Here is a 57,498-nt window from a genome sequence, read left to right as displayed (position 1 = left end):
AATGTCATTGGACGGCGTTTCACGGTGTGCCGGCTCACTAAGTGGTGGACCAGCCAGAGGCTAGCCCGATTAGGGATCCTTTAGCGCACCAGGGAGCGCCTTCAGAGGCCAGCGGCGTCGGACTCCGCGAGCTTGAGCTCGCAGTACCGTCCGGTTGGCTGCCCGCCGATGTTGAACTCGAAACGGAGCGTCCGGGCCTCCGCGGGTGGGGTCGGGATGTAGATCCAATGGGCTTGCCATTCCGTGCCACCGCCCGCTACCTGGCCTTCTGACCACTGATACTCAGTCCCGAGATCATCAGACACGACTGTGGTCAGCCGCTCAAAGACAGCGACAGCAGGCATCACCGGCGCGTTCTCGGTTGTATCCGCTCCCGCAGCCTTGCGCCGTTCCGCCCACTCATAGCGTCCCGTTCGAACAAGACGTCCCGAGACATCGTCTCTTCACCGCGTACACCACTGAGGAACAAGTGGATACCGGCCCTTCGTGCAGTGGCACCACCGAGGTCGCCCGGTGTGTCTTTCAACTGGACTCCGGCGAAGCGCACGTCGACACCATCGCTCGTTCCGATGACGAGGTCAGCAGGAGCATGTGTGAGTACCTTCATGCTGTCACCTTAATGGCTCTCAGGCGTCTAATCATGAAGGCCAACCTCCGAAATCCTCCGTCCGACAAGCTCATCGGCTCGAGATGTCACGGCGAGGGGTCCGGATGCGCACCCGTGAGGGAATGGCGGTCGCTAAAGCCAAGGGCCGGTTGAAAGGAAAGCAGCCTAAGCTGTCTAAGACGCAGCGGAAGCATCTTTTCACGCTGCACGACGCCGGGGAGCGCACGCAGGCGGAACTCGCGGAGCTGTTCGGCGTATCCAGGACCACGGTGTACCGCGAGCTCCAAAGGCGCACCATCTGAAGACCGACGCGGTGCCGACTGCTACGAACGCGCCAAATAGCGCCGCGAAAAGACCGCCATTTACCGCCGTAAGTCACAGGTCATGGCACTGATTGGGTTGGTGCGGGTAAGCACCGACGCGCAGGAGACGCAGCGGCAGCACGATGCCCTGGGCCCGCTCTGTTGGCGGGTATTCGAAGAACGGGTCAGCGGCAAACTAGCCTTGACGAAGGCCCCGGACTGGCGGCCGCCGTGAAGGAGTTGCGGCCAGGGGACATGCTCGCGGTGATAGAGGTGGACCGGCTTTCCCGAAACTTGCTTGAAGGGCTGCTGACACTGAACGAGCTGTTCCAGCGGGGAGTGGCCGTGAAAATCCTCGATGGCATTGCCGCGGGTGAACACGCTCAAAGTTCGTTCCGGCTGAATCTAGCCCTTGCCTTGGCCGAGGACCGGCGTCGGGACATTTCCCGTAAAACCAATGACGGGCTGGCCGCAGCTGCTCGCCGCGGCCGCAAAGGCGGCCGCCCCTCGAAAATGACCCCGGACCGGCTGGAACAGGCACGCAACATGCGCGCCGAAAGAATCTCCTACCGTCGCATCGGCCAAGCGCTGGGCGTCAGCGAGATCACCATCCGCCGCGCCTTAGCGGTCCCGTTGCCGGCACCAAGCTAATCGATTCCTACAGCCACTCGGCGGCCGCAGGAAGGAGGGATTGACTCGAATAGAGCCAATCCCTCCGTTCCGTCGGTCCACGCCACGGTGCGGAGCGAGGCGCCTTTTGTTACTGCTGGAACCAGACTTCTTCGAGAATGAGTCCGGGTGGACTCTGTCGCCTGACGGACTCGAATTCACTGCTGGCTGCGAACAGCACCACACGAAGTGGGTTTTCACCCTGGGCGTTGAGGCCCTGCCCTATGGAAATGACCAAACCTTCGGGAAGGTTGGCCAGTGCTTCCCTTGCATCTGAGACATCCAGCGCGGACCAAGAGGCCCGGACCAGAAAGAGATAGCCAGGGGCGAAGAAGGGGCCCAGGATTTTACGCACCTCGTTTGGGTCGCGGGCGGCAATCACCGTGACCTTCTCGCCTGGACGCACAGTCAGCACCGAGCGCGAAACAACTCGCCCATCAGCGAAGAGACTTTGGATTGTTGCCTCCCCTGCCTCCTGCTCGGCGGAGTTCAAGAACGGTGTCTTTTGCCGCTGTTGAGCGCTTAGGTGCCTGGTCAGTTGTGTGGCACCCTCGGTAATCGGGTCTTGGACCTCCGGTCCTTCTTGCCAGGACGTGAGGTCAAGTCCGTCATGTTCCCACCGAGCGATAAGTTCGCCGTGAACGGGGGTTCCGGCTGCACCGGCAGGGACGCCGCTGAGAACTTCAATCCCGGTTTGGGCTCCTTCCGGCTGCTGAGGAGCACGGTGCGTGAACCAAGTCCGTCCATCTGTTCGGGTCAGCCAACCTCGCGCCCGGACCGTGGAATTCCACGGGATTAGAGTGTCACTTATCCGCATAGCGGTGCAGGTTCCTTTGCGGAATCAGCAACCACCCGGTATTCAGTGACCTGGCCACCGGACCTTTCCGAGGTGGTGGGAGCGAAACAACCGAAACCGTCATCGACGTAAGCATCCATCGACCACTTGGCATCACCCGGTCCGCGGTAGCACTTGAAACCTATCCAGTCCGGCTGCAACTGAAGCATCCTGTTACCTTGGCTCATGCACTTGGCCTCGTCGTAGAACCAGTTGTTGTAGTACCGCTCTTTGACTTCAAGCGCCTGCGCTGGCGCTGCCGAAACGAAAAATCCCGCGACAATGGCCAACACGGCCACAACTGATGACAGAAAACGGCGTGGAGTGCTTTTCATCTTAGATCCCCCCAATAGGTAGGTGCCCCAGTGGACACACCAACCACCCTCGCAGAGCGGCCTCCGTAGTCAAATCAAGTAGCTCAGAACGGATGCCGGGGCACGATTCGGAACGCGGGAGCGGCCCAGGTCCTCATCGTCAAGGTCTGGTGGTGCTCAGCTTGGAGACTTGCTTGGAACGCAAGAACTACTGAGATTCAACCGGCGAGTCGCGAGCAAACCTGATTCAAGCCGTCACATTAGTGATCGGCCACACCACCATCCGTCGGGGGCGTCCTGATTTCGACGTCGTCCCGAAAGCCGGTCCCTCAGCGCGCATGTTCGATGCGCGTCATGCCGCCGACCGCCCAGACTATGGGCGATGTACGCTTACCCTGCACGAAGAGAATGTGCACACAGGAGCCTTATACGTGCGTCAGTGGGTCATCGCCGGCCGTGGTTTGCCTGCCCGTTACATTTATTCCGTCCCCGAAGGTCGGGGATTTGGTCGCTGGACCTGGTATGACTTTCTTGCCCTGTCACTGATGATCCGGGGGGTGTTGTCGCCAGGTTCGGAGACACGCGTTGACTGCTGATAGGGACACGGCCGGCTCCTTTCGCAGGGGCCAGGTCTCTTTGTAACGTGGGTGCCAGCATCGGGTGTCGTGACTGCGGCCAGAAGTGGTGCAAAGGAGCGCCGGATGGACGAAGGTTACGAGGTCTACTGCGGGCTTGAAGTTGGCAAGTCCGAGCATCACGCCGCGGCGTTGAACGCGACCGGTGAGCGGGTTTTCGACAAGCCGTTGCCTCAGGATGAGGGGCGGCTGCGCGAGCTTTTCACCGGCCTGCAGCAGGCACGGCAGGGTGCTGGTGATCGTGGACCAGCCCAACACCATCGGCGCACTACCGATAGCCGTGGCCCGGGACTGCGGCTGCACTGTTGCATACCTGCCTGGCTTGGCGATGCGTAAAGCCGCTGACCTGTACCCGGGAAAGTCCAAGACGAACGCGCGGGATGCGTTCATCATCGCCGAAACGGCGCGGGCGATGCCACACACACTGCGGGCCGTTGACCGGGACAGCGAGGTGCTTGCGGCGCTAAAGGTCCTCTCGGGATTCGACGCCGATCTGACCCATGAGTGCACCAGGGCGATCAACCGTCTGCGGTCCCTGCTGCTGCAGATCTTTCCCGCCCTGGAACGTGTCTTCCCCGGAACCGTGCTGACCCGGTCCCTGGTCTTGGAGCTGTTCATCAAGTACGCCGGGCCGACCGGCTTGCGTGTGGCCGGGCGGTCCAACGTGCTGCGCTGGGCCAGGAACCACAGCCGCAAGGACCCGGTGAACCTGGTTGACGCCATCTTCACGGCACTGGGCGAGCAGACGGCTACCGTCATCGGCACCGAAGCCGTCGAACTGGTCATCCCCCGCGTCGCAGCCCAGATTAAAGAACTCAAACACCAGCGAGCCATCGTGGCCGAAGAAGTCGAAAAGCTCCTCGACGACTTCCCTCTTTCCCGGGTCTTGATGTCCATGCCAGGAGTAGGCATCAAGACCGCAGCGACGATACTCCTGACCATCGGCGATGCCGGCACCTTCACCTCCGCTGGACACCTCGCGGCCTACTCAGGCATCGCCCCAGTCACACGACGCTCAGGCAGCTCGATCCGCGGTGAATTCGCTGCCCGATCAGGCAACAAGCAGCTCAAGAACGCACTGTTCAGATCCGCTTGGATCGCCAGCTGCCACCACGCGGCCTCGAAGGCCTACTACCAAAAGAAACGGGACCAGGGGAAGAAGCACAACGCCGCCGTCATCTGCCTTGCTCGGCGCCGCTGCGACGTCATCTACTCAATGCTCAGAAACGGCACCCTCTACGAGGAGGAACCCGCCCAAGCCGCTTGACGAAAAGCATAGGGACACCCCCCAACCTGACGCTGACGTTCCGTGCAGGCAACTCCCGATCAAAGTGACGCTTTGTGCAGGGGACTTCGGAAACCAGATATCCATACTCGACTACACAACGCCCGGAATTCCAAGGCAGTTCGTGCAGACGACTTCGGAAAATGACAGCAACCGTGCGGACCCTGCCAGCCACCTCCTTGTGCACGCTGATCGACCGGCTTACGGGACGCTGTGGTCATGCCCCAAGGCGGGACCATGTGCCCCGATTGGGGCACGTCCAGGTCCTCCTCCAAATTGCGTTGACGGATCTTCGGCATCTTCCCGCTCAAGGCAACGTATGGTGTGGGCATGGAAGACAAGGACAACGCCCGTGAACGGGCTCCGGAACAGGTGTTGGCTCTCATCACCTTGGTCGCGTCGTCCGGCTGGCCCGCCACGGAAGCCGAACAAGATAGCTACTTTCAGATGCTTGGACTGGGGCAACTCCCCGGAGCTCCCCAGAAGGGAGCATCACCGGCAGTAGTCGGAGGGATAATCACTGATTCTGCATCGACCACTCCAGTCGGCTCTTGGATGGCACACGAGGGCGAACTGGTTGGAATCAGCCTCTTCCTCGAACAAGAGCCGCGCAGTCCAGCCACGCCACCTTTTGATCTATTCGACTCCGTACACTCCCTGATCCTCGCTAAATTCGGAGAACCACTGGACGACTCGATACAACCAGCCGGCAACGCGTCTGCCCTCTGGAAGGTCAACGGAACAGGCATCGAGCTCTACAGACACGTCAACCCGCCAGTAGCCGTCCAAGTCGGACTCAACAACCTTGAGCGCACCTCAGCCGTGGAACGACTGGTGGCTACCCGGAACCTTTAATTGCGTCGTTGAGAGGAAGTCGTGGCTAAAGAGGCAACAGCTTCCCACCGCGGTTCAGTCTCTCCGTAAGCCGATGGTGCATAGGCCACCTGCTTTCGACTTCGCGGCGTAGGCTCGGCCCATGCGAATTGTGCGAGCTGCTCCAGATGACTCCGTCGGAGGTGGCGATCTACCGCCGAGCTACAGAGTGCGTCTTTGGTTTCCACCGCCGGCCATGAATTTCGCGTGGCTCGTTGATGAATGGGATATCACCGATGCCAGAGAAGTCACGGACGTCATTGCATGGGCAAGAAGCAAAGCGGGAAGAAATCCCTTCGAGATTTTCCTGCGCTGGAGGGATCACCATACGTCCAAAGACGATCAGCTAGAGCCATACTCCCGGTATGCACTGATCTACGGGAAGCCTGCAGTCGAAGACGCGACCACAGAGACCATCTCCTTCGAATCGAAGTGAACCGAGCGACGCTGCGGTGTTCGGTGAAGGATCCCGTTCCGGGCGCTGAAGCGTCCGGAAAGCAACCGGCTTACGGGGACGTTTTGCGAGCCGCATACTTCGGCTGTGACTTGCGTTGGATGCCCGAGTGGGTAGGCTCGCGGCATGGCATGCTCCTATATACCGCTGGCTTGGTTCGAAAATGGCATGATCCAAAAGCCCACAGAACTGGGAAAATGATGACTGCCGGACGATGGGGACTACTCGTCGTTGCAGTTGTGGTCCTGGTCGTCTCCGTAGTTCTCGCTGTTCAGGGTTCCAACGGCCTCTCGTTCACTGCAACGGCCATGGGCATCCTGATCTTCGCTACCTTGCGTGCAGGGCACTCACGGCCAAAGGGGTGCTGCTCAGTCTCGGCGTAAGCACGCACGATCCGAATGACCCCGTGGGCCGGCTGCTATTTACGTCCTGGGGATGGTGGCGGAGTTCGAGGCGGACCTGATCCGGATGCACACCCGCGAGGGAATGGCTGTCGCTAAGGCGAAGGGGGGGGGGTTGAAAGGAAAGCAGACTAAGTTGTCCAAGCCGCAGCGGAAGCATCTGTTCACACTGCACGACGCAGGGGAGCACACGCAGGCGGAACTCGCGGAGCTGTTCGGAGTGTCCAGGACCACGGTGTACCGCGAACTCCAACGACGGTCCACGTAGAAGTTACGGCTGTGCAGAGGACTTTGGACATTTGTGCAGACGGCTTCGGAAAATGACGGCATCCTTTAGGCTGATGCCATGAATAACACCATGAGGGCAACGCTCATTTGGTCGCTGGGGGCAGTTATTTTCTCTCTTGTCGGCGTATATGTCGCACTGAATTCCAACGGCGTCTGGTACAGCGTCGTCTCGGCGGTGATACTGCTGCTCGCCGGCGTAATCTTCGCCTCCAAGGCCATTCTTTCGCTTCGTGCCGCGGGCCGCAGTTCCTAATCACGACGCGACCCCGGCGCCGAGCACTGGTATCCGACGGATCCGAGCGGCAATTCACCCCGGTAGGGTGGCTGGATGGCTGATGTGGGGGCAGTTCTCGAGGTTGAGCAGTTGTTAGTGGGGTACGCCGGCGCACCGGTCTGTGGCGAGGTATCGGTGCGGCTTCAGGCAGGCGGGGTGCTGGGAGTGGTGGGACTCAACGGTGCGGGCAAGTCAACGGTTGCCCGGACCATCGCCGGACGGCAGCTGCCGCTGGCCGGGGAGGTCAGGGTCCAGGGCGGCCCCGTAGACCCTGATGCCGTGTCGTTCCGCCGCGACGTCGCCTCCGTTTTCGATGATGACCTGTTCTTTCCCTCCCTGACGGTCCGTGAGCACCTGCTCCTGATCGCACGCGGACATTCACTGGAGAATCCGGACCAGGCAGTCGACGCCGAGCTCGAATTCTTTGGCTTGACCGGCCGGTCCGGCGTCGTGCCGGACTCCCTGTCGTCCGGACAACGCCGCCGGCTGCTGCTGGCTGCGGGCCTGATGCGTCCTTCGGCGCTGGTGATCCTTGATGAGCCCGAACAGCGGCTTGATCCGTTGATGCGGGAGGCTCTGGCGCAACGCCTGATCGGGCACGCCCGGGACGGCGGAGCCGTGGTGCTGGTTACCCACGACCCTGCGCTCCTGGAGGCGGTTGCCTCGACATGCCTGGTGATTGACGACGTCGTCAACGAGGTCACGCCCGAGCAGGGGGCACTGACCATTGCCGGGAGTTGACGCCAGGACACTGGTTGGCGGCGCGGCAGCCAGCCCTACCCGGGACCTGTCCGCGGAAATCACCGCCTTCACCCGCCGGTCCTCGCGCCGGTACAACCGCAGCCGGACATCATTGCGGGATCTGTTCTCGGACCTTTACAGCTACGCGCTTGCCCTGGGGTGCGTCGTTGCTTTGGCGGCCTCGTTCGTGGCGGGTCTGCAGGGTGAGATCATCAGCCGGGGCACGGCCGGGCGCGTGACCGTCAGCGGCCATTGGCCCTTGATTCCCGCTCCGGTGCTCTGGGCCCTGCTGGTGTACGCGGCGCTTGCCGCGGTCATGACGCTCTCCCGGCGGCTCGGTCCCATCACGGTCCAGGGGCCCGAGGGGCAATGGTGGCTGCCGTTGCCGGTGGACCGGCGGCCGATGGTCCTGCCTCCCTTCCTGCGCCGGTGCATTGTTGGCGGCGTCGCGTCAGGTGCCGCGTTCCTGCCCTTCAGCGTCCTGACTTCAGTGGAGCGGAGCTTTCCCGGGCACCTGCTGGCATCGGCTACTTTCGGCGCAGTCGGCGTCGTGGCCATCGCCTTGGCGGGGCTGATGCAGCTGGAGATCATGTCCCACCGGGCCGGACGCCTGGCCTCAGCGGCTGCCCTGGTTCCGTGCGCGGTCCTACCCTGCGTGGCTGCCTCGCCGTGGCCCTTGGCAATCGCAGTACTGGCCGCCGTCCTTCTTCTGGGCATCGTGGGCTCGCGGGCCGGCCAGGTCCGCGGGGCAGACCTGATCCGCGGCGGGGCAGTGGCCGGTCACGCAGCGTCCTCGCTGTTCTTCATGGATACCAACGAACTGTTCCGGTCGCTCCACGGAGCCGGGCAGCGCGGCGACGCCCGCAGGGCGGCACGCTTCTACGCCAAGCCCGCACGGGGTCCCTTCGGCGCCCTGGTCCGCGCTGACATCGTGGCTTTTGTCCGGCTGCACCCGTCCTTGACGGTGCCGGTGGTGTGGTTGGGGGTCATTATTGCGGTACTGCTCGTCGACTACGGGCTGCCGGCACTGGCCCAGATCGCTGTCATCGCCATCGCCGGCTGCGCCGTCGCCTCCAGCGCGGGCACGGTGGCACGCCGAACAGTCCTGGTTCCCGGACTCGATACCCTGCTGCCGGTACCACTGGCCTTCATCCGAGCCAGCCGGACACTCATGCCCGCCTTGGCGCTGAGTCTCTGGATGGCGTGCCTGGGCGGGGTCCTGGTGCTGCTGGGTGTAGCGGGACCTGCCCTGATCCTGCTGGGGGCCCTGGCGGGGATTGGCATGGGGGCGGGTGCCGTACGCGGGGCCGCCCGCCCCGTTTCCGACTGGTCCGTTCCTCCCGTTGAAACCCCGTTCGGTCCGCTCCCGCAGGCACAACTCGTCACCCTGTTCCACGGACTGGATGTGACCATGCTGGCGCTGGCGCCGGTGCTGGTGTCCGTTTATGTTGGCGGCGTCCACCCAGTCACCGTGATGGTGCAAGGCCTCATCAGCGCGGGCGCCCTCGCTGCCGTCCTCTTCAGGTCCCGCTGAAGAGTTCTTACCGCGAGGGCAGGGTCAGGATTTCCGCGCCGTCCTCGGTGATGGCGATGGTGTGTTCGGTGTGCGCCGTCCGGCAGCCCGTGGCGCTCCTGAGGGTCCAGCCGTCGTCGTCTGTCACCAGCTCCGCCGTGTCCGCCATGATCCACGGCTCCAGCGCCAGCAACAGCCCTGGGCGCAGTTTGAAGCCGCGCCCTGGCCGCCCGGTGTTGGGGACGTGCGGGTCCTGGTGCATGGTGGAGCCGATGCCGTGGCCGCCGAACTGCGTGTTGACCGGGTACCCCGCGTCGATGAGGACGCGGCCGATTGCGTAGGAGATGTCGCCGATCTTGGCGGCCGGCCCGGCGGCGGCGATTCCTGCGGCTAGTGCCCGCTCGGTGGCCTCGATCATGGCCACGCTTTCCGCCGGGCGTGATTCGCCCACGATGAAGCTGATGGCGGCGTCGGCGGCCACGCCGTTCTTGACGACGGCGAGGTCCAGGGTGAGCAGGTCGCCGTCGGCCAGCTGGTAGTCGTGGGGGAGCCCGTGCAGCACGGCATCGTTCACGCCGGTGCAGATGTAATGCCCGAACGGGCCGCGCCCAAACGACGGGGCATAGTCCACGTAGCAGGATTCGGCGCCGGCCCCGGTGATCATCTCCTTGGTCCACTGGTCGATGTCCAGGAGGTTGGTGCCCACCGTGGCGCGGGCCTTCATGGCCTGCAGGATGTCCGCCACCAGCGCGCCGGTTTCCCGGGCGCGCGCCACCTCCGCGGGGTTGAGGATCTCGATCATGGGGCGCCCTTCGTCTCCGGCCGGTAAACCTACGGGCCATCCTATTTGTCCCCGCTCCGCGCACGGCAAGGCCGAGGCCATATTCGGCGGGAAATGTGGGTATTGCCACTGGTCCGCGGTGATGCGGGAAAGTACCTGGGCGGGACTGCTCGGTGGTGGCTGCGCCTAGTCGATGTCGGTGCTGGTGCTCAACTCCTGCCACTGGTCCAGCTCGGCGCGCTGCGCGTCGGCCACCATGCCGAACGCGCCGAAGGCGTCCGTGCCCAGGACCAGCAGGCCCGGCGGGTTGGGGGAATCGACGACGGCGAGGATCGCCTTGGCTGCCTTGTCAGGGTCCCCGGGCTGGTTGCCGTGGGCGGTGTCGACTTCCTTGCGGCGCTTGCCGGCCGTGTCCGCGTAGTCACCGATCGCGGATGCGGACTGGGTGAGTGAGCGGCCGGCGAAGTCGGTGCGGAAGCCGCCGGGTTCGATGGCGGTGACGTTGATGCCCAGCGGCTTCAGTTCGTTGCGGAGCGATCCGGTCATGCCTTCCAGCGCTGCCTTGGTGGCCGCGTAGTAGCCGGAGCCGGCCGGGGTGATCCGCGCCCCGATCGAGGAGATGTTCAGGATGGACCCCGACTTGTTGGCGCGCATGCCGGGGACCACGGCCTTGATCATGTCCACGGCGCCAAAGAAGTTGGTGTCGAACAGGCGGCGGATGTCGGCGTCGTCCGCTTCCTCCACGGCGGCCCGGTAGCCGTAGCCGGCGTTGTTCACCAACACGTCGATGCTGCCGAACTTTTCCCGGGCCGCGCCCACGGCCGCGGTGATCTGCGCCTTGTCCGTCACATCGAGGGGGAGCGGGAGCCCGGTGTCCGGGAAGCCGGCGGTGATGTCCTTGACCGTCTCCACGTCCCGGGCGGTGACCACCGCGTTGTGCCCGGACGCGAGCACTGTTTCCGCGAGTGCGCGGCCAAGTCCGGTGGAGCAGCCTGTGATGAGCCACGTAGCCATGGGTGTGTCCTTTCGTAGGGGAGTGTTAGGTGGGGTGGGCAGCTAAGCCCGTTGCCGGCGTCGTGCGTGTGCTGTCAGTTCGTAGGCGCCGTAGCTGTTGTCGTCCGGGTTGAGGGTGACGCCGGGGGCCACCAGCTGGTCGATCCGGTCCAGGACCTCGGGTGCCAGGACGGTGTCCGCGGCGGGGAGGTAGGACTCCAGCTGTTCCATGGTGCGCGGGCCCACGATCGCGGAGGTGACGCCGGGATGGTTGATGACGAACGCGATGGCCATCTCGATCAGGGTGACGCCGGCCCATTCGGCCACCTGCGCCAGCTCCTCCACGACGTCCAGCTTGCGCTGGTTGGCGGGCTGGCTCATGTCGAACCGGGCGCTGGGCCGGCGGGACGAGGTGGGCCGGGAGGGGGAGTCCTTCCGCCACCGGCCGGAGAGCCAGCCGCCCGCCAGCGGACTGTAGGTGAGCGTGCCCATCCCGTGCCGCTGCACCGTGGGCAGGACGTCCTCCTCGATCCCGCGGGCCAGGATGGAGTACGGCGGCTGCTCGGTGACGAACCGCTCCAAATTGCGCTCGCGCGACGCCCACTGCGCCTCCACGATCTGCGAGCCGCCGTAGGACGAGGAGCCGATGTAGCGGACCTTCCCCTGGCGGACCAGGTCGGTGAGGGCGCCCAAGGTCTCCTCCACATCGGTGTCCGGGCTGGGCCGGTGAACCTGGTAGAGGTCGATGTAGTCAGTGTTCAGCCGGCGCAGCGAGTTCTCCACCTCCCGCATGATCCAGCGCCGGGAACCGCCGCGCTGGTTGGGGTCGTTCTCGTCCATGGGCATGAAGAACTTGGTGGCCAGGAAAACGTCGTCGCGCCTGCCGGCGATCGCCTCGCCCACGATCTCCTCCGAGGCGCCGCCGGAGTACACGTCCGCGGTGTCGATGAAGTTGATCCCGGCGTCCAGGGCGCGGTGGATGATGCGGGTGGCGTCGGCGCGGTCGTCATTGCCCCAGGGGCCGAACATCATGGCACCGAGGCAGAGGGGGCTGACCTGCACACCGGTGCGGCCAAGGGGACGGTATTCCATAGGTGTTGCTCCTTTAGGCTTCGGGGATGACCATGGCGAACCGCTCCGGGCGGGCCACTTCGGGGTCCGGTCCGCTGCGGACGCCGGTGTCCAGAGCGTCGATGGTCCGGAGCTCTGCCGGGGACAGCTCGAAGCCGAACACGTCGAAGTTTTCCGCGATGCGGACCGGGTTGGTGGACTTTGGGATGGCCGAGCGGCCCTGCTGCAGGTGCCAGCGGAGCATCACCTGGGCGGGGGTCTTGCCGTGGGACTGCGCGACGGCGGCAATCGCCGGGTCCCGCATGACGTTCTTCCGGTTCTCACCCCAGCCCGGATAGAAGGTGATGCCGCCGATTGGGGACCACGCCTGGGTGAGGATGCCGTGCTCCGCGTCCGCTGCCTGGACCTCGCGCTGCTGGAAGTAGGGGTGCAGCTCGATCTGGTTCACGGCCGGGACGGTCTCCGTCTCGCCGAGCAGCTGCTGCAGGTGGTGCGGCATGAAGTTGCTGACGCCGATGGCCCGCACCCGCCCGTCCTGGAGCAGGGTTTCCAGGGCCTTGTACGCGGCGATGGTCTTTTCCATCCGGTCCGGCGCGGGCTGGTGCAGGATCAGCAGGTCCAGCTGGTCCACGCCGAGCTTGCCCACCGCCTTGTCCCAGGCGTGCAGGGCCTGGTCGTAGCCGTAGTCGCTGACCCACACTTTCGTTTCGATGAAGACCTCTTCGCGTGGCAGCCCGGACCGGCGGATCCCTTCGCCCACCTCCCGCTCATTGCCGTACGCGGCGGCTGTGTCGATGTGCCGGTAGCCCACCTCGAGCGCTGTCTGGACTGCCGCCGTCGTCTCTTCCGGGGGACTTTGGAAAACGCCCAGGCCAAGTGCCGGCATGCTGACGCCGTTGTTGAGTTTCAGTTCCATGCCTCCACGCTATTTCGGCGCGCGGGATTGTGGGAGGGCTTGCCAGTCCCTCCTTCGCTGGCTGCCCGGGGCGTAGCGTGGGGGCATGACCAACAGCGAGGATGTGCGGAAATTCCTGACCTCCCGCCGCGCCCGGCTTACCCCGGAGGACGCCGGGCTGCCTGCCTACGGCGGCAACCGGCGCGTGGCGGGGCTGCGGCGTGAGGAGGTAGCCATGCTCGCGGGGATGAGCATTGACTACTACATCCGGCTGGAGCGGGGAAGCCTTTCAGGAGCGTCGGACAGCGTTCTGGAGGCGTTGGCGCGGGTGCTGCAGTTGGACGACGCCGAGACGGCCCACCTTTTCGACCTGGCCCGCGCGGCCACGGCAGCTCCGCGGGTGCGGCGGAAGCGGAGCACCCTCACCGTGCGCCCCAGCGTGCAGCGGGTGATTGACGCGATCACCGCGGCCCCCGCCTGGGTCCGCAACGACCGCGGTGACGTGCTGGCCGCCAATGAGCTGGGACGGGCCCTGTACCTGGACATGATGGCGGACGCGGTGGCCCCGCCCAACAGTGCACGGTTCACGTTCCTGAATCCGAAGGCCCGGCATTTCTTCCGGGACTGGGAGCGCAGCGCGGACGACATTGTGGCCGTGCTGCGCTCCACAGCCGGAAGGAACCCGTACGACAAGGACCTTTCGGACCTGGTGGGCGAGCTGTCCACCCGCAGCGAGGAGTTCCGCGTCCGCTGGGCCCGGCACGACGTGAAGTACCACCGCACCGGCCGGAAACGGCTGCACCACCCGGTGGTGGGGGACCTGGACCTGACGTACGAGGCGATGGAGCTCCCAGCGGACCCGGGCCTGCGAATCAACATCTACACCGCCGAGCCCGGAACGCCCGCCGAGGACGCTCTGAAGGTCCTGGCCAGCTGGGCAGCGACGCAGCGGACTGAGACTGTGGGGGTCCGAGACGGTGGGGGCCGGTCAACGGAACAGCCAGGCGTTCCGGCATCTGACGTTGCGGCGCGGGAGACCTGAACCCTGCGACTTCCGCTGCGCAGATTACCTACCGAGGCGCAGATTCCGTTGCGCGGCCCACATTCCGGGGGGCGACGATGAACGGGCGTGTCGCAGGGGGATTTGCGTATCGAAAACAGCAAGGAATCGGACGACGGCGGCCCGCGGCTCAGGACTCAGCGTTGATGAATCCGATGATGATCGCCGTCCACCAGCAGAGTTGCGAGACCGCCAGGCACGCCACCATGTGGAGGCGCTGGCCGCGGGTCAGGTCCGTGAACCTGGCCTCGGCTGGAAGCCTGGCGAGGCGCCGCATGAGGGGGATCAGCATGATCCCGTTCAGGCTGAGCACAAGGACCGCCCCCAGCTTGAATTCCGTCATCGGGTTGTCCAGGTGTGGGCTGAGGAACACGCCCGTGGCCAGCAGCCCGGCCAGGCCACCCCAGATCAGCGGTGTTGCTGCCGCATCAAGCCGGATGATCTCGCCGAGTTTGCGCCGGCCGATCAGCCACAGAAAGCCGTGCCAGTCCACCAGGATGATGGCGCCAAAGGCCACCACCAGGAAGAGGTCATGGACTGCGAGATCAACGTTGTGGACGTCGTCGCCCACGTTGACCAGGGCTGAGAACGTCACGGACAGCAGCCAGGCCAGGACCGCTCCGGTGGAGAGGGCAACCACCAGGCGCCGGGTGGACCGTTCGGACTCCCGGTGGCGCCTGATGGTGCGCCTGCTGACGGGAACGTAACTAATGGCGTGCCTCTGCGAGACCTGGAACCGATGGCCGTCCCAGCAGGGCCCGGGATAGCACCAAGATAGCCCTGTCAGGACCGGCCAACAACTGGAATAGCAGGGCTTGAGGGTCCGCCGCACCTCGCCCGCGGAGTAGGCTCGACGGAACCAACGCCTGAGGGGGCAGACGCATGGGACTGGAAGACAGTGACTACGCCGAACGGGTTGCCGCGAGGTCAGCGAACGAACGGCGCGTTGAGAAGGTGTTCGGCTCCTGGGCCAGCGCCATCGGGGCCCTCTTTGTCATGGCGCCTTCGGTGTACCGGCTCGTCTCGGGCCCGGAGCAGTGGTACGACGTGGTGTCCGTCGTCGTGGGCATCGGGCTGGTGAGCTTTCACGCTGTACGGCTGGTCCGCCTCCGGCGCAGCGCTGCGCAGGTTCCTGCCCGACGCGCAGATTCCTCGGCGCACCCGGGATAGGCGCCGCGTCCGGGGGGCGTGCGGGTCACAGGCGGTTTTGCGCGTCGAGGATGGCAGAACGCGTGCGACGGCGGGCCACGCCTGCCGCGGCCAGCTTACGTTCCAGCGTGCCCGGCGACGCGAGCTCGGTCCAGTCCCACCGCACCACGTTAATCCCCAGGGCACGGATCCGGTTTTCCCGGTTCTTCTCCGCCACGACGGCCTGGGAGGGGGTCAGGCCTTTGAGGTAGGCGTCTCCGACGTACTTCTCCTCGCCGTCGAACTCGCCAACCACCCTGGCCTGCTTCCAGTAGAAGTCCGAGAAACCTACCAGCCCCGCCGCATCGGAGAATTGCTGCTGGAGGACCGGCGGCTCGAACCCGGCCACGTGGATTCGCGCCCGGCTCCAGGACTCCCCGGCGGAGGCAGACCTGGGATCGGCAAAGGCAACGGCAGCCCTGATTCGTCGCCCCGCCGCAGCGGTATAGATAGTGCCGATGCCCGCCTCCAACTGTTCTTTCGTCAGGGCAGGCAGTCCGTGGACCGGATCCGGCCGCAGCACGTAATCCAGCGGCACTATGGCTTCGGCGAAGGGACTGAATGCCGCCAGGTCCAGGATCGTGCGGACGCGGTCGGTGACCAGGAGGCCCTCCCGCCTGACCACCCCCAAGCCCTCCCGGGCACCAAAGTGGCGGATGACTCCGGCACGTGACCTCCCGCCGTCGTTCTTCAAAGTGAGGGCGCAGACGGGACCCGCGATGAACGGGATACTCCACACGCTGGCTGCGGAATGGCGGGCGAAGATGGTGGGCTTTTCGAAGGTCTCCGCAGCTGCCTGGACGCGCACCCGGTACTGTTCCCAGGTCTTCAGCGCACGCCACGCGGGCCCATCGTCGTACACCCCGTGCCGGACCCGTTCCAATGCCCCGGACTTGGTGCGTTTGGCGAGATCGTTCGCGCTGAGTCCGTGGAGGATTCGGTCCCGGGAGAGGAAGAACGGCGGCAGATCGGTCATGCACCTACGGTGCCGGGCAGCGCGCCTTCCGGGAAGCGCCGACGCCGGCTATGTGGAAAGCGTGCCGCGGCAATGCCCGCACGCGCTGGCGACGCGCATGTTCCCTGCCGACCGGCGTCGCCGTTGCCGCACCCGATATGTGAGCCGCGGAGGGGAGCGCCCGTGTCGGTAGGGATGGTGCGCGTCGATGAGGATGCGCCGGGCAGGTAAAGGATCATGCGCGTCGCGAGGAGTGCTGGCCGCATGCAGGGAGGACGCCGCGCTGGCGGGAGCTTTCGAGAGCGCGCCCTCCCAACCCGATTAGGGGCTTTGGCACATTGACATTCATTTTCAAGCTGAGGATCCTCAAATTTACGTAGTTCAGGTACTTCAACCCGGCTGAGGTGTCCCGTGGGCGGTGCTGGCTGTGGACATTTGGAATTGGACCTGCTCCGGTTTTGGCAGCTGCGCCGCGACGGAGAAATTGTCCATGTTGCCCTTCGCCAGCAGCGCCTGATCGCCGCGCTCGCCATCCGCGGCCCCCGGGTCCGGAACTACGTGGCCGGGCTCCTCTGGCCGGAATGCCCGGAGCCCAGGGCACTGGAAAGCCTCAGGGTGAGTGTCCATCTGGTCTCGCGGCAGGTCCCCGGCCTGCTGGCGAAAGACGGATCGGTGCTGGCGTTGGATCCCGTCGTGGAGGTGGACCTGAACCGGGTCAGGGCCCTGCTCCAGGAAACAGCGGGGGGAATGGAAACCGCGTCGGGGCGCCAGGAATCGGGAACCGGCAGCGCCCCCAAGACCGCGCTGCTGGCCCTCAGGGACGCGGACCTGCTGCCCGGCTGGTACGAGGACTGGGTGGTGTTCGAGCAGAGCCGGTTGCACCAGGACCGGCTGCACGCGCTGACGCTGCTGTCGCGTTCACTGCTGGCAACGGGGGACTGCGAGTGCGCTGTGGAAGCGGCAACCGCCGCGCTGGAAATCGAGCCCCTGTACGAGAGCGCCGTGCGGGCCCTGGTCACCGCGGAGCTGGCCCTGGGGAACCCCGTCTCCGCGCTGCACGCCTATGAGAACTACGCCACGGCACTGCGTCGGGACACGGGCGTCCTGCCCTCCGAAGCCCTGGACAACCTCATCAAGGGGCTGGCGGGGCCGTTATCCGTCCTGGGCGGACAGCCATTGCCGGACCGCGCGGAGGACTTCCTCCCGGTCCGCCGCGGACATGCTGCCGTGCTCCCCGGCGCCCTCGCTGTAGGTGACGCGGGCGCGGAACCCGTGTTCGCCGTCGGGCTCCCGCCAGGTGCGGATCACCAGGGTGCCGCCGCTGCCGGGGACCGGGACCCCGGGCCGGCCAGGGGCGCTGTGGTCGGTCATGGTGTTCTCTGACTCCTTCCGTTGACCCTCATCCTGCGCGAAAAACCATCACCAACCCGCGGTTTTTCCTGAAAGATTGGCGCAAGATCCGCCAACGCAAAGACGCCGGCACGCCGCCAGTAACGGGGCAGTAACGCCTGGCATGGTCAGCTACGTTGCGCAGGCGGTGTGCCGGCAGCGGAACTGCGAGGGACTCGATGCCGTGGGTAATGGACCTCAGTGGCCGGCAGGCCTGGGCCAGTGAGGCCATCGCAGCCCTCCGCGCCGCGAAGATCCAGCTGCAGCCGGCGGACGCCCCCGGCACAGCCGACACTGCAGGCATCATCCTCGCCGGCACCCACAGCCAGGACCTGGATTCGGCCCTGGGGATGGCGGAGTACGGCCGGTGCCGGGTGCTGGTGTTCGGCCCGCCGGACGGCCGGCTGAAACCCTGGCCCGTTCTGGAGGCGGGGGCCGCGGAATGCCTGGCCTGGCACGGCCGGGTGGAGCAGGTGGCAGCCTGGCTGCAGCGGATCGAGGACGTGGAATCGGTGATCGACTCCGCCCCGGTCCGGGACACGCTGGCGGGGCAGAGCCCGGCCCTGCGGACCGCGCTCCGGGACCTGGTAGTGGCCGCGAAGTTCGGGAACGCCCCCATCCTGATCCAGGGGGAGACCGGCACCGGCAAGGAACTGGCGGCCCGGGTGGCGCACGCGGTCAGCAGCCAGCGCGGCAACCTGGTGGTGGTGGACTGCACCACCATCGTTTCCACGCTGATGGGCAGCGAGCTCTTCGGGCATGAACGCGGCGCCTTCACCGGCGCGGTGAGCGTGCGGACCGGCGCCTGCTCCGCCGCCGACCAGGGCTCCCTGTTCCTGGACGAGGTGGGCGAACTGCCCCTGGAACTCCAGCCCGAACTGCTCCGCGTCGTCCAGGAAGGCACGTACAAGCGGGTGGGTGGCGACCGGTGGCTGCACAGCAAGTTCCGGCTGATCTGTGCCACCAACCGCGACCTCGCCCGCGAAGTGTCCGCCGGCGGCTTCCGCACCGACCTCTACCACCGCATCGCAGCTTCCGTGGTCACCATGCCGCCGCTGCGGGACCGGCTGGAGGACATCCTGGGCCTCTTCGCCCGGTTTTGCCGCGAAGCCACCGGCGCCCGGACTGACCCGGACGTGGATCCCGCCGTCCAGGACGTCCTGCTCCGCCGCAGCTACCCCGGCAACCTGCGCGACCTCCGGCAGCTGGCCTTCCGCATCGCGGCGCGGCACGTCGGGCCCGGGGCCATCACCCCCGGCGACCTGCCCCGCGAAGACAGGCCCCGCGCAGGGCACCCGACGGGGCACCCGTTCGACGGCGGCCCGGCGGCTGACCAGGACAGGAACACGTACGACGGCGGCCCGGCAGGCGCCGCGGACCCCCTCGCCACAGCGGTGGCCTGGGCAGTTGATGCCGGCCTGGGGCTGCGGGAGATCAAGGAACGGGCCGCCGAGGCAGCCGTGGCGGTGGCGGTGGAGCGCAGCGGCGGGAACGTCCATTCGGCTGCCACCATGCTGGGGCTCACGGACCGTGCCGTCCAGCAGCGGCAGGCCCGCCGGACAGACACCGGCGGCCAGGGCGGCTAACGCAGGCAAGGCAGCTAACGCCCGCCACAGCCCGCCACAGCCGGCTAAACCCCGTGCCCCAGCTCGTCCGCCACCTCGTGCCAGTACCCGTCCCCGGTCTCCAGGGCGAGTTCGTGGAACAGGTCCCCGAGTTCCCGCCAGAGCACGTCCGGCCCCTTCCGCCCCGGACGCCGGCCGCGGTAGTTGGCGCGCTTGTAGATCCTGCCGAACTGCTGGCGGACCAGGTCCTCGACGGCCAGCCCGAACATGTCCGGCTGCCGCTCCGGTGACGGAAACGGGATGGTCTTTGCCAGCGGGACGGGAGGCAGTTCGCGGCGGGACTTCACCAGGTCCTTCGTGGCCGGAAGCCGGTCATCCCTGGTGCTCCTGGCCACCAGCTTGTCCCTGGCGATGTCGTGGGCAAAGATGCGCACCTGGCTGGGCGCCGGCCCCGGCGGCCACGGCCGGTAGGTGACCAGCCAGACGGAGTCCCGCTGCGGCTCGGTGCCGGACATCCACGCGGGCCGGGCCGCCCGGCTGCCCGGCCCCGCCCGCCGCGAGGCGTCGCTCTGGCGCAGGTAGGCGCGCAGCTGGTTGAGCCCGTCCCTGATGGCCGGGCCGTTGTCCGGTTTGATCTCGGCCATACCCGGCGCCCTGATCGGCGCCGGGAGCCCGGCCGGTGCAGGCATGTTCGCAATCATGGCTTGTTCCTCCTGTCAGGTCCCGCAATTGGTGTGGCAGCGCCCGCTCCGGGCGGCGGCCGTCAGTCTGAGGACGTTGCCGCCCAGGATGAGGGCCCGGTCAGCCGGCGGCATGCCCAGCGCGAAGATTTTGGCGAGCTCCGGGGCGGGGTGCAGGTACGGCCCGTCGCTGCCGAATAGCACCTTCCGCGATCCGGCCCGGGCCACGGCCTCCTCCAGCAGGTCGAAGTACCGCACCCCGGAGGTGTCCGTGAAGACGTTGGGCACCCGGACCAGCACGTCGGTGAGCCGCTTCTGGGCCCGCCAGTCGTCGTTGAAGGCGGACAGGTGCGGCACGATCCACGCCACATCCGGGTGCCGCCCGGCCAAGTAGCACACCTGCTGCACGTCCCCACCGGGGTCGAAAAGCACCGGCATCCGGTGGCGTTCGGCGGCGAGCGCCACCTCGTCCGTGGCGGGCCCGTCGGACCAGTGCACCTTGATGCCGCAGGCGCCGCGCGCGTGGGCGGCCGCCACCACGGCATCCACCCGTCCCCGGTCGGCCACGGGATTGACGAACACGTACCAGAGCCACCGGCCCGGCTCCCTCGCGGCCAGGTGCGCCACGGTCCGGTTGGCTGCCGCGTAGCTGCCCACCGGCGCGGCCATCAGCACCCCCCGGGAAATTCCGACGGCGGCAGCCCGCTTCCGCCACAGCGCAAAGGATGCGGCGGGGCCGGCCGGGCCCAGCGGAACGCCGGCGGTGCCCACGTGCACGTGCGAGTCCACGATCATCAGGCCGCCCGCCTGTCCCACGTCACCGCGGCAAGTCCGCGCACCAGCGCGTCCAGGTCGGCCTGGGTGTGGTCGGCCCGCACCACGGCGGACAACACCGCCCCGGGCCGGCAGCGGGGCAGCTGCACCAGCACCTGCACACCCCGGGCCGCGAGCGCGCTCCGCCACCGGCGTGCCAGCGGCAGCGAGTCCACCCGGGTTCCCACGATCGGGAACGGAAGTCCCAGCGGCGGCAGGCCCAGGCCGGCGAACGTCCGCCGCAGCCACAGGGTCAGCCGCCACAGCCGCCGCCGCAGCCGGGGCAGGCTGCTGCTGCGGAGGGCGCCGAGCCCGGCGGCAAGGTCAGCTGCCGACGGCGGGCTGCTGTGCATCCGGTTCCCGCCGTTCCGGGCCACCAGCCCCACCGTGGCGGCATCGCCGGTGATCACCGTGACCGGCGTGCCGTAGGCCTTGGCCAGCGAACCAAGCCACAGCAGCCGGTCATGGGACACGCCCAGCCACCGGGCCGTGCCGGTCCCGTCCCCGAACCCCTGCGGACCCGTTGCCCGGCCCAGGACGCCGAACGCCAGGGAGTCGTCAACGATCACCTGCCCGCCGGTCCGCGCGGCGATGGCCTGCAGCGCCGCGAGCGGTGCCGGCCGCCCGCACCCCTGGCACCAGCCGTCCGTCACCAGAAAGGTCTTGACGGGAGGTACGACGCCGGGCGGCCGGAAATGCGGGTACGTCGCCACCCGCACGCCCCGGGGAAGCGAGGCCCGGCACGCCCACTGGGTGAGCGGGTAGGCGGCCTCGTCCACCAGGAGCACATCCCCGGGACGGGGGAGTGACTGCAGCACATCCATCATCCCGTGCAGCGCAGACCTGGCCACCAGGCCGCCGTCGGCCCCTTGCTGCGCGGCAACCAGGGAGGCCAGCTCAGCGGCGGCTGGCAGCTCCCGCAACACGGCGGGCACCCCGGTGGTGAACTCCGTCCACGGGGCCAGCGCGGCGCTGGGGTGGTGCTGGCCCAGGAACAGCGCGGAGGTGAAGTCCGTTCCGCCCCGTGACCCGGCCATCTCCTGTACCTAACCCTTTCCTGACCAGGCCATGTCCTAGTACCGGACCAGCTTCCGGGCCAGCCGGCGCTGGAGCAGGGCGGAGGGCATGGTGGTGTCCACGCGCTCGCTGAGGTCCACCCCGGTGACGGCCCGGTAGGCGTGGATGTAGCGCTGCACGGACGGCTTCCACTTGAGGGCCCAGTTCTTGGCGTCGTCGCTGGTCATGCCGGACTCGTTCCACCGCCCGTGCCGCACGGACAGCAGCAGCTGCTCGCCGTGGACGGCAAGGTCGTAGAAGTGGGTGATGCTGGCGTCGGACCATTCCTGCATCAGCTTCATGGTGTCCACGCGCCCCATCCACTCTTCCTGGTAGGGGACCATGGTGCGGCCGCCCAGGAACTCGCGCATCTCGGGCTGGGCCAGCATCCACTGCACGTCCAGGGTTTCAATCCGGGCGGACAGGGACACGTCGGCGAACTGGTTGTTCGCGCCGGCGGCGAGGACCAGGTGCAGTTCCTGCAGGTTGCTCAGCAGCGGGAACGCGTCCGCGTCCACGGTCTTGTCGCTGAACTCCTTGTAGTAGCGGTGGCAGGCGTTGAGCAGGCTGTGGAACGCGTCCAGGAACTGGGTGCGCCGCTCCACCAGCATTTCCGCCGGCGGGATGGCGCGGCCAATCAGCTGCAGGCCGTACTGGTATTCGTACTCCGCGGCCCGGCGGCGCAGCGAGAGCCGGTCCTTCTCGGCCTCGGCCAGGCCCCACAGGAGCCCGCGCAGCGGCAGCAGCGGACTGACGGCCAGCCGCGAGAGCGCATCGCCTTCCGGCTGGGACCGCCGGTTCTGGAAACGGGCCAGGATCCGGTTCAGGGACTGGAACAGCATGCCCTCCTCCAGCCAGTACACGTAGATCAACTCCACGAACGGCACCTGGTCCAGCGGGTACTGGCCGTTCGGGATGCCCTCCGGGAACGGCCGGGCCAGGTCATCGTCCTGGTCGCTGACGTAGGACCTTGCAACTGCTGCGGCAGTATCGGTACCTGGACTCCATGACCTCGCGGAACTATAGCTTTGACCTATAGCGGTTTGAGTAACGAACGTACTGGACAGCATGTGCAGGCTTTGGTAGGTGCGGGCACCGTATGGCGGCCTGGCGTTGAAGCCTCCAGGATTTTTGGTGACGAACGCAGCGAAACTCTTGAAGGTAAGGTTTTTGGAAACATCCTCGATGAACTGCCACAGGACGCTATGGATGCTGCTCGGTATTGCATTTGCCTCGAGGGCCACCTTGACCACAGGAACAGGTTCCGGTTCCTTCACGCTTATCGTGTCGAGGGGATACCAGTTGTTCCTATTGTTGATCTTATTGTTCTTCATGATTCGACGGGACTGAACCCTGTACTCGCCGGCCTCTTCAAATAAGACCCTGGGCTCATAGTTCTTTCCTGGAGCCATGTACTTTGTGACGGAGCGCTTCTTACCTTCGATAGGAACAGGACCGCCATTTTTGTCGATAATCCTGAATTCGTAATCTCCGACTGGCTCGCCCCAACTCGTTTCGAGTTTGAACTCGAAGGCAACTTCCTGGCCGGCGAACACTGGCGTTCCCGGGGTGCGCATGAAATCCATGGCTATCTCCTTGTTGTTAGTGCTGGTGTGGTGCGTTGTGGTGGGTCAATGCCGGCCGGGGGTGCGGGGGCGCCCATGTCGTCCAGGCTGCTGCGGACGGCCCAGGCGGTGAGCAGCGAGGACAGCTGGGCGCTTTCGTCCTCGGCGGTGAGCCGGCCGGCAGCTTTGGCCTGGCCCAGGACGGCGAACACCAGTGCCGGCCGCTGCCGGGCCATGACCCCGAAATCCCCGCCCCAGGCCTGGTACAGGCGCATCAGGCGTTCGGGCCGCCGCTCCCGGGTGGGCCAGAGGGTCCCCAGTTTCCGGCCCCCAGCCGCCGGGACCGGATGGTTCATGAGGAGGGAGACCAGGTCGCCGATGTGGGCCTCGCACCTGCTGATCCAGGCGAGGTGCTCCGCGGGCAGCCCGGCGGGCGGGTACATGGCCCGCCACACGGAGGCCAGGCCCCGCCACTGGGGGTGCGGGTAGAGGGCGTCGCCCAGGGCCGCGGAGATCAGAACCCGGAGGTAGGGCATGGGGTGGGGGTCGGTGCCGCCGGGCCGGAACACGAAGTAGCGGGGCAGGCTGACCACCGCCAGCAGGCCCACGGTGGAGGTGATGCCCACGGTGGCCACGGACCACATGTCCGCCACGATTTCGCTGATCCACAGGGACCATACATCCCAGCTGCCGTCCGGGTCCTGCCGTGCGCGGCGGTCCAGTTCGGCGCGGAGGGACGCCACCAGATCCAGCTGGGCCGCGCCCTGGTGGCCCACCTCGTGGGCCAGGGAGGAGGCGATCCCGCTGCCCACCATCCGCTCCCGCGGCAGCCGGATGATTCCCACCGGGTTCGGTTTGCCGCCGGGCAGGCGGGTCTTGGCCCGCCGGATGGCAGCACCCGCGCCCCGGGCGAGGTAGACCACCAGCCGGGCGTCGCCGTCGTCGTGGTTTCCCTGCAGCCGCAGCGCATCCTGGGCCAGGATGTCCAGCCCGGAGAGCCAGACGCCGGTGGAGTGCTCGCTGCGCTGGGTGACCACCTCGGTGAAGAGGTCGAACTGGGCCAGCACCACGTTGAACTGGAGCCGGATGAGGACAAACCGGCGCTGCTGTTCGGCGGGGCTGGCGGTCCTGCCGTCCCCGTGCAGCCAGTCCAGGAACTCGGCAACCTGGAGCCGGAGCTCGTGGCGGCCGGCGTGGAGGAAGCGTTCAATCAGCAGCTGGGCGTCCCGGGGCAGTGCGGCGGCCAGGACCATGGTCTCCTGCATGACGAAGGGTTTGATCTGGTCCAGCCGGGACACCAGGCCGTCCGCCTCGCTCTCGATGAGCGCGGTGCTGATGGTGTTCGTTTCCATTCCGATCGCCTGCCGTCAGCCGCTGCCAGGTCAGAGCCCCAGCAGGATGACGCGGCCGTCGCGGCGGATCCAGCGGCCCTCGTCGGCGCCCGTTCCGGAGTTGCCGTTGCCGTCCGGCTGGTTGTCCCAGCCTTCGTCCGGGGCGCCCCAGACGGCGCCGGAGTACTGGGTGTTGTAGACCCGGGTGCCGCCGCCGCGGTAGCCGCGGGTCTGGCGCCGGGCGGCCTGGCGGGCGCGGAGCAGGGAGGGGGCGTACCGGCGGGCGGCGGCGGTTGCCGCGGCGCGGGCGGCGGCGTTGGGAGGGACGGAGACGGGGGTGCGCGCGGCGTTGCGGTAGGCGGCCCGGGCGAACCGGACGTACCGGCGGGCGGCTTCTTCCTCCGCCTCTGATTCGTCCATGGCTTCGGCTTCCTCAACCTCCAGCAGGCCGCCGGCCAAGGAGCCCAGCTTGCTTCCAATGGCGGTCCCGACGCCTGGAGCCACGAAGGAGCCGATGGCACCGCCCACAATGGGCAGCGCCCTCTTGGCGACGGATTTGAGGGCACCGCCAAGGGCCTTGCCAATGGGGGACTTGATGAACCGGCCGGCGTTCTTCACCACGCTGCGGGCCAGGCTGCCCAGGAACTGGTCCAGTTCCTCTTCGGAGTTGATGCTGAGCAGTTCCATGGCCAGTTCGGTCTCGAGGTTCTCCTCGTGGTCCTGTCCGCCCTCGTAACCGCTGAAGTTTCCTTCGTCCTCGTCCTCCTGCGCCCAGGGTGCGGACTCGGTCTCGTAGTAGTTGGTGCTCATGGCAATGTCCTTCGGGTTGGTGGTGCCGGGATGGGTGGTGTGCGTTGGTTGAGGTGGCGCCGGTTTGGGTGGTGCTGGTTTAGGTGGTGCTGGTTTGGTTGGCGCCCGGTCAGCGGGCGTTGAGGATCACGATGTTGCGGCCGCGGCGGACCCAGCGGCCGCTGGCGGGACGGCCGGGTTGTCCGGGCCGGGAGTTCTGGCCGAGGAGGCCGGGAAGGTGTTGCCGGGCGGCTACGGTGGCGGCCTGCTGGGCTGCCTGCAGCGGGGGGACGTTCCGGGGGGTGGCGGCGGCGCGCTGGGCGGTGGAGGTGGCGAACCGAACAAAGGCGCGGGCGGTTTCCAGGTCGCGGTCCTCGGGAGAGAGGCCTTCCAGCTGGAGCCCGGACTCGAACTTGGTGCCGAGCCACTTGCCCACTTGGCGTCCGGCTTGCCCGCCCGCTCCTGGAACGAAGAAGTTGCCCCCGGCCTGCCCCAGCTGCGGGAGGGCCTTCCGGGCCGCGGATTTGAGGACCTTGCCCACGGCCTGTCCCGCGGCGCTGCCGGCGAAGTCCTTGGCGGCGGAGACGGCCTTCCGGGCCAGGTCGCCCAGGAACTGGTCAAGTTCGTCCTCGTCGGTGACTTCGAGCAGTTCGGCGGCCAGGGCAAGCTCGTCAGTTTCCTGGTTGTCGGCCTCGCCCCAGAGCCCCCCGGCCTCGTTGGCGTCCTCGCCCTGGAAGGACGACAGTTCGTCCTCGTAGGAGTAGCCGGGCCCCTCGTCCATCACCTCACCCCAGGTGCCCTCGTCCTGGCCTTCGAACAGTGCCCTATCGATGTCATGCATGAGTATTTCCTTTCCGGAGTTTGCAGGTGCCCGGGGAGGCACCACCGCGGAACACCGCATACTCTCCTACTGCACAATTCGTGCCAACTCCGGTGGGGCTGGTGCAGGGACGCTGTGGGGCGCTGCGCGGCGGAACGATCGGCGTGCGCGGGCGGGGCGGCGGCGCGGGCGCGAACCGGAGTTCGCCGGCGCGAAGACGGGTTCGCTGCGGGCGTGCGCCGCCGGGTGTGCCGCTTCAGAGAGCCCTGTCCGCAGCCTGCCTACGCGTCCTGCTGGAGCGAGCGCCGGTATTTGTTCACGGTCCGCCGGGCGATCGCAAAGCCGCTGCGGGCCAGCGCGCCGCGGAGCTGTTCGTCGGAGGCTGCCCCGCCCGCCGCCGTCGTCATGTACTCCTGGAGTGCGGCCCGCGCAGCCTGGCCCTTGCCGAAGAGGCAGGCCAGGTCGGTGACGGTCCCGGAGGGCAGGCGCAGCCGCTTCCCGCTTACAGCCCGGCTCACGGTGGAGGGGTGCAGCCCGGTTTCCTGCGCGACGGCGGTGCGCGTCAGGGGGCGGTGGTGCCCGGCGTCGCCGTGGTCCAGGAAGTCCTTCTGGTGCGTCACGGCGCATTCGGTGATGCGGAGGAGGGCGCTGGCCCGCCGGTCGATCTGGTAGAGGAGCCGCCGGGCCTCGAGCTCATGCTCCGTGAGCCACTGCTTCGCTCCGGATGCGTCCGTGAGGCCGGCGGAGAGGTCCACCACCTGCAGGCCGAACCAGGCGCTCGCGGGAACCTCCACCTCCAGGGACCCGTCCGGCCGCCGGTACAGGAACACGTCAGCGGTTTGGATGGCGGACGTTTCGGCGCTGGTGTCCATGGCCACGAACGGCCGCAGCCGCTCCCGCACTATGGCCAGCCCGGCAAGGACCTGCTCCCCGGACAGCCCCAGGACACTGGCCGCGGCGTCGGTGCTTCCGGCGGCCAGGTCCGCCAGGTGCCCGCGGACCAGGTGGGGCAGCCAGTCCGGGACCTCCCCGGCGGCCGCGAGCGCTTCCGCCTGGAGCGCGAGCAGTTCCACCACGCTGGTGGCGGCAATCCCGGGCGGACCCACGGCGCGGAGGGCCCGGAGCGCTTCGTGCACCTGGCCGGGGTGCAGGCCGTGCAGAAGCGCGAGCTGTTCCGGGCCGCAGTCCAGGAGGCCGCGGGAGGTCAGGTGTGCCAGCACGAGTTCCAGTGCGTGGCGGGAGTCCGGCCGGACTTCCACCCGCGCGTCTTCGTCCAGCGATGCGAACGGGTTGACGGCCGGTTCGGGGCCGTCCTGGAACCGCGAGACGCCTTGCCCGCCCCGGCAGCGGAAGCAGGTTCCGGACGCCACGTGCCGGCCGCACCCGGGGCAGGGGTGGCCCTCGGCGCGCTCCAGGACCGGGTTGCTGGCCAGCGCGCGTTCGGTGGCTGTGACTACTTCCGCGTGAGTCATGGCCAGCATGCCCAGGGCCTTCAGCAGGCCGGGCAGCGCGCGCAGCTCGGGTTGCAGCCCCGCCTGCAGCTGCAGTCCGGGGCCGGGCCCATCAGTGCCCATGACTCAGGCTAGCCCCGCGGCATGGTGCGGCGGTAGACAGATTTCTGCGTGATTCGGGGCTGTGCGGCCGCTTTCCGTCGGTTTCCGCGGTGGCGGCTGGCCACGCTGACGACGCGCATCCTCATCGCCGCTGCGCATATTCCCCGGCGCGGCCCGTTTTTGGGGTGCGACAACGGGCACGCGCGTCGCCAGCGGATTCGCGCGTCGGCAGCGGACACGGGTGTCGGCAGGGAATGTCCGCGTCGAAAACCCACAGCAGCGCACGACGCCGGCCCTCGCCGTGGGCGGAAGGGTGCAGGATGTGAGCGGGCGTTGGGCGGAAGGGTGCAGGATGTGAGCGGGCGTGGGGGAAAGGGGTGCAGGACGTGAGCGGGCGTTGGGGGGACGGGGTCAGCGGGCCAGGGGAAGCGTCAGCTGCATGGTGGTTCCGTCCGGCCCGGTGCGGACCACCTTCACGGTGCCGCCGGCCGCGGATGCAATGTCGCGGACCAGGGCCAGGCCGATCCCGAAGCTCCGCCGGCCTTGCGCGTCGCCGGTCCGGCCAGCGCGGACAAAGCGGTCGAAGATCCGGTCCGGGTCTACCCCGCTGATCCCCGAGCCGGTGTCGGAAACCCGGACCAGCGCGCGCGGACCGTCAACGGCGACAGAAGCGTGGATGCGTCCGCCCGCCGGTGTATGCCCCAGCGCGTTGTCCGCCAGGGCCAGGACGGCGCGCCGGAACGAACTGGGATCGATCCGCACCAAAGCCGGCCCGCCGCCGTCGAACACCAGCCGGACGTCCTGCTGCCGGGCGAGGTCCTGGAGGCTGTCCGCAACGGACCCGGCAATAAGGGAAACGTCCACCGGGGACAGATCCGCCACGGGCTCGGCGGCAGTCGCCGCCAGGAGCAGCTCGTTGACGATCCCGGTCAGCGTGGACGCGTCATCCCGGATTTTCGCCAAAGCGAGCGAAGGCTCGGATCCGGGCTCGGCTTTGCGCTGGGCCAGCTGGATGCGCGTGTCGAGGATGGCCAGCGGGGTCCGCAGCTCGTGGCTGGCGTCCTGCACGAACCGCCGTTGCCGGGCCAGCGCTTCCCCCAGGGGCCGGATGGCGCTGCGCGCGCTGAGCCAGCCCACCACGCCGGCCAGCACCACGCCGCCAAGCCCGGCCAGGATCATTCCCTCGATCAGGTCCCTGGAATCGATGTAGGTGTACGGTTTCCCGGGTTCAGAAGCGGGCAGAACCGGGTGGGCCAGCTTGTACATCAGGAAGGCGGTGGCGGCGGCCAGGAGGATGAGCACCAGGGCGGCTACCCCGGCGCTGATCCGCAACGCCACCTTCAGCGACGCGCGGCGCAGGATGTCCCGGTCCGGGTCGCCGGCGGCAGGAGGAGGCGGGGTGCCCGGCCCGGAAGGAACGGAAGCAGTCATGAGGGGTCGCCGATCTGGTAGCCAACGCCGTGGACGGTGCGGATCACGGTCCTGTCGATCTTGCGGCGCAGGTGGTGGACGTAGGTGTCGATCACGCCGGGCTGGTCCGTCTCCTGGAAGTGCGCGGCGAGCAGCTCGTCCCTGGTGAACACCCGGTTCGGTTCGGCGGCCAGCGCGGCCAGGACTTCGGCTTCCTTGGCGGTCAGCGTTACGGTGTCGCCGTACAGGGAGCGGACAACGCGCGACGCCGGGTGGAAGTCCCAGGTGCCGATGCTCACCTGCCCGGCGGCCAGCCCCTGCCCCGTGGGCGGACCGTAGCTGCGCGTCAGTGCGCGCAGGCGCGCGGCCAGTTCGCCGCCGTCGAACGGTTTTGTCAGGTAGTCGTTGGCGCCGGCGTCCAGGCCGCGGACTTTCTCCGCGGTGTCGCCCAGTGCGGTGAGGATCAGGATGGGCGTGCCGATGCCCTTGGCCCGCAGGGCGGTGATGAGGCTGATGCCGTCCATGACGGGCAGGCCGCGGTCGATCACCATCGCGTCCCACGACTGCGTCAGCCCGAGGTGCAGGCCTTCCTGCCCGTTCGCCGCGAGCCGGACCGTGAAGTCGGGCTCCAGCAGCTCGGCAATCAGCGGACCCAGGACGGGATCGTCCTCCACCAGCAGCAGGGCCGGCGCCTCACCTGTCGTCATGGCGCCTATTCTTCCGCAGCCGCCTCAACGCCGCGGTCAACAGGGTCCGCAGCCGCCAGCTTTGCCTTTCGGCGGCGCTTCAGATATTCCACGATCCACGGCACCACGGAGACCAGGACCATCACCACGGCAATGACGTCGATGTTCTTGGCGATGATCTCGTAGTGTCCCAGCCAGGTGCCCAGCAGCGTCACGGAGGTTGCCCAGGCCAGGGCGCCCACCATGTTCCAGAGCGTGAACGCCTTGTATTCGTAGCGGGCAATGCCGGCGGTGACCGGCGCGAACGTCCGCACCATTGGCACGAAGCGGGCGAGGATGACGGCGGCGCCGCCGTGCCGGCGGAAGAACTCTTCCGTGACGGTCAGGTGGGAGGTTTTGAGGATGCGGGCATCGTCCTTGAACCAGCGGCGGCCGAATTTGCGGCCCAGCAGGTACCCCACCTGGTCACCGCCGATCGCGGCCGCGGTGATCACGCCGATCAGCAGGGGCAGGGCCAGGTTCAGCTGCTGGTGCAGCAGGCCGGCGGTAAAGAGGAGGGAGTCGCCGGGCAGGAAGGGGAACAGGACGCCGGATTCGATGAACACCATCGCGGCGATCACGCCCAGCGCGGCCGGGCCGAAGCCCTCCAGCAGGCCGGCGGGGTCAAGGAGCGACGGCGGGCCGGAGGCTGCCAGGGAGGTCAGAAGGCTGTGCATGGCTGCTCCTTACGCCCGGCGGGAGGGGTGGAGGATCCTGGCGGGAACGCGTTCCACCAGGGCGGGGGCAAAACGGTTCCAGAGCCCGGCGAGCAGGATGGCGGCGGCGCTGGCGGCGAAGAAGGAGGCCGCGACGTCGGTGGGGTAGTGGACCCCCACGTACAGCCTGGACCAGGCGACGATCAGCGCCACGGCGGCCCCGCCCACGGCAACCGGCGTGGCCCACCGGGTCCTGCGGGCCAGGAAGTAGAGGGCGAAGGCCAGCGCCACCGCAAAGCTGACGTGCCCGCTGGGGAAGCTGTTGGAGCCGGTCTCGGGTGCCAGGGGATCGAACAGCAGGGCCGGGTTGGGCCGCTGCCGGGCGAACAGGAGCTTGAAGGCCTCGCTCGCCACCCAGCCCGAGCATGCGGTGAGCCCGAAGGCCACGGCAGCCACCAGATCGCGCCGGAAGAACCAGATGGCCAGGGCTGCGGCGGCGATCAGGAGCAGGCCCACCACCGGGCCGAACAGCAGGTTGATCCCCATGGCCACGGCGGTCAGTGCGGCAACGTGGTGCAGGCTGAGGTTCTGGTCAACGCCCAGTTCCGCGGTGGCGTCGCCGGGGACCAGTTGCACAGCAACGCCCAGCACCACGACGGCGGCGCACAGCACAATGCCCAGCGGCAGCCAGTGCCGGGGCTGGGGGAGTGCCCTGAACCGGGTGCCGGCGGCCGGGGGTGCCGTGGGTGCGGTGTGCTGGTTCAGGCGGTCATGGTGGGCTGATCCGTGCATTTCTTCCTTTGGGAGGCGTGGGAGACGGGGCGTGGTGCAGGGCATTGGTCGGCCCGCAGTTCAACTCTCCCCTGTGGGTTTTAAGAAAGGCTTAAGAAGTGCGGGTGCCGGCTTGCGGGCAGGGGCGTACGACGGCGGCCCGCGCCTTCCGCGCGCGGCGTGCCGGCGACGCGCAAACCCGTTTCCGCTGCGCAGATTCCCCCGCGCACCCCGAATGTGGGCCGCGCAGGGGAACTTCTGCAGCGGGGATGAGGATCCGCGTCGACAGCCGGCAGTGAAAGACGGGGTGCACGCTTGACGGCCCCGCCCGCTCCCGCATATCCTGAACGAACGGTCGGTAAATAATTCCGAGACGCCCGACAGGTCTTTGCATAGGAGCAACCATGGCAGCGCAGAACTTGCAGTCAGTGCCGGCTGAGCTAACCCCGGAAGAGGATGCGGCAGGCCAGGCCCACTTCGACCGGATCATCGCCGAGGACTCGCGCATCGAGCCCCGCGACTGGATGCCGGCGGCCTACCGCAAGACGCTCCTGCGCCAGGTCTCCCAGCACGCGCACTCCGAAATCATCGGCATGCAGCCGGAGGCCAACTGGATTTCCCGCGCCCCCAGCCTGAAGCGCAAGGCCATCCTCATGGCCAAGGTCCAGGACGAGGCCGGCCACGGGCTCTACCTCTACTCGGCCGCGGAAACGCTCGGCCAGTCCCGGGACAAGATGATGGACGACCTCATCGCCGGCAAGGCCCGCTACTCCAGCATCTTCAACTACCCGGCCCGCACCTGGGCGGACATGGGCGCCATCGGCTGGCTGGTGGACGGCGCAGCCATCTGCAACCAGGTCCCGCTGTGCCGCGCCTCGTACGGCCCCTACGGCCGCGCCATGGTGCGCGTCTGCAAGGAAGAGTCCTTCCACCAGCGCCAGGGCTTCGAGATCCTCCTGGAACTCTCCAACGGCACCCCCGAGCAGAAGCAGATGGCCCAGGACGCCGTCAACCGCTGGTACGCCCCGGCGCTGATGATGTTCGGCCCGCCGGATGACGATTCCCCCAACTCCAAGCAGTCCATGGCCTGGAACATCAAGCGGTTCAGCAATGACGAGCTCCGCAGCCGGTTCGTGGGCATGATGGTGGAGCAGGTCAAGGTCCTGGGCCTCACCCTCCCGGATGACCAGATCCGCTTCAACGAGGACACCAAAAAGTGGGAGCACGGCCCGCTGGACTGGGACGAGTTCCACGAAGTCCTGGCTGGCCGCGGTCCCTGCAACGCCCAGCGCCTTGAGCGCCGGCGGGCAGCGCACGACGACGGCGCCTGGGTCCGCGAGGCAGCAGCCGCCTACGCAGCAAAACAGTCAAAGAAGACGAAGGAATACGCAGCATGAGCCCGCACGGCAACCCGGACGCACCCGCAAGCGCCGCCATTGACATCAACCGCGAAGCCCCCAAAGTTTCGCCTGCACCGGACCACCACGACCGCTCCACCTGGGGCCTCTGGGAGGTCTTCGTCCGCTCCAGCCGCGGCCTGAGCCACGTCCACGCCGGCTCCCTTCACGCCCCGGACGCCGCCATGGCCCTCCGGAACGCGCGGGACCTCTACACCCGCCGCAACGAGGGCGTGTCCATCTGGGTGGTCCCGGCCGACGCCATCGCCGCCAGCGACCCCGACTCCAAGGGCTCCTTCTTCGAGTCGCCCCAGGGCAAGGACTACCGGCACGCCACGTACTACACCAAGAGCGAGGGAGTGAAGCACCTGTGAGCACCCCCAACGCCCCCACCACAGGCCACGGCGACATCTCCACCGGTGTGGCCGGCGGCGACTCCAACGCCTCCGCCACCCGGATCACCCCCGGCAACGCCCTCCGCCCGGAGGACATCGCGCTGGAGGTCAGGACCGGCCTGGCCAAGCCCACCGAAGACGTGGCCGAGTACGCCCTCCGCCTGGGCGATGACGCCCTGATCCTCGCGCAGCGCCTGGGCCACTGGATCTCCCGGGCACCCGAACTGGAGGAAGACATCGCTCTGGGCAACATCGCCCTGGACCAGCTGGGCCACGCCCGCAGCTTCCTCACCTACGCCGGCGCCAGCATGCCCAACGAGGACGGCAACCCGCAGTCAGAGGATGACCTGGCCTACTTCCGCCGCGAGCACGAGTTCCGCAGCGTGCAGCTGTTCGAGCAGCCCAACGGGGACTTCGCGGCCACCATCGCCCGCCAGTTCGTGGTGAGCTACTACCAGTACGAGCTCTACCGCCGCCTCACCGAATCCACTGACGCCACCCTGGCCGCCATCGCCGCCAAGGCCGTCAAGGAAGTGGACTACCACCGCGACCACAGCGCCCAGTGGGTCCTGCGCCTGGCCGGCGGCACGGACGAATCGCGGCAGCGCATGATCCACGGCCTGCGGACCATGTGGCCGTACGTCAACGAACTGTTCCAGGACGACGAACTGACCGAAAGGCTCGCCCAGGCGGGCGCCGCCGTCGCGCCTTCCAGCCTTAAAGCCGACTTTGACCGCCTCATCGAGGACGTCCTCAAGGAAGCCGAACTCGAGGTTCCGGACGTGCCCGCAGCCCCCGGCGGCGGCCGTTACGGCAGGCACTCGGAGCACCTGGGCTACATCCTCGCGGAGATGCAGGTGCTGGCCCGCGAGCACCCCGGCGCCAGCTGGTGACAGCCGTGTACATCTCGGACTTCGAATCCCGCACCCGCACCCCGCAGCAGGACGCCTGGGACATCGCCGCCACCGTGGTGGACCCGGAAATCCCGGTGCTCACCATCGCGGACCTGGGCATCCTGCGGGACGTGCAGGTCACGGACAACAAAGTCACCGTGACCATCACGCCCACGTACTCGGGCTGCCCGGCCATGGACGCCATCCGGGACGACCTCTTCACGGCCTTCAAGAAGGAAGGCTATGAGGATGTGCACGTGGACCTGGTCCTGGCCCCGGCGTGGACCACGGACTGGATGACCGAGGCCGGCAAGCAGAAGCTGCAGGAATACGGCATCGCCCCGCCCAGCGGGAACTCCCGCGCCGGCGGCCACTCCGGCCCCATCCGGCTGAGCCTGGCCGTGAAGTGCCCGCAGTGCAACAGCCTCAACACCAAGGAACTCACCCGCTTCGGTTCCACGTCCTGCAAGGCGCTGTATGTGTGCCAGGACTGCAAGGAACCGTTCGACTACTTCAAAGTCCTGTAAGGAAGCCCCCATGCCTGTTGTCCGCCAGACCGCCGCCGAAGAGGCTGAGGTGACCGGCCGCCGTCGTCCGTCCTTCCATTCCCTTGCGGTGAAGGAGGTGCGCCGGCTCACCGACGATGCCATCGAGGTCAGCTTCCATGTGCCGGCCGGGCTCGCCGGCAAGTTCGATTACCTGCCCGGCCAGTACGTGGCCCTGCGCACCACCCTGCCGGATGAGGCCGGCGAGCCGAAGGAAATCCGCCGCAGCTACTCCATTTGCGCCGAGCCGCGCAGCTTCGCGGACGGCACCAGCGAGATCCGCGTGGCCATCAAAAAGGACCTGGGCGGGCTGTTCTCCACGTGGGCCAACGCCGAGCTGAAGGCGGGGGACACCCTGGACGTGATGAGCCCCATGGGCGCGTTCGTGTCCAAGCACGGCCGCGACGGTGTGGCCGTGGAGCAGAACGTCATGAACTCCATGAACCACCCGGAGGACCTCGCGGGGGAGGCCGGGAACTTCGTGGCCATCGCGGCCGGGTCCGGCATCACCCCGGTGATCGCCATCGCCCGGACGCTGCTGGCCGCCAACCCGGACACCCGGTTCGACCTGATCTACGCCAACAAGGCCGCCATGGACGTGATGTTCCTGGAGGAACTGGCGGACCTGAAGGACAAGTACCCGCAGCGGCTGGCCATCCACCACGTGCTGAGCCGTGAGCAGCGGATTGCGCCGCTGCTCTCCGGCCGGATCGATGCCGAGAAGCTGCAGCAGCTGCTGGGCACGGCCCTGCACGCGGACGATGTTGACGAGTGGTTCCTGTGCGGGCCGTTCGAGCTGGTGCAGCTGTGCCGGGACACCCTGGCCGAGCGCGGGGTGAAGCCGGAGAACGTCCGGTTCGAGCTGTTCACCTCCGGCAAGCCGGACCGCCCGGAGGGCCACGCCGGCCGTCCCGTGGTGGTGGACGAGTCCAAGGAGACGTACAAGATCACGTTCAAGCTGGACGGCCTGCAGGGCGAGGTGGCCAGCCCCACGCACGCCCGCGAGTCCATCCTGAACGCGGCGCTGCGGGTGCGCCCCGACGTGCCGTTCGCGTGCGCCGGGGGAGTGTGCGGCACCTGCCGGGCCAAGGTGGTCACCGGCAGCGTGACCATGGATGAGAACTACGCGCTGGAGCAGGATGAGCTGGACAAGGGCTACGTCCTGACCTGCCAGAGCCACCCCAGCAGCAAGGAAGTCACGGTCGACTTCGACGTCTGATCCGTTCTCCGCCGCCTGAATCCGCCCCACCCGAGGAGCCTCATGATTTCCCTTTCCATCAGCAACGGCATCGCCGAGGTAGTGCTGGACGCCCCGCACAAGCTGAACTCCCTGGATGAGCAGGCGCTGCGGGATTTAACCCAGGCGTACGACGACGCTGCTGCCGCCTCGCGCGGCGAGGTGCGGGCGCTGCTGCTCAGGGGTGAGGGCCGGGCGTTCTGCGCGGGCCGGGACATCTCCGGGGTTACCCCGGAGAGCGACGACGCCGCGGCGTACCTGGGCGGGCTGGTGGAGCCGCTGCTGCAGAAGATGGCGGCCTTCCCCGCACCCACGTTTGCTGCGGCGCAGGGGGCGTGCCTGGGCGTGGGGCTGGGGCTCCTGCTGGCCACGGACGTGGTGTACGTGGCGGAGAACGCGAAGTTCGGTTCGCCGTTCGCCAAGCTGGGGGCCACGCTGGATTCGGGCGGGCACTGGTATTTCACGGAGCGGCTGGGCATGCACCGGACGCTGGACCTGATCTACACCGCGGACTTGATCTCCGGCGCCGAGGCCGTGGCGCAGGGGATGTTCAGCCGCGCCATGCCGGCTGACTCTCTGCTGGATTCCACCCGGGAAATTGTGTCGCGGGTGGCTGCCGGTGCCACGGGGGCCTTTGTTGCCTCCAAGAGGCTGGTGGCGCACATCCGCGACCAGCGCCTGGGCCTGTGGCAGGCCATGCAGGAGGAGAACGTGGAGCAGGCCCGGCTGTGCAAGACCGAGGACTACGCGGAGGGATTCCGGGCGTTCCAGGAAAAGCGTGTGCCCAAATTCACGGGCCGCGGCCGCTAAATTTATCCAACGATTTCCGTCCCGATTGCGGGTCTCTCCATCAAATTTGTTAAGGTTCAGCTATGACTACGGGGAAAGCTATTACCAAAGCCGTCATTCCTGCTGCCGGATTGGGAACACGCTTCCTGCCCGCCACCAAGGCAATGCCGAAGGAAATGTTGCCGGTGGTAGACCGCCCGGCCATCCAGTATGTGGTGGAGGAAGCCATCAACGCTGGTCTCTCTGACCTGCTGATGATCACGGGCCGCAACAAGCGCGCCCTGGAAGACCACTTCGACCGGGAACCCGGCCTGGAAGCTGCCCTGGAAGCCAAGGGCGACAAGGACAAGCTGGGACTGGTGGAGTACGCCTCCAACCTGGGCCCCATCCACTACGTCCGCCAGGGCGAGGCCAAGGGCCTGGGCCACGCCGTGCTCTGCGCCCAGCAGCACGTGGGTGACGAGCCCTTCGCGGTGCTCTTGGGTGACGACCTCATCGACGAGGCAGAGGACCTGCTGAGCACCATGATGGCGGTGCAGCAGAAGACCGGCGGTTCGGTTATCGCCCTGATCGAGGTTGATCCCTCCCAGATCAGTGCCTACGGCTGCGCTGACATCTCGGTTGTTGAAGGCGAGGACTACGTCCGCGTCAACAGCCTGGTGGAGAAGCCGGCCGTCGCGGACGCACCGTCCAACCTGGCCGTGATCGGCCGCTACGTGCTGCACCACTCGGTGTTCGGCGTCCTGGAGAATACCGCTCCCGGCCGTGGCAACGAGATCCAGCTGACCGACGCCCTGCAGACCCTCGCCGCCGGCGAGGGTGAAGGTTCGGGCGTGTACGGCGTGGTCTTCAAGGGCCGCCGTTATGACACGGGCGACAAGCTGAGCTACCTCAAGGCGGTCATCACGCTGGCGTCCGAGCGCGTGGAGTTCGGTGAGGACCTGAAGACCTGGATGAAGGGCTTCGTCGGGTAGTCCTGGCGTTCTATTGTTTTTGGGAGGCCCGTTGCCGGAAGGCGGCGGGCCTCCTTTCTTGCATGGCCACGAGTGCCACTAGGGCGCCGATGACAGCACCTGACGTGTTGGTCATGACATCTGACGGGCTTGCAAAGCGGCTGTGAAGAAACAGGAACTGACCCAGTTCGATGCAGCCGGAAACGAGCATTCCGAAAGCTCCGATTTGCCACCATTTTTTGTTGGGAAATGCCAGGGCGCCAACGAAGCCAACGGGAAGGAACAATGCAACGTTGGCGGACCGTTCCACAAAGTCGTAGTTAAACCAGCGGGGAATGCCGTGGTGGTGGAGGAAATTCAACACAATGGCCAGCTGCCCTGAGACGGGCTGGTCCACGGGTGTCGGCCAGAAAGCGACGAGCGCCAACGGAACCACCATGGCCGCGAGGATGAGCTGCCACAGCCGGTGGTTGTTGAGGATTCTCAAATGGGCCTCAGGACGTCCGTAGAAGGGCAAAAGCGGCGGTGGCGAAGGCGCAGGCCGCGAGGAGAACGAGGAGGGCGTAGCCGAGCACCTGTGGGCGGGGGAGTGGGACGGAAAAGTCGTATTCGCGTGGTGCCCTGCGCCAATGTCTCCCCATAGCCCTAATAGTTACCACAAAACAAGTGTTGCATTAGCTTGTCGAAGTCAACGTTGCGGAAACCCACACCCAACCGGTGGCCGAGCCTGTCGAAACCTTGAAACTAAAGCAAAAGGTGGATGCACCTCCGTTTCCGGAGATGCACCCACCTTCTTTGGTGCTAGGAGCTGCTGCGGTTAGGCGGCTACCTCAGCCTTGGCGCGGCGGCGAACCACCACAACCGAGGTTGCGCCGGCGGCCAGTGCGCCTGCGCCCACCAGGGTCCACAAGATCAGGCCGGAGTCGGCCCCGGTGTTGGCCAGGCCGCCCGTGTTGGCCAGCGGAGCGCCGCCGGTGGTGCCGGCAGCGGTGCCGCCGGTGTTGGCCAGTGCTGCTGCAACGGTGACGGTGACGGGACCGACGGTTACGCCTGAGGTGTTGCCCTTGGCGGTGATGCTGTACGTGCCAGCTTCGCTGATTGCCAGCGGAACGGAGATCTTGCCCTGGGCGTCAGCGGTCGCGCTAAGCGTCTGCGGAGCCTGGAACACGGGGATCTTGGCGGAAACGGCGGTTCCGCCAGCGTTTGCCGCGCCAGTGGTGGCCACGGTGATCGTGATGGTAATGGTTTCGCCGGGCAGGAAGCCCTGGGCGGTGAAGACGAAGGTCTGGCCCGGTGCGGGAGTTCCGTCAGAGACACCAACTGCCGGCGGAAGTGCCGGGTAGGTTGCGGCCATGGCGGGCGCGGAGCCAACGAGTGCGATTGAGCCGGCAAGTGCGAGTGCGGCGAGTGTTTTCTTCATGTGTGTCCCCCCGGAGACGTTTCAGTTTTGATTACCCGATTTTGGGGAAATGTCCCCTCCACACGAGACCATGTGCAGAACTACGGATAGATATCCCAAGTAGAAGGTACCATCCCGGATAGGTTGTAACCAACCTCAATCCAGTCGGTTTACATAGTGTTAACGCGACCGTCACTGGCCCTGATCGCAGGACGCATTTTCGGATGGGAGGATGACGTCCTTGACATGCTGGACGGTGGGTGTGACAACCACGTTAGGTTCCGTGTGCTGAACGATTTTTCCGAAAGTGAATTCCACGGTCTTGCTCTCGCCCGGGGCAAGTTGCTGCGCAACCACGCCGACTGGTCTGTTCGCATGGATGTAAGGAGCGAAGGGAGTCTTCTGGCCGTCCACCACGGCTGACTCCACGTTTGCCTGTGCGGGTCCGTAGGCGACGACATTTGTTTGGACCGTGCCCGGTGGGATACCAAAAGCACCTGCACCTGTGACATACGCCGGGAGTGTGGTGGCAGCGTCGCCTGGCGCTGTATTGGTACTGGTAACTCGAACCGTTGTTTGTTCGTAGCCGTCTGCCGGACATTCCTTGATGAGCTTCACCGTGCGTTTGACGTAGTAGTCCATTTTCGCGCCAGTGCCATCGTTGAAGTAAACGCCAAACTGGGCCGGCGACACACTGGGACCGGAGATGGCGCCGCTCAGAGTGTACTTGGAGATGACGGACTGCTCGGATTCGTTGGCGGACCACACCAGGACCCGCCCTTCTTCCGTCCCGCGAGTCAAGCCATTGATGAGACTCTGGGCCTCGCCTTTCCCGCTGGAAAGCGCTGAAAAGACTTCTTTCGCTACGCCTGCAAAATATGCATCTTGCATTTTGGGTTGTTTGATTTTTGCGTATACGTCCGAAAGAAGCGTCGGGACGACATTTTCACCCGTGAGCACGGTGGGCAGACCTGATGCCTTCACACCCGCCAGTTCGGGTCCGTTGACGGAAACTGGGCCCGTGGACTGGAGGATGTAGCTCAGGACCATTGGGTCAATGGAGATGACACCATCCACACGCTGTCCGGTCTTTCTTTCCCACATCGTCTGTGCGGTACTTGCAGCGGTCGGAAAGTCGGGGGTGAGGTTTACGTCCTGTAGATACTTTCCGAGACGCCCCGAGTAGATCTGCTGCTGCTGAGGATCCACGGCTACCACGGGTGACATTACCCCGAGCTCTCCGGCGCTACTCTGCTGTCCGAGTGACAGCTTGCCTTTGTCGAGCGTGAGAACGGCCAGCGCACCAGGAATGCCACCAGATGCGCGGGTCTCGGCATTATTTTGAATCACCAGGAGGTAGTTCCGTGCCCCATTAGAGCCAAGCATTGACGGGGCTATGTTCGTTGCATCAGCAGCGACATTGAGCACATCGCTTGCCTGTTTCAACTCTGCCGTTGCTTGGTTAAGGGGAGTAACTATTTGTGGCAGCAGGTTTTCCGACTGGATTGCTTCTAGCCGTTCCCACGAGACTCGCACCGCGTAGGCAGACGATGAAACGCTGGGCGCAGCTGCCTTAATCGGTTCAAGATTGGCGCCTGAACCACTGGGCATCAACGATTCCCAGTTCAAAGAGTCGTAAACACTCACCAACGGACTCAACCCTAAAGTCGCGACGTCATCAGCAGACCTAGCAACTTCGGAGATTGCAGTGAGGTTTGGTCCTGCCCAGGGAATACCTGAAGCCAAGGTCCATATAGGATCCTCAGTATCTGCTTTAGCCGCAGATGTGTGATCCCGAAGCTTCGAGACCGTATCTTCAGCTAGATTCGCTTTGGACGAAACGATTTCTTCCTTCAGCTGAGGCACTAGATTGGCGGCGGCTTCGAGGTGGGCCTTGATTGACGTCACCTTGAAGCCCAGCCAGGCTGCACTCCCTCCCAAGGCGACGCCCAATGCCAGGATGGGCAGGCCTATGCGCAGAAGGCGACGCCGTTTAACTCGGTGGTCGCGTCGCGTGGAACGGCTGGGCACTTCAGAAAAGGAGGGCTTGGTGACTATCTGGTCGTCCATTCTACGGACGACCAAGCCCGCGGTAGGTCCACCCGGCCGCTCGCCACTTAGTTGGGTCCAGTACGTTCCGGCCATCCAGTATCTTCAGTCCAGAGACTTTGGCCGCTGTCTCGTAGGGATCGAGGTCTCGATATTCACGCCACTCGGTCAGAAGTAGGAGCGCGTCCGCACGGCGGAGCGCTTCATCAGTTGAAGCTTCATAATGGAGTTCCGGGAATCGTCGAGCCGCGTTTCCGAGAGCTTCAGGATCAGTAACAGTCACCACTGCTCCCTGCAACTGCAATTGTGCGGCGATGCTTAGCGCTGGAGAGTCCCTGACGTCATCACTCTCAGGCTTGAATGCTGCCCCTAGTACTGTTATCCGTTGACCTAGGAGTGAGCCGCCGCAAACTTCCCGCGTCAGTTCTACAACCCTGGTTCGCCGCCGCATGTTAATTGCATCAACTTCGCGCAGGAATGTGAGCGCCTGATCCGCACCAAGTTCGCCGGCGCGGGCCATGAAGGCCCGGATGTCTTTCGGAAGACAACCCCCGCCGAAACCGATGCCAGCATTTAGAAATTTTCTGCCGATTCTGTCGTCCATTCCTATGGCATCGGCTAGCAGGCTGACATCTGCGCCTGCGGCATCGCAAAGCTCGGCCATCGCATTAATGAAAGATATTTTTGTTGCCAGAAAGGAGTTCGCCGCGGTCTTGACTAATTCGGCTGTGGGTAAGTCTGTCACCAGCCTTGGGGTACCAGCTTCGAGGGGTTGGGCATACACGGCATCGAGAATTTTGACCGCATCGTGTTGCTCGGATCCGTCATGAACTCCGTACACGAGTCGGTCGGGCTGCAGTGTGTCTGATACGGCGTGCCCTTCTCGTAGAAACTCTGGGTTCCACACGAGATCAGCGCTGGGCTGTTGACTTTTGACTAGTTCAGCAAGCCTGGCGGCGGTGCCTACGGGAACCGTCGACTTTCCCACAACGAGATCGCCGGGCGAAAGGTAAGGCGTTAAAGCCGTGATAGCCGAGTCGACGTATCTGAGATCGGCCGCGTTTTCCCCCTTCTTTTGGGGGGTACCTACGCAGACGAAGTGGACTTGACTTCCTTCGGTTGCAGACATGTCCGTCACAAAAGAAAGACGACCAGTCGATTGAACCTCTTGGAGAAGTTCTTCGAGGCCCGGCTCGAAGAACGGGGCACGCCCTGCGGACAGTTCGCTAATCTTGTTCGCATCGACGTCGACACCGACGACATCGTGACCCAGTTTGGCCATGCACGCGGCATGGACGGCACCCAGATATCCACAACCAATGACAGAAATTCGCATGATATTTTTTCCCCCGTGAATTAGGATTGCCACCGGCCTGCTGACCGCCAGCTGTTTTATCAGACTGCGCCGGTGCTTGCAAAGACAGCGCGAAAAGTTTTGAACAAGATGACCACGTCACCCATCAGTGACCAGTTTTCGACGTAGTAGAGGTCGAGACGGATGCTTTCGTCCCAGCTCAGATTAGACCGTCCGCTTACCTGCCACAGGCCGCTCATGCCAGGACTAACGTATAGCCGGCGGTGGGCAGCGTCATCGTATAGAGCGACCTCACCAGCGCGCTGGGGTCTGGGACCCACCAAACTCATACTCCCGCCCAATACGTTCAGCAGTTGGGGAAGCTCGTCCAGAGAAAATTTGCGTAAAATGCGCCCGAGTCGAGTGATGCGAGGATCGTTTTCAATCTTGAACAGGGGGGTCGAGTCGGATCCTTGTTTGATTAGGAGCGCAGCGAGCTGCTCATCCGCGTTTACCTTCATCGAGCGGAACTTGAGCATATGAAAAGTCGTTCCTCGCAACCCCACGCGCTCTTGGCGATAAAACACTGGGCCACGGTCAGTAATTTTTACTAAGAACGCCAAAAGAACGAATAGCGGGAAAAGAAGTAGCACAAGGGTTCCAGCGACAGCTATGTCAAAGGCGCGCTTAGCCACTTTCTTACCACCCGTTAGCTTCGGAGTGGACACGTGAATCAAAGGCAATCCTGCAACCGGTTGGGTATGGATACGAGGCCCAGCCACATCAGTAAGAGCTGGTGCCAGGATCATGCCTATGTTCTTGGCAGCGAGTTCCCATCCAAGACGTCGAAGATCTCTCGGATGCAGATTCACACCAGCCGAAATGGCGACTGCATCAACTTGCGACTCTGTGATGACTGTCATTAGGGCTTCAAAATCTGATTCCGTGCCAGTAATTGCCACATCAAAGTTAGTCGAGTCGACAGCTTCGTTTGACGCCCCGGGGAGGTGGACCGCCACCGGCACATAACCAGCCGCCGGTGCGGACCTCAACGACCGCACCAAGTGCTCTGAAGAATGTGGACCACCGATGATAAGTACATGTGAGCTACCCTTACCAGATCTACGATCGACACTCAGGTGCTGACGAATCAGCCACCGCCCAATAAGCAGTCCTAGGACACCCGCGGGAAACGCCAGACCAACGAAGCCCCGTGCTGTATCGATTCTCAAGGCATAAGAAACCACTGCCACAAAGCCAAAGAGCCAGGCCGATGCTGCGACGACGCGCTTGTATTCTTCCGAGCCAGCTCCTAGAATCCGGAATTCGCGGCTGCCCCAGACGCCTAGCATGAACCACCACGAAAGCGCCAGAAGGACCGAAAGCAGCAGATAGCTGTCACCTTGTGACTCTATGTTTGGAGAATCGGTTAGACGGAATCGTATTCCGTATGCGCCGACTATTGCCCAGATTATCACGAAGGCATCGATAAATCTGATTCGTCGCGCGTACCGCACACGCCACTCGCTTACATTCACCGCGCCACTGCCCCCCCAACTGAAAAACTTCCAACAATAATTACTAACAATTTAAAAAACAGGCCACTTAATATCTATGGCTTCCCTACTATTCGCGCCGGGACGCCTACAACCACAGAATTACTGGGCACATCCCTTAGGACTACAGAATTGGCCCCCACAGTCACGGAATCTCCGATAACTATCGCACCGATCACCCTTGCACCCGCTCCCACTTTGACGCCATTTCCGATGGTAGGTGAGTCGGCAGAACCATGCCCGTATCTTCCAGAACTTCCGAGTGTGACCCCTTGTTGAATATCGCAATCCCTTCCAATAACCACGTCGGGGCCGATTACCACTCCAGAGGGATGGAAGAGAACGAGCCCGGAATCTATGCGAGCCTGCCACGCGATGTCGGCACCGGTTATCAGTTGATTGAGTTGCTTGACTGTTAGCCCTAGGAGGCCGCTTATTCGTCCTGCTCGAGCGGACAGGCGATATAGAAACGTGGCCTGGTACCTAATTGTTGCAAACGTCAGTAGCTTTGTGACTAATTCAGACCCCACCGAAGAAGTGAGTTGAGAATTTCTGGCTAGGTCAATGAGCATATGAATAACCCCTCTCTTGATGGGCGCAATTATAAATCAAGAGGGACGCGGGTCCCAAGCGCCTTTGGTCGAATCTCTGGAGGGCTGTCGCCTGGGCTTTAACCCCCAAACGACGACGTAGCGCTTGATCCTTCACAAGCGTTGCGACGTACTCCACGAGTTCTTCGTCCGTGTCGTAAATGAAGCCAGTCACTCCATGTTCGACCAGGTCAACGTTCCCGACGCAATTGGAGACAACACATGGTACCCCAAGGGCTTGTGCTTGCATCACCGAGATTGGGAGACCCTCCCAAAGTGACGTCGAGACGTAGATGTCCAGCTCTGATAACCGTTTTAGGGCTTCCTCTTCAGTGAGCCAGCCCGAGACACTCACCGCAGTTGCAGGAAGCCAGTCATCCACATCTTTTGAGGCTCCGCCAATCCAATGAAAGTCTGCGAGCTCTCTTAACTCCTTGGCGAGCCCTGCAAACCTCCATGGAGCTTTCTGATAGGCAACACGGCCAGCGCTACCGACTCTTAGATGATTCCCACTCTGCTGCAGTTTAGGCAAGTCATTGAGTGCTAGTCCATTCTCTAGGACGAAAAGTCGGCTTTTCGAAACGTTGAGTGAAGCGGCGTTCTTTTCTGATTCCGACACTAGGATCATGCTGCTCCCCAGAGTATGGAAGCATCTTTCAGCAAGGGCAACGGCCTTTGCAGCCCGCGCAGTCAGGTCTTGTCGTAGGAAAGCAAAGCCATGCGGGCTGTAATACGTGGATGTGGATCTGCGAGCAACGAACGCGGCCAGCCGCCCCACTGCACCAGCAAACGATGAATGAAGATGCAAGGCATCGGGATTCATGGCTCGAAGAGTCCGCAGCAGACTGAGCATAAGATTCCAAGCAGCGGCTAGGCCCATTCCCCTACCACCTACGCGAATCAGCGAAATATTAGGCCCGAAAAGCTGTGCAAGATCCTTTTGGGAAGGAGTATCGGTGCGCTCTGTGTACATGACGCTCACTTCGACACCAACCTCTAACTGTGACTTTGCGAGTTGGATCATCGCATTTAGCACGCCACCACTACTTGCTTGTGTGACATGAAGTACCCGTACTGGTCTAGGCATGTGAACTGAAGCCATCTTTCACTTTGGTTGCGAGGTGCCTGGGCGATCTGTCGGACTTGTATGCTTGAAAAAACATAATTGTCATGGCCAGCGCCAACACGAGGGAACAAGTCAGTGCGGAAAATACCGCGCTTATGGGTCCGATAAGAGGAATCAGGATTAGATTCATCAATATGGCAGCGCATGCTACACCAAATTGCACGAGGCTTCTGGCAGCTTGTTTTCCGAGGCCCATGAGCGCGTCGCCTAGCAGATAATGGACACCGTTCAGTGCAATAATTGGTGCAATTAGACCAAGAAAGCCGCTTGTCTCGCTGTAGCTGGTCCCAAGAATTATTGGGACGAGTGGAGATGCGAATGCGAGCACACAGGCGCACAAGATCCCGTACAGCAGTACGAAGCCGAGAGGCCATTGAATGACGGACCAGGACCTTCGGGCTCCCATATGTCCTGCGCGGAATAGTCTGGTGTTTAACGAATAGACGATAGCTTGTATGGGCGCAAAAGCCATAGTCGTGATCTTGGTTGTAGCTGAGAAAGCGCCTGAGGCGGAATATAACCCGTACGAAGTAAGTAGGAACTTATCCGCATCCATGTAAAGGGTGCGGGAAGCAGTACCGAGACTGAAGAACACTCCCGTGCGCCAAGTACTGCGGATACTTGCCCACTCGAATACCGGTTTTCCAGCCCGGATTACCGCCCAGCCTACGACCACGCCGGCAGTTGCAATGGTGGTTGCGGCGTAGCAGAAGGACCACTGAGAAGCGGAGGGAGAAGATGCAATCAGGTAGTAAACGGCAGCAATTGTCAGACGCAGGGCTCCCGCGAGGATGCCGCAAGCAGACGTGCGTCCCAACTCCTCGCGAGCTTGGAAAATCTGCTGTGCGAGATCGAAAAGACGCAGTGTGAATATCTCTGAGACAACGAGTGGCAGTAAAACGGCTAGGAAGTCTGGGCCGGAGAACCAACCCACCGCGATTGCTACGAGGCTTAAGGGCACTGCGGTGGCCAAAATGTAGACAACCGATGTTCCAAATTGGATGCGAAGCAGGGATGGGTCCCGGGCTGCCTTCAGCACCAGCACGTTTCCGCCGCCTAGTCCCACAAGCGACGCCAGAACTGCAACTAGGGCTATAGCGCCGGCGAAGAGTCCAAACTCCTTCGCCCCCAGGGTTCTGGCCGTTATTACGAAATAAAGCCCCTGACTGACAAAACCGAACACGTAGGAAGTTAGCATCCTCATCGCACCGGATTTGGCTAGCTTTGCGAGGCGCCTCATCGCACGGGCCCCGCATGTATTGCCCTGGCAGCGCGGCTCTCGGCATTGCCGTAGATGATCCATCTAAAAAATACGGCAGCGCATAGCGCCATATACGTATACCTAAAATCGCCCATAAGGGCGTTGACGAAAAATGACCAGAATATGGACACTATAAGCATAGCGAGGATGGGAAGAGCCGAAACAGCGCCAAGGCTATACAGTCTCAGCGATAAAGCCGCAAAGAAGCCAAGAAGAAAGGACATCAATATCAAGCCCGCCCACCCAAAGTCTAGAAAAAAATCAAGGAACGAAGTTCCGGTATTTGTCGTGAACGGTATGCCAAATATATCTACCGAGTAATAATCCAATGAGTGCGGCGCTACCGGAACAGGAAGGCGCAATCGATTCAAGATTGTATATAGCCCGGTAAAAGTATATGAACCGTATCCTGGCGACGGCGCTACTTGTCCGGTTATTTCGGCAGGAGGAACTGCAATCGAGGAATCCGAGAAGATCCTTGCATTGAGGCCAGCTACAGATGACAGTAAGTACTGAGCCAGCGATTCCAAGCCGGTCGAATTGTGAGAAGTATTGTTTCTTTGCTGAATCGGATACAACAAAACCGGAATAACAACAAGACCGCCGATTATCGCGGTCATAACTTTGCCTCGGTTTTTCCGCGAAAATTCTTGACTAGACCGATAGCTTGACGTCGTTACCATATTCTTGCTGAAGATGTATGAAACAACAAATATCAAGAAGCACATAAAAAAGGAAGTGCGCTGAAGGCTGAAAAGACTATATGCTCCTGCAAAAATCAATGGAAGCGATGCTATGAAGCGTTTTCCGGACCGCCAAAGAATTGCACCCGTAAATAGCGAAATATGCCCCAGGAAAAGCACATATCCAAGTGAACTAGAAAGAAAAGATGCGCTGTCTAGTGCGGATGAAGTAGTTTCCAATCGAACTTGTGAATATTGGTATTTATATTCATTTCCAAGCCCGCTGCTTGCGGAAAAAATCGCCTTGACGCCCCCCAGGCTCTGGAGGACGGGCCATGCGTCAACGGCCTGGAGAACCCCATATATTCCTAGTACAAATGAAAGTATCTTGTGTACGAAGGCAAGCCTATTAAGCTGAATTGGTTTCGCATTTTGAAGTCTAGTGCGGGGCTTTTCCCCAAGGACCAGCCAGCCGGTTATGGAACCCACTGCAATAGAACTGAACCCGGCCAGGACGATTGCCCAAAGTTCGGAAGAAAGTCGCGGCTCGATCGCTCCGGGAATTGAAGCCAAGACCATAACCGTCAACCACGGAAAGACAAGCGCGGTAATCGGGTTTACGAATGGCATTTTCAAGAAATTCGCAATTGCGACCAGAGAAGCCGAAATTAGGATGAAGGCAAATATCATCGACTTGGCAGTCTATAGGACCGCGTGACGAGCAGCATCGACCGGTCGGTTACCATTGGTATCCAAAGCGTCAGAAGCAGCACGATGAATAAGACGATACTGAGCAAGTCTCCTCGTCCTAATAGCGTATCCTGCGGCTACTATCAGGAAGATCCAGCGATTCAATTGCAGCTGGATGCGCTTATAAGCTCCTCGTGCTTGGGAGCTATCAAACATTACGCGGTTACGAACAGAAAAATACGTCCTATTTTCGTTATCAGCCAAAATAAGACCTTTCAGTCCGCTGCTTCCCGCCCCATTCGACCATTTGGCATCAATGTCTTCCACACTTGCCGCCCTGCAGAGCAACAGAGAACCACCCATTGCGGGGATCCGCGAAGTGTACTCTGTGTCATCCTCATACAGCACCAGGTCTTTCTTGGGATAGCCGATGAGCTTGATGGTTGCGCGACTTAGCAATAGTCCGCCGTATGGTGCATATGGAATTTCTGCGAACGGAACGCGTCGAGTGGCAGGCGTTTTCTTGGCTGTCGGGAACTTCGTCAGAATCCTACTCAGGAGGTCAAAATACATAAAGGAGCCGACTGGCGGATAAAGGAAACTTGCCGTTCGCCCTTCCAAGAAGGCGGCGTGGCGAGTGTTCGCCGGCCGGACTGCCGCTGTGGCACATGGTAGTGAAGGCCCCAGCGTTGCCTCACGCTTCTTCAACACATGCAGGAGTTCCTTGAGTGCATCTTCGGCAGGCAAGTTGTCATCATCGAGCATCCAGAGGTAATCGTCATTCATCTGATCGACGAAATGCTGCATTCCCTTTCCGAATGCTGGCGCCGATCCCTCATTTTCGACGTTTCGTATGACGACTATCCGCGCGTTACCGGCAGCTAGCGCATCAATCTTCGCAGATGATTGCTGTGTCGACCCATTATCGACAATAATCATCCTGGCAGCGCCCGCTTTGAACGCAGACTCTACCGCCTTCTCTAGCAACTCAAAGCGGTTACCGTAGGTGACCGTCAGGGCAGTTACTCGAGTTGGATCATCTTCAGATGAAACTAGAATGTCCGCCAAGCTCTTCAAGTAGAGACTGGCTTGTTGAAACTCGATCTCTTCAAGTGGGGCCCACTTACGGGCATAGAGAGCTTCTGCAACGACTGGCATATCTCCGCCTAGCAAAACGATCTCCTTAGCGAAAGAAGATAAAGTTCTCTTGAATTTCGAGGCGTAAGACGGTTCCAGATGCGCATACATCTTGAGTATTTTTCGATTGTATGCCTCATTGCGGCGAAGGCGTTTCGAGGACATAGACCTTGGAACGCGGTAGAAAAGTAAGCGATCGGGGAGTTTGAGAAATCTGCTCTTGCTCCAGGTCCTTAGCCAAAGCTCTTTATCTTGGCCGCGGAGAAGATTTTCGTCGTAGGGATGACTGCGGAACCATTCGGTTCGTCCCATAACGGTAGGGTGCGAGAAGGCATTACTTCGCAAATACCCTGCTCCAGAGGTTGGCAGTTCGGGTTCGAGGAACTTACCAATTAACAGGCAATCTTCGTCGATGAGGTAAGCATGTGAACCTACAAGATCGAGATCTGGGTCTGAGTCCAGTGCTTCCTTTTGTCGCGCTATTCGTTGAGGGTGCATCACGTCATCCCCGTCCATTCGCGCGAGAATAGGATATTTCGCGAGGTGCGCGACCTTGTTGAGTGTGGCGGCGAGACCAACTCGCGTGTCACTCTCGAACACTCGAATTCTCGGATCGTTGTACCGAGATACAATCGCGGATGATTTTGCGCTCGGACCGTCGCCCACGAGCAAGAGTTCCCAGTCCTGATGTGTCTGTGCGAGAACAGACTCGATGGCTAAAGCTAATTCTTCGCCTTGATCCGTGTAGGGAATACCTATGGATACGTGATTCACAAAGCTCACCCGGCGTGGTTGCTATGTGTATCGAATAGGGCCTCCGGCAAAGACTCCATCCAGGAAACTTGAGACTCGAGGCCTTCTCGGATGTCGATAGTCGGTGTCCAATCGAGCAGTTCCTTGGCGCGGTTCGTACTTCCACCGGTACGAAAAACGTCGCCGGCAACCTTTGCTGCGTACTCGACGCTCAGTGGCTTCTGGAGTATGGACGCAAGTACCTCCAAAGTTTCATTCACCGTGACAGAAGACCCACCGGACAAGTTGATCACCGAACCAGGTGCTGGAGACGCGCGAAGGACCGCAATATTCGCCCGTACAATGTCAGCCACGTGTGTGAATTCGCGGATTTGTCGGCCATCACCGTATATGGTCAGCTTCCGATCGCGGAGACCAGCACGAATGAACTTGTTGAAGGCCATATCTGGGCGTTGGCCAGGTCCGTACACCGTGAAGTAGCGGAGCGACGTTGTCGGTACGCCGAAATTCTTCGCGTAGAGCGTGACGAGATGTTCTGCGGCAAGCTTGCTTACTCCGTAAGGACTCATGGGCCGAGGAAGGTCGGACTCATGGGTCGGGAAGCCTTCGGCATCCCCGTAGACGGAGGAGGAGGAGGCATAGACAAACGACTTCATGGTGGTGGAGGACTTGGCGGCCTCCAACAGTCGTTGAGTGACGGCGATATTGTTGCGTGTATACGTTTCGAATTCGCTACCCCAGGACTTCCGTACCCCTGGCTGCCCCGCCTGATGAAATACCGCGTCAACGTCCTGCAGCAGATCGGTCAGATCCATGCTGGATAGATCATCTTCGACGAGCGTGAATCCCCTATCACCAAGAGACAAGACATTCTGACGTTTTATCTCGGGATTGTAATAGTCTGTGAAACTGTCTATCCCAATTACTTCGACTGTTTTATCTTTGAGCAGTTCGCGAGTTAAATTACCCCCGATGAATCCCGCTGCCCCCGTTACTACGACCTTCATAAGGAATTCCTATCGACTTTTTTTTTGGAGAATTAAGATTGTGACGCAAAAATTGTATTGTTAATCTCGAGCCTCAGCGCGAAATGTGGCAGCTGGCCGCATATCAGCATGCCCGTAATGCGTCGCCACATCCTTGTTGGCGTAATGCTGGTTGGAAGACGTGAAACGTCTGCTGTGCTTTTTGTCTCTCGTCGCGAGGGCGCCATCATCACTAGAGCCGTAGTAGCTGTAGGCGTAGGCATCAGGTCCTTTGACGGGCAACCTGTTCAGCACTATTCCGAGGAGATCCGCGGAAACCATTTCCAGGGCGCTCAGAGATTTTGCCAAGTCCTGTACTTTGAGCTTTTGGGACCCAACTACCAGCACTACGCCACTAACGTGCTGTGAGAGGACGGCGGCGTCCGTTACCGGCAGGAGGGGCGGTGCATCGATGATCACCGTGTCGAACGTTGACTCCAGCGAATCGACAAGATTTTGCATCTCGGTTGATCCCAGAAGCTCACTTGGATTTGGAGGGATAACGCCGCTGGTTAGCACGTAGAGGTTGTCTTCACCCCAACTCTGCAGCAAATCGTTGACGTGCGCTTGGCCCACGAGAGCTGTTGTCAAACCGGCAGACCGGTCCAATCCTAGATATTCATTCACCATTGGACGACGCAAGTCGGCATCGATGAGGCAGACCGTTTGGCCAGCCTGGGCGAGAGCGATGGCCAGATTTGTGGCTGTAGTACTTTTTCCTTCCCCGGGTAAAGAAGAGGTGACTAGCACTGACTTGGCACTCCCAGACACGTTAGCAAACTGCAAGTTGGTTCTAAGCTGGCGAAATGATTCGGCTCTTGGACTCTGATGTCCACTTTGCGTGAGTAGAGGCCTCCGAGAAGCGTCTTGATCAAATGCAATCCCGCCCAAGATAGGCGTATCAGTGATATGCCGCAAATCAGCCTCGCCTCGGATGCGATTATCCAAAGCGGTCCGAAGTACTGACACAGCTAGACCAGCCGCGAGTCCCGACAGTAGGCCGGCCATCAGGTTGAGGCGCGTATTGGGAGCCGAGGGAGTCGATGGAGCGGCCGCGGGCGTAATCACGGAAAGACCGATGGGCGAAGTTCCGCCTGTTCTGGGCTTCTCAAGCGTGTCCACTGCCTTAATCAGGCTGTCTGCTACCGCCTGTGCAACGGCTGCCGCCCGGACAGGGCTGTCATCATCTACCGAGATGTTGATGAGTACAGTATTGAGGTCGGTGCTTGCTTTCACCTGTTTCGCCAACTGGTCGGGAGTCTGTGGAAGCCCTAGGGCGTCTATGACAGGCTGAAGCACGACAGGCGTCGTCACTGTCTTGACGTAGGATTGCACACGCGCCTGGCTGAAAGTGTTTCCCTGTTGCAACTCTTGTACAGTTCCAGCATTTTGTATGGAAACGAAAAGCTGCGTCTGGGAAGTGTAGGTAGGCTTTACCAGCATCGACGCAGCAGCGCCGCCGAGGAGACCAATTAACGTGGCTGCCGTAATCAAAATCCAGCTACGACGCAGTATGCGTAGGTAATCGCGTAAGTCCAAGCCGGGGTCCCCCTGTGTCGAATCCTAGGGCACCCGCTCAGATGCCACCAGAACGGCAATATTCGTGCGGTCCCGGCAATTGTACCCGGATCCAAACTGTGCGAAGAGTCTCCAAGCCGACTGGTGGTGTAACTTGACCGTCAGCCGAAAGGTTTGGCCAACGCGTGGATGACGGGTCACAGCTTAAGGGCAACATAGACTGTGACCACAGACGGGACATCAAAGTACACCCTCTGATACCTCATCCGTTGGACTCAGCTGGCTGACAACTTATCGCCGCCAACCTAAAGGCGAACCCCTGGGTGTAAGACGTTTGACGTGTGGGCATCTAGTTCTATCGGGCGCTACCCTCGGACGTCTGGTGGCTTTATTCGGCGCTCAAAGAGTTTTCTGCATGTCGGGCATTGCTTGGTTGCAGGTAGATAGAATCGGTTACCAAGACGAACGCACACTGCTTTGCCGGAGGTACGGAGAAACAATGTCGGAATGGCTCGAAGTCGGCACGGACAACTATGTACTGGTCACTGAAGGATCCCTGCTGAACACGGGCCTGATCGTCGGCTCCGAACGCGCCATGGTCATCGACACTGGATGCGGCCCCCGCCAAGGACGCGAAATCCTGGACGCAGTCAGGGAGAAGATAGACCTGCCGCTCGTGGTCGTCAACACCCATGCCCACTACGACCACTTCTTCGGCAACGCGGTCTTCGCCGAAGCCGGAGTGACAGAATTCTGGGCCCATCAGAACTGCGCCACCGAAATTGACCAGCGCGGTGACGTTCAGCGCCGGCACGTTGGAACACTGGAGCCCGAGATGGCCGCCGGCGACGGCGAGAACGTCGAGCTCGTGGTCCCAAATGCAATCGTCAAAGACCAGCCCGTTCTGGTGGACCTGGGAGGCCTGACGGCAACGCTGTTTTACCTGGGTCGGGGCCACACCGATGGTGATCTGCTGGTGGGGACGCCCACCACTCTCTACGTAGGTGACCTGGTGGAACAAGGCGCCCACCCCTCCTTCGAGGACTCCTTCCCCGAGGAATGGGCCGACGCCCTCCGGCACATCTCCGCCCTGCGCCACCGCTACGAATTCCTGATTCCCGGCCACGGGAAGCCCTGCAGCGACCAGTTCGTCAAAACTATGGCCAACACCATGACCACCGCCGTCCGCCAGGCCCGCCAGTCCATCCGCGACACCCCCAACGACGCCACAAAGGCCATCCCCGTCCTGCCCTATGGGCCCGAACAGTCCAGGTGGTTCATCAAGCGACTCCAGCAGATGCGCGAAGAATCAAGCCTATGAGCCATAGAGTGTCAAGATTGAAGACGATGCGCCCCACTAACGATAAGCCAGGGCAAAGCTGTATGAGCGTCAATAGGAGCCATCAAGGTCCGAGCCGCGGGACATAACCGGTCGTATTGGCCCTACGGCTCGTCGAGGTCGCCCACGGGCCACGGACTGTACACTCGGCTACATCCTCGGGGGGGGCAATGAATCGAATCCAACTGCCGGACTATGTCGCTGCAAAGGTAGGGCGGGCAGAGCATCATCTTCAAGATCTAGATGAATTGCTCAGCAAGCAGGCTCAGCCGATCTCAAGTACCGCTGAATCGGTATTCCAGCCGTTTGACGACGGTATTGGAGCATGGGGTGCAAAACTCCGCATTACGGGTCGCGTGCCCGACGAAGTGCCTCTCATAGTCGGGGACTTCCTGCATAACTTACGAGCCAGCTTGGACTACTTGGCCCAAGCCCTCGTTAGAACCTCGGGTAATGAACCAATAGACGGGGTTGGCGGAACATCCTTTCCCATCCTGGATAAGCCGAAGCCTCATGGTCAACTGACTGTAAAGGGCGGCGTAGATCCTGCAATCGGTTTAGCAATCGAAGCTTTGCAGCCCTACCAGACTGACCCTAACCTGATGCACTGGAACCCGCTTTTGCTCCTGCACAAACTGTCAAACAGGGATAAGCACCGGCAATTGCATTTTCCGCTTGCCGTGGCTGTTGAACCTGTATCGATGATGGTCGGTCTCCTGCCAGACAAGCCTGTGGGGCTTATTCAATCAACGATGAGATCATTTTCCGACGGTGAATGGCTGTTCCATCCAGTTGCTCAGTTTCCCTCCGATGTTCGCGTGGAGGTCGTTGTCGCTGCCAAGCCGCCGATGATCACGTTGGAAGGCGCGTCTTGCCATCCGGGCGGGGGGACCGTCGATTTGGTAGACAGCCTGGACTACATGCTCAGGCATGTGAGGGGCGAAGTTGTTCCATGCTTCCGAGAATACTTTTTAGAGCCGTGGCCGGAGGACACCTTCACGGCTGATCCCGTGCCCGGGCCACTAGGCATTCCTGAGCGCTCTCCGGATGAGCATTCGGCCTTAGTTGACGCGATGATCTCGGTCATGGCCTCAGAGTATGGAAGTGATCGTTACCTTGTGCTCGGCCTCGCGGATGGGTTTAGCGCATAGTCCCTAGCCAGGACGTAGAATATTGGCAATTCACATCTGCTCTTGGGGGAATATCTATGCCTGGTCGCAATCGTCCGCAGCGCCGGAAAGTTTTCATCGCCGCTGGCCTCGCGGCGGTTGCTGTTGCCGCTTCGGTCGCTGTAGGTATGAGCCTTCTCCAGACTCCAGAGCCGGCGGCCGCGCCCGGGTTCGATGCTTCCGCTGCCGCCTCACGTATGGCCGCCGACAGGGCTGCCTTCGAGGCGAAGCAGAAGGCAGAGGTCGAGAACACCTTCCTGCCGGTCACTTTCCCCAAAGATCATCCGCTCCGCGTTCTGTACGTGGGTGACTCCCTGGGAAACGGGTATGCGGCCACCAGTGACGCTCAATTCTTCCGGAACATCGCCACGGAGAAGCTGAAGGCATATGGCCCCGTTGAAGCCACCTTTGCAGGCCGGCCGTCCCTCACAGCTGAGGCTGCCCTCGCGGAGTACCGGGACAAGATCAGCGCCGAATATGATCTTGTGGTTATGGAGATTGGTACCAACGACTGGTCAAAAGTCCCCGTCCCCACGTTCACTGAGACGTACCCTGCGCTGATCAAGGCTGTTCGTGCTGCGTCTCCGAATGCCGCTTTGCTCTGCTTGGGGGCATGGGGAGATGGCATCAAGGTTGGCCCATTCAATATGGTCATCCAGCCGACGTGTCAAGCCGCAGGCGGGAAGTACCGCGACCTGAATGCAGTGTTCGCTCCCTCCGGCAACAAGTGGATCAACGGCGTCCGGGACAACGGCACGAAGGTCGATACCTTCCACCCGAACGACAAGGGCCACGCCGCTATCGCGGACGTGATCCTTGCCGCCCTTCGAATCAGCTAGAGCGCCAGCGTGGGACGCCAGAAGCCGCGCACATAGACTTTGCCGCTGTCGATGGTCACCTTGCCGTCTGGCGAGGTGGTGAGGATGTCCAGCAGCGTCAGCGTCCCATCAGGCAGGACAGCGAAGAGACCGTCCACATTGCCGCCAGCCACCCCGTTGATGGACACGAAGTAGTAGATGCCCGTCGCCGGGTCCACAGCACCGTAGTAGGCCATCGCGCCCCACGCTCCACCGCCAAGGATCGCCGTGGTGGTGGACCCTGTGACGGTTGCGGCCTTCGATGAGTACACCGCTGCCGTGGTCGCGTTCGTAACCGAAGCGATGCAGGCGTCAATGGGGATCGTGTTCTGGCCGGTAGTGCGGATGCGGGAGCCGACATCCGCGGATGTGAACGCTGCCGTGGCGGAGGTGATGGTTGCCGAGCCGCTGGTAGTGGTCAGGTCCGTGATGCGGCGCGAAGGGAGCCCTGCCGGTACCGGAAGGTAGCGATGGGACTGTTTACCCGTCCACCGTGGTGTCAGGGTCGCCCGGTCTGCCTTGAACGCGGAGAAGTTGCTGGTGGTGTCCGGGCCGAAGTAGATCCAGTCAGCGTCGAACGATACCTGCACGGCCTGCCACGCCTGGTTGGTGCCGAGGTCGCCTGGAATGATCGTCCAGGTGGCGCCGTAGTTTGTTGACCGGTAGTGGTAGCCGGCAGAGCCAGCGTCACCGCAGGACAGCCAGACGTGGCCGGGGTTGTATGGGTCCGGGAAGATGCCGTGGACGTGGCGTGCGGCGAACGTGTCAGGGCCGAGTACCTTTGTCCAAGTGGTCCCGTCTGGGGACCGCCACACGGACGGCCCAGTAGCAGGGTCGCCGTACTCAGCCCAGTAGATGTAATTCGCGTCGGCAGCCAGTGCGGTGCTGATGATGTTTGATCCGGTCGATCCGTTGAGCAGCGACGTTGACCAGGTAAAGTCCGTTGCCCCTGTGACGGGCGCGGCGCGGAAGATGCCCGGCAGGCCATCGCTGGTCTTCTTGGCTTGCAGGTAGTAGTTGCCCTTGAAGAGAACCACCCAACCTGCCCCAGCGGTTGCGGCAGAGGTTGGGACGTCGGCGGGCAGGGCCTTGCTCGTCCAGGTCGTACCGGAGTTCTCTGACTGCGACAGACCGAAGCTTGACCACGACAACAGCGTGCTGCCGAAGATACCGACGATTGCCCTGCCTGAAGGAGCCTGAGAGGTCGCCTGCTGCGGCTGCGGTGAGCTGAGCCGGACAACGGGCGCGTATTTCTTCTTGACGTCAGCCTTCGCCATGCCGAGGGTTACGGGGTCCATCATGCCGCCTTCGTGATGGAGGTCAGGTTGCCGCTGGTATACCCATAATTCCTTGTGGTCGTCACGCCGTTGACGGTGCGGGAATCGGTGGCAACGGTCCCATCGGTGTTATAGGTGTAGGTCGTAGTGATGCCCGCCTTGGTGACCGTCGCAACACTGCCGTCACTGTTGTAAGTGATTGCCTGGGCATCTGCGAAAGATAGGTCATAAGTGGCAGTAAGTTGCTCTCCTTAGGGGGTGTCAAGTTTTCTGTGTAAGGGACCGGTCGGTGATCCGGTCTGCCGGGTG

The 57,498-nt window shown here is 63.3% G+C and carries 53 protein-coding genes and 3 pseudogenes; 23 read left to right on the top strand and 33 right to left on the bottom strand.

Features of this window, described 5'->3' with window-relative positions; all coding sequences use genetic code 11:
* Positions 1-705 precede the first annotated feature (705 nt).
* Both HNO81_RS08830 and HNO81_RS08825 read left to right on the top strand, forming a co-directional pair.
* A pseudogene (locus HNO81_RS08830) lies at positions 706-909 on the top strand (helix-turn-helix domain-containing protein); the annotation flags it as partial.
* A gap of 255 nt (positions 910-1,164) precedes the next feature.
* Entirely contained in the window at positions 1,165-1,560 is a 396-nt protein-coding gene (locus HNO81_RS08825; RefSeq protein ID WP_254703389.1) for a recombinase family protein, read from the top strand.
* 109 nt (positions 1,561-1,669) lie between these two features.
* On the opposite strand, the gene HNO81_RS08820 is transcribed toward HNO81_RS08825, so the two are convergent.
* Both HNO81_RS08820 and HNO81_RS08815 read right to left on the bottom strand, forming a co-directional pair.
* Entirely contained in the window at positions 1,670-2,071 is a 402-nt protein-coding gene (locus HNO81_RS08820) for a hypothetical protein (RefSeq protein WP_175317751.1), read from the bottom strand.
* A 314-nt stretch (positions 2,072-2,385) separates the two neighbouring features.
* Positions 2,386-2,748: a hypothetical protein gene (locus tag HNO81_RS08815; protein ID WP_175317750.1), complete on the bottom strand. Its 363-nt coding sequence runs from the start codon at positions 2,746-2,748 to the stop codon at positions 2,386-2,388.
* A 680-nt stretch (positions 2,749-3,428) separates the two neighbouring features.
* Here HNO81_RS08815 and HNO81_RS08810 point away from each other — a divergent pair.
* From HNO81_RS08810 to HNO81_RS08780, 7 genes and pseudogenes are all read left to right on the top strand, one after another.
* Positions 3,429-4,629 (top strand): annotated as a pseudogene (locus HNO81_RS08810) (IS110 family transposase).
* Between the two features lie 348 nt (positions 4,630-4,977).
* Positions 4,978-5,502 carry a hypothetical protein gene (locus HNO81_RS08805; RefSeq protein ID WP_175317749.1) on the top strand — a complete coding sequence of 175 codons (525 nt, stop codon included), beginning with the start codon at positions 4,978-4,980 and terminating at the stop codon, positions 5,500-5,502.
* A 121-nt stretch (positions 5,503-5,623) separates the two neighbouring features.
* Positions 5,624-5,956, top strand: a complete 333-nt coding sequence (locus HNO81_RS08800; protein WP_175317748.1) for a hypothetical protein — start codon at positions 5,624-5,626, stop codon at positions 5,954-5,956.
* A 334-nt stretch (positions 5,957-6,290) separates the two neighbouring features.
* Positions 6,291-6,643 (top strand): annotated as a pseudogene (locus tag HNO81_RS19975) (recombinase family protein); the annotation flags it as partial.
* A gap of 78 nt (positions 6,644-6,721) precedes the next feature.
* Positions 6,722-6,916, top strand: coding sequence for a hypothetical protein (locus tag HNO81_RS08790; protein WP_175317747.1), 195 nt, complete (start codon positions 6,722-6,724; stop codon positions 6,914-6,916).
* 84 nt (positions 6,917-7,000) lie between these two features.
* A complete protein-coding gene (locus HNO81_RS08785; protein ID WP_175317828.1) occupies positions 7,001-7,678 on the top strand; it encodes an ABC transporter ATP-binding protein in 678 nt (225 codons plus the stop codon).
* Positions 7,665-9,212: a DUF6297 family protein gene (locus tag HNO81_RS08780; RefSeq protein WP_254703380.1), complete on the top strand. Its 1,548-nt coding sequence runs from the start codon at positions 7,665-7,667 to the stop codon at positions 9,210-9,212. The genes HNO81_RS08785 and HNO81_RS08780 overlap by 14 nt, the downstream gene beginning before the upstream one ends.
* A 7-nt stretch (positions 9,213-9,219) precedes the next feature.
* On the opposite strand, the gene map is transcribed toward HNO81_RS08780, so the two are convergent.
* The 4 genes from map to HNO81_RS08760 all read right to left on the bottom strand — a co-directional run bounded on the left by map (position 9,220) and on the right by HNO81_RS08760 (position 12,952).
* Complete coding sequence (gene map / locus HNO81_RS08775; protein WP_175317746.1) at positions 9,220-9,993, bottom strand: type I methionyl aminopeptidase; 774 nt, start codon at positions 9,991-9,993, stop codon at positions 9,220-9,222.
* Between the two features lie 165 nt (positions 9,994-10,158).
* The gene (locus tag HNO81_RS08770; RefSeq protein WP_175317745.1) at positions 10,159-10,986 is read right to left on the bottom strand and encodes an oxidoreductase; all 828 of its coding nucleotides are present in this window, start codon (positions 10,984-10,986) and stop codon (positions 10,159-10,161) included.
* A gap of 42 nt (positions 10,987-11,028) precedes the next feature.
* Entirely contained in the window at positions 11,029-12,057 is a 1,029-nt protein-coding gene (locus HNO81_RS08765; protein ID WP_175317744.1) for an aldo/keto reductase, read from the bottom strand.
* A gap of 13 nt (positions 12,058-12,070) precedes the next feature.
* A complete protein-coding gene (locus HNO81_RS08760) occupies positions 12,071-12,952 on the bottom strand; it encodes an aldo/keto reductase (RefSeq protein WP_175317743.1) in 882 nt (293 codons plus the stop codon).
* An 85-nt stretch (positions 12,953-13,037) separates the two neighbouring features.
* Between HNO81_RS08760 and HNO81_RS08755 the strand changes: the two genes are divergently transcribed.
* Positions 13,038-13,973, top strand: coding sequence for a helix-turn-helix transcriptional regulator (locus HNO81_RS08755; protein WP_175317742.1), 936 nt, complete (start codon positions 13,038-13,040; stop codon positions 13,971-13,973).
* A gap of 148 nt (positions 13,974-14,121) precedes the next feature.
* On the opposite strand, the gene HNO81_RS08750 is transcribed toward HNO81_RS08755, so the two are convergent.
* Positions 14,122-14,631 (bottom strand): hypothetical protein, encoded by a 510-nt coding sequence (locus tag HNO81_RS08750; protein ID WP_371818198.1) that lies wholly within the window; start codon positions 14,629-14,631, stop codon positions 14,122-14,124.
* Positions 14,632-14,873: 242 nt separating this feature from the next.
* Between HNO81_RS08750 and HNO81_RS08745 the strand changes: the two genes are divergently transcribed.
* Positions 14,874-15,161, top strand: coding sequence for a hypothetical protein (locus HNO81_RS08745; RefSeq protein ID WP_175317741.1), 288 nt, complete (start codon positions 14,874-14,876; stop codon positions 15,159-15,161).
* Between the two features lie 25 nt (positions 15,162-15,186).
* Here the strand turns inward: HNO81_RS08745 and HNO81_RS08740 are convergent, their stop codons facing one another.
* Positions 15,187-16,155, bottom strand: a complete 969-nt coding sequence (locus HNO81_RS08740) for a type IV toxin-antitoxin system AbiEi family antitoxin domain-containing protein (RefSeq protein WP_175317740.1) — start codon at positions 16,153-16,155, stop codon at positions 15,187-15,189.
* Between the two features lie 420 nt (positions 16,156-16,575).
* Between HNO81_RS08740 and HNO81_RS08735 the strand changes: the two genes are divergently transcribed.
* Together HNO81_RS08735 and HNO81_RS08730 are read left to right on the top strand one after the other, a co-directional pair.
* On the top strand, positions 16,576-17,517 hold the full coding sequence (locus tag HNO81_RS08735; protein WP_254703379.1) for a BTAD domain-containing putative transcriptional regulator: 942 nt from the start codon (positions 16,576-16,578) through the stop codon (positions 17,515-17,517).
* A 185-nt stretch (positions 17,518-17,702) separates the two neighbouring features.
* Positions 17,703-19,109, top strand: a complete 1,407-nt coding sequence (locus HNO81_RS08730) for a sigma-54 dependent transcriptional regulator (protein WP_175317738.1) — start codon at positions 17,703-17,705, stop codon at positions 19,107-19,109.
* Positions 19,110-19,153: 44 nt separating this feature from the next.
* On the opposite strand, the gene HNO81_RS08725 is transcribed toward HNO81_RS08730, so the two are convergent.
* From HNO81_RS08725 to HNO81_RS08670, 12 genes are all read right to left on the bottom strand, one after another.
* Positions 19,154-19,789, bottom strand: coding sequence for a hypothetical protein (locus HNO81_RS08725; RefSeq protein ID WP_175317737.1), 636 nt, complete (start codon positions 19,787-19,789; stop codon positions 19,154-19,156).
* Between the two features lie 15 nt (positions 19,790-19,804).
* Positions 19,805-20,584, bottom strand: a complete 780-nt coding sequence (locus HNO81_RS08720; protein ID WP_175317736.1) for an amidohydrolase family protein — start codon at positions 20,582-20,584, stop codon at positions 19,805-19,807.
* Positions 20,563-21,618, bottom strand: a complete 1,056-nt coding sequence (locus tag HNO81_RS08715; RefSeq protein WP_175317735.1) for a hypothetical protein — start codon at positions 21,616-21,618, stop codon at positions 20,563-20,565. Before HNO81_RS08715 ends, HNO81_RS08720 begins: the two co-directional genes overlap by 22 nt.
* Before the next feature lie 36 nt (positions 21,619-21,654).
* Positions 21,655-22,971, bottom strand: coding sequence for a hypothetical protein (locus tag HNO81_RS08710; RefSeq protein ID WP_175317734.1), 1,317 nt, complete (start codon positions 22,969-22,971; stop codon positions 21,655-21,657).
* Positions 22,972-23,225: 254 nt separating this feature from the next.
* A complete protein-coding gene (locus tag HNO81_RS08705) occupies positions 23,226-24,554 on the bottom strand; it encodes a hypothetical protein (protein WP_175317733.1) in 1,329 nt (442 codons plus the stop codon).
* A gap of 30 nt (positions 24,555-24,584) precedes the next feature.
* Complete coding sequence (locus tag HNO81_RS08700) at positions 24,585-25,343, bottom strand: hypothetical protein (protein ID WP_175317732.1); 759 nt, start codon at positions 25,341-25,343, stop codon at positions 24,585-24,587.
* Positions 25,344-25,452: 109 nt separating this feature from the next.
* Positions 25,453-26,163: a hypothetical protein gene (locus HNO81_RS08695; RefSeq protein WP_175317731.1), complete on the bottom strand. Its 711-nt coding sequence runs from the start codon at positions 26,161-26,163 to the stop codon at positions 25,453-25,455.
* Between the two features lie 260 nt (positions 26,164-26,423).
* Positions 26,424-27,716, bottom strand: coding sequence for a hypothetical protein (locus HNO81_RS08690; RefSeq protein ID WP_175317730.1), 1,293 nt, complete (start codon positions 27,714-27,716; stop codon positions 26,424-26,426).
* A 390-nt stretch (positions 27,717-28,106) separates the two neighbouring features.
* Positions 28,107-29,126 (bottom strand): sensor histidine kinase KdpD, encoded by a 1,020-nt coding sequence (locus HNO81_RS08685; protein ID WP_175317729.1) that lies wholly within the window; start codon positions 29,124-29,126, stop codon positions 28,107-28,109.
* Positions 29,123-29,812 (bottom strand): response regulator transcription factor, encoded by a 690-nt coding sequence (locus tag HNO81_RS08680; protein WP_175317728.1) that lies wholly within the window; start codon positions 29,810-29,812, stop codon positions 29,123-29,125. Before HNO81_RS08680 ends, HNO81_RS08685 begins: the two co-directional genes overlap by 4 nt.
* Positions 29,813-29,817: 5 nt before the next feature.
* Positions 29,818-30,507, bottom strand: coding sequence for a DedA family protein (locus tag HNO81_RS08675; RefSeq protein WP_175317727.1), 690 nt, complete (start codon positions 30,505-30,507; stop codon positions 29,818-29,820).
* Between the two features lie 9 nt (positions 30,508-30,516).
* Positions 30,517-31,278, bottom strand: a complete 762-nt coding sequence (locus tag HNO81_RS08670; protein ID WP_175317726.1) for a phosphatase PAP2 family protein — start codon at positions 31,276-31,278, stop codon at positions 30,517-30,519.
* Between the two features lie 383 nt (positions 31,279-31,661).
* Here HNO81_RS08670 and paaA point away from each other — a divergent pair, with 383 nt between their 5' ends.
* The 7 genes from paaA (at position 31,662) to galU (ending at position 37,487) form a co-directional block, all read left to right on the top strand.
* The gene (gene paaA / locus HNO81_RS08665) at positions 31,662-32,654 is read left to right on the top strand and encodes a 1,2-phenylacetyl-CoA epoxidase subunit PaaA (protein ID WP_175317725.1); all 993 of its coding nucleotides are present in this window, start codon (positions 31,662-31,664) and stop codon (positions 32,652-32,654) included.
* Positions 32,651-33,028 carry a 1,2-phenylacetyl-CoA epoxidase subunit PaaB gene (paaB, locus tag HNO81_RS08660; protein ID WP_175317724.1) on the top strand — a complete coding sequence of 126 codons (378 nt, stop codon included), beginning with the start codon at positions 32,651-32,653 and terminating at the stop codon, positions 33,026-33,028. Before paaA ends, paaB begins: the two co-directional genes overlap by 4 nt.
* Positions 33,025-33,942, top strand: a complete 918-nt coding sequence (paaC, locus tag HNO81_RS08655) for a 1,2-phenylacetyl-CoA epoxidase subunit PaaC (RefSeq protein ID WP_175317723.1) — start codon at positions 33,025-33,027, stop codon at positions 33,940-33,942. Before paaB ends, paaC begins: the two co-directional genes overlap by 4 nt.
* 5 nt (positions 33,943-33,947) lie before the next feature.
* Positions 33,948-34,469 (top strand): 1,2-phenylacetyl-CoA epoxidase subunit PaaD, encoded by a 522-nt coding sequence (gene paaD, locus HNO81_RS08650; RefSeq protein ID WP_175317722.1) that lies wholly within the window; start codon positions 33,948-33,950, stop codon positions 34,467-34,469.
* Between the two features lie 10 nt (positions 34,470-34,479).
* Positions 34,480-35,706, top strand: coding sequence for a 1,2-phenylacetyl-CoA epoxidase subunit PaaE (paaE, locus tag HNO81_RS08645; protein WP_175317721.1), 1,227 nt, complete (start codon positions 34,480-34,482; stop codon positions 35,704-35,706).
* A 42-nt stretch (positions 35,707-35,748) separates the two neighbouring features.
* Positions 35,749-36,534: an enoyl-CoA hydratase/isomerase family protein gene (locus tag HNO81_RS08640; protein ID WP_175317720.1), complete on the top strand. Its 786-nt coding sequence runs from the start codon at positions 35,749-35,751 to the stop codon at positions 36,532-36,534.
* Positions 36,535-36,596: 62 nt separating this feature from the next.
* Positions 36,597-37,487, top strand: a complete 891-nt coding sequence (gene galU / locus HNO81_RS08635; protein ID WP_175317719.1) for a UTP--glucose-1-phosphate uridylyltransferase GalU — start codon at positions 36,597-36,599, stop codon at positions 37,485-37,487.
* 10 nt (positions 37,488-37,497) lie between these two features.
* Here the strand turns inward: galU and HNO81_RS08630 are convergent, their stop codons facing one another.
* The 12 genes from HNO81_RS08630 to HNO81_RS08575 form a co-directional block, all read right to left on the bottom strand.
* Positions 37,498-37,953: a VanZ family protein gene (locus HNO81_RS08630; RefSeq protein WP_175317718.1), complete on the bottom strand. Its 456-nt coding sequence runs from the start codon at positions 37,951-37,953 to the stop codon at positions 37,498-37,500.
* Positions 37,954-38,283: 330 nt separating this feature from the next.
* Positions 38,284-38,886, bottom strand: a complete 603-nt coding sequence (locus HNO81_RS08625; protein ID WP_109045338.1) for an LPXTG cell wall anchor domain-containing protein — start codon at positions 38,884-38,886, stop codon at positions 38,284-38,286.
* Positions 38,887-39,057: 171 nt separating this feature from the next.
* On the bottom strand, positions 39,058-40,935 hold the full coding sequence (locus HNO81_RS08620; RefSeq protein ID WP_175317717.1) for a DUF4012 domain-containing protein: 1,878 nt from the start codon (positions 40,933-40,935) through the stop codon (positions 39,058-39,060).
* 1 nt (position 40,936) lies between these two features.
* On the bottom strand, positions 40,937-42,250 hold the full coding sequence (locus tag HNO81_RS08615; RefSeq protein ID WP_175317825.1) for a UDP-glucose/GDP-mannose dehydrogenase family protein: 1,314 nt from the start codon (positions 42,248-42,250) through the stop codon (positions 40,937-40,939).
* Between the two features lie 59 nt (positions 42,251-42,309).
* Positions 42,310-43,680, bottom strand: a complete 1,371-nt coding sequence (locus tag HNO81_RS08610; RefSeq protein ID WP_371818207.1) for a sugar transferase — start codon at positions 43,678-43,680, stop codon at positions 42,310-42,312.
* Between the two features lie 140 nt (positions 43,681-43,820).
* The gene (locus HNO81_RS20410; RefSeq protein ID WP_175317716.1) at positions 43,821-44,336 is read right to left on the bottom strand and encodes a hypothetical protein; all 516 of its coding nucleotides are present in this window, start codon (positions 44,334-44,336) and stop codon (positions 43,821-43,823) included.
* Positions 44,326-45,441, bottom strand: coding sequence for a glycosyltransferase (locus HNO81_RS08600; protein ID WP_256398809.1), 1,116 nt, complete (start codon positions 45,439-45,441; stop codon positions 44,326-44,328). The genes HNO81_RS20410 and HNO81_RS08600 overlap by 11 nt, the downstream gene beginning before the upstream one ends.
* Positions 45,434-46,663, bottom strand: a complete 1,230-nt coding sequence (locus tag HNO81_RS08595; RefSeq protein WP_175317714.1) for an oligosaccharide flippase family protein — start codon at positions 46,661-46,663, stop codon at positions 45,434-45,436. The genes HNO81_RS08600 and HNO81_RS08595 overlap by 8 nt, the downstream gene beginning before the upstream one ends.
* Positions 46,664-46,716: 53 nt before the next feature.
* Positions 46,717-48,114, bottom strand: coding sequence for an O-antigen polymerase (locus HNO81_RS08590; RefSeq protein WP_175317713.1), 1,398 nt, complete (start codon positions 48,112-48,114; stop codon positions 46,717-46,719).
* Between the two features lie 12 nt (positions 48,115-48,126).
* On the bottom strand, positions 48,127-50,034 hold the full coding sequence (locus HNO81_RS20405) for a glycosyltransferase (RefSeq protein WP_175317712.1): 1,908 nt from the start codon (positions 50,032-50,034) through the stop codon (positions 48,127-48,129).
* Positions 50,031-51,011, bottom strand: a complete 981-nt coding sequence (locus HNO81_RS08580) for an NAD-dependent epimerase/dehydratase family protein (protein WP_175317711.1) — start codon at positions 51,009-51,011, stop codon at positions 50,031-50,033. Before HNO81_RS08580 ends, HNO81_RS20405 begins: the two co-directional genes overlap by 4 nt.
* 60 nt (positions 51,012-51,071) lie before the next feature.
* Positions 51,072-52,568, bottom strand: a complete 1,497-nt coding sequence (locus HNO81_RS08575) for a polysaccharide biosynthesis tyrosine autokinase (protein WP_175317710.1) — start codon at positions 52,566-52,568, stop codon at positions 51,072-51,074.
* Positions 52,569-53,046: 478 nt separating this feature from the next.
* Between HNO81_RS08575 and HNO81_RS08570 the strand changes: the two genes are divergently transcribed.
* The 3 genes from HNO81_RS08570 to HNO81_RS08560 all read left to right on the top strand — a co-directional run bounded on the left by HNO81_RS08570 (position 53,047) and on the right by HNO81_RS08560 (position 55,894).
* The gene (locus HNO81_RS08570) at positions 53,047-53,868 is read left to right on the top strand and encodes an MBL fold metallo-hydrolase (RefSeq protein ID WP_175317709.1); all 822 of its coding nucleotides are present in this window, start codon (positions 53,047-53,049) and stop codon (positions 53,866-53,868) included.
* Between the two features lie 188 nt (positions 53,869-54,056).
* Positions 54,057-55,037, top strand: coding sequence for a hypothetical protein (locus tag HNO81_RS08565; protein WP_175317708.1), 981 nt, complete (start codon positions 54,057-54,059; stop codon positions 55,035-55,037).
* Between the two features lie 215 nt (positions 55,038-55,252).
* Complete coding sequence (locus HNO81_RS08560) at positions 55,253-55,894, top strand: SGNH/GDSL hydrolase family protein (RefSeq protein ID WP_217509249.1); 642 nt, start codon at positions 55,253-55,255, stop codon at positions 55,892-55,894.
* Here the strand turns inward: HNO81_RS08560 and HNO81_RS08555 are convergent.
* A complete protein-coding gene (locus tag HNO81_RS08555) occupies positions 55,891-57,210 on the bottom strand; it encodes a hypothetical protein (RefSeq protein WP_175317706.1) in 1,320 nt (439 codons plus the stop codon). The two genes, HNO81_RS08560 and HNO81_RS08555, sit on opposite strands and share 4 nt — an antisense overlap.
* Positions 57,211-57,498: the final 288 nt, after the last annotated feature.

Origin of the sequence: Pseudarthrobacter sp. C4D7, from assembly GCF_013359725.1 — a bacterium.
GTDB lineage: Bacteria > Actinomycetota > Actinomycetes > Actinomycetales > Micrococcaceae > Arthrobacter.
This window is presented reverse-complemented; position numbering and strand designations above follow the sequence as displayed.

Coding starts and splice junctions, on each gene's coding strand:
- HNO81_RS08790 (WP_175317747.1), top strand. CDS start 6,722: ATGAATAACACCATGAGGGCAACGCTCATTTGGTCGCTGGGGGCAGTT.
- HNO81_RS08615 (WP_175317825.1), bottom strand. CDS start 42,250: ATGCGAATTTCTGTCATTGGTTGTGGATATCTGGGTGCCGTCCATGCC.
- paaB (WP_175317724.1), top strand. CDS start 32,651: ATGAGCCCGCACGGCAACCCGGACGCACCCGCAAGCGCCGCCATTGAC.
- HNO81_RS08685 (WP_175317729.1), bottom strand. CDS start 29,126: ATGACTGCTTCCGTTCCTTCCGGGCCGGGCACCCCGCCTCCTCCTGCC.
- HNO81_RS08715 (WP_175317735.1), bottom strand. CDS start 21,618: ATGGCCGGGTCACGGGGCGGAACGGACTTCACCTCCGCGCTGTTCCTG.
- HNO81_RS08620 (WP_175317717.1), bottom strand. CDS start 40,935: ATGGACGACCAGATAGTCACCAAGCCCTCCTTTTCTGAAGTGCCCAGC.
- HNO81_RS08580 (WP_175317711.1), bottom strand. CDS start 51,011: ATGAAGGTCGTAGTAACGGGGGCAGCGGGATTCATCGGGGGTAATTTA.
- HNO81_RS08760 (WP_175317743.1), bottom strand. CDS start 12,952: ATGGAACTGAAACTCAACAACGGCGTCAGCATGCCGGCACTTGGCCTG.
- galU (WP_175317719.1), top strand. CDS start 36,597: ATGACTACGGGGAAAGCTATTACCAAAGCCGTCATTCCTGCTGCCGGA.
- HNO81_RS08570 (WP_175317709.1), top strand. CDS start 53,047: ATGTCGGAATGGCTCGAAGTCGGCACGGACAACTATGTACTGGTCACT.
- HNO81_RS08560 (WP_217509249.1), top strand. CDS start 55,253: ATGGCCGCCGACAGGGCTGCCTTCGAGGCGAAGCAGAAGGCAGAGGTC.
- HNO81_RS08600 (WP_256398809.1), bottom strand. CDS start 45,441: ATGCCTAGACCAGTACGGGTACTTCATGTCACACAAGCAAGTAGTGGT.
- HNO81_RS08765 (WP_175317744.1), bottom strand. CDS start 12,057: ATGGAATACCGTCCCCTTGGCCGCACCGGTGTGCAGGTCAGCCCCCTC.
- HNO81_RS08800 (WP_175317748.1), top strand. CDS start 5,624: ATGCGAATTGTGCGAGCTGCTCCAGATGACTCCGTCGGAGGTGGCGAT.
- HNO81_RS08690 (WP_175317730.1), bottom strand. CDS start 27,716: ATGGGCACTGATGGGCCCGGCCCCGGACTGCAGCTGCAGGCGGGGCTG.
- HNO81_RS08725 (WP_175317737.1), bottom strand. CDS start 19,789: ATGATTGCGAACATGCCTGCACCGGCCGGGCTCCCGGCGCCGATCAGG.
- HNO81_RS08710 (WP_175317734.1), bottom strand. CDS start 22,971: ATGAAGAACAATAAGATCAACAATAGGAACAACTGGTATCCCCTCGAC.
- map (WP_175317746.1), bottom strand. CDS start 9,993: ATGATCGAGATCCTCAACCCCGCGGAGGTGGCGCGCGCCCGGGAAACC.
- paaE (WP_175317721.1), top strand. CDS start 34,480: ATGCCTGTTGTCCGCCAGACCGCCGCCGAAGAGGCTGAGGTGACCGGC.
- HNO81_RS08740 (WP_175317740.1), bottom strand. CDS start 16,155: ATGACCGATCTGCCGCCGTTCTTCCTCTCCCGGGACCGAATCCTCCAC.
- HNO81_RS08625 (WP_109045338.1), bottom strand. CDS start 38,886: ATGAAGAAAACACTCGCCGCACTCGCACTTGCCGGCTCAATCGCACTC.
- HNO81_RS08640 (WP_175317720.1), top strand. CDS start 35,749: ATGATTTCCCTTTCCATCAGCAACGGCATCGCCGAGGTAGTGCTGGAC.
- HNO81_RS08675 (WP_175317727.1), bottom strand. CDS start 30,507: ATGCACAGCCTTCTGACCTCCCTGGCAGCCTCCGGCCCGCCGTCGCTC.
- HNO81_RS08700 (WP_175317732.1), bottom strand. CDS start 25,343: ATGAGCACCAACTACTACGAGACCGAGTCCGCACCCTGGGCGCAGGAG.
- HNO81_RS08590 (WP_175317713.1), bottom strand. CDS start 48,114: ATGATATTTGCCTTCATCCTAATTTCGGCTTCTCTGGTCGCAATTGCG.
- HNO81_RS08815 (WP_175317750.1), bottom strand. CDS start 2,748: ATGAAAAGCACTCCACGCCGTTTTCTGTCATCAGTTGTGGCCGTGTTG.
- HNO81_RS08695 (WP_175317731.1), bottom strand. CDS start 26,163: ATGCATGACATCGATAGGGCACTGTTCGAAGGCCAGGACGAGGGCACC.
- HNO81_RS08825 (WP_254703389.1), top strand. CDS start 1,165: ATGCTCGCGGTGATAGAGGTGGACCGGCTTTCCCGAAACTTGCTTGAA.
- HNO81_RS08745 (WP_175317741.1), top strand. CDS start 14,874: ATGGGACTGGAAGACAGTGACTACGCCGAACGGGTTGCCGCGAGGTCA.
- HNO81_RS08670 (WP_175317726.1), bottom strand. CDS start 31,278: ATGCACGGATCAGCCCACCATGACCGCCTGAACCAGCACACCGCACCC.
- paaA (WP_175317725.1), top strand. CDS start 31,662: ATGGCAGCGCAGAACTTGCAGTCAGTGCCGGCTGAGCTAACCCCGGAA.
- HNO81_RS08730 (WP_175317738.1), top strand. CDS start 17,703: ATGCCGTGGGTAATGGACCTCAGTGGCCGGCAGGCCTGGGCCAGTGAG.
- HNO81_RS08805 (WP_175317749.1), top strand. CDS start 4,978: ATGGAAGACAAGGACAACGCCCGTGAACGGGCTCCGGAACAGGTGTTG.
- HNO81_RS08555 (WP_175317706.1), bottom strand. CDS start 57,210: ATGGACCCCGTAACCCTCGGCATGGCGAAGGCTGACGTCAAGAAGAAA.
- HNO81_RS20410 (WP_175317716.1), bottom strand. CDS start 44,336: ATGCTCATTGACCTAGCCAGAAATTCTCAACTCACTTCTTCGGTGGGG.
- HNO81_RS08680 (WP_175317728.1), bottom strand. CDS start 29,812: ATGACGACAGGTGAGGCGCCGGCCCTGCTGCTGGTGGAGGACGATCCC.
- HNO81_RS08755 (WP_175317742.1), top strand. CDS start 13,038: ATGACCAACAGCGAGGATGTGCGGAAATTCCTGACCTCCCGCCGCGCC.
- HNO81_RS08565 (WP_175317708.1), top strand. CDS start 54,057: ATGAATCGAATCCAACTGCCGGACTATGTCGCTGCAAAGGTAGGGCGG.
- HNO81_RS08705 (WP_175317733.1), bottom strand. CDS start 24,554: ATGGAAACGAACACCATCAGCACCGCGCTCATCGAGAGCGAGGCGGAC.
- HNO81_RS08770 (WP_175317745.1), bottom strand. CDS start 10,986: ATGGCTACGTGGCTCATCACAGGCTGCTCCACCGGACTTGGCCGCGCA.